Here is a 57,081-nt window from a genome sequence, read left to right as displayed (position 1 = left end):
ACCTTTTCCTGGGCAGCCGGCCGATGGACGCCATATCTCCAGAGTGATCCCTGTGGTGACCTGCGCATCTCGGGCGCCTGGCGCGGGTGCGGGGCGCGGCTGCGCCCCGTGGGCATGCCGAGGGAGCGGGTTCGCTCGCCGTTACGGGCAGCCCGTTCTACGGGTTACCGGCGGTGCGGAAGAAAAACCCGCGGACGCGTCAAAGTGTGAACGATGCGGTCAAAAAGCGGTCAATGAACGCAGAGTGTCCTTCCGGTCGCCGGGCGGCAGGTGTGCGGAAGGAAGACGACGGTCCTAGGCTCGGAATATGCCGGGAACACGCCGTGCACCGCCTCGTGCGGGGGCAGATCGTGTGGGAACAGCGGGCGCGCGGCGTGCTCGCCGGTGTCCGGCCGTGGCCCGGCTGCCGGCCGTGGCGGCGGTGGTGGCCCTGCTCTGCGTGCCGGCCGGAACCCCCGTGGCCCTGCTCGGCGTGCCGGCCGGCGCCCCCGGCGCCCTGGCCCGAACTCCCGCCCTGACGGGCGCCGCTGACCCCTCCGCCACCCCCGGGTTGGCCCGCTTCTACGAGCAACGGCTCTCCTGGGCCCGGTGCGGCCCGGACGTACGGCAGAGCGCCCGCAGCCAGGGCGACACCGCGCCCCCGGGCTTCTACGACCGGCTGGAGTGCGCCCGGCTGACCGTACCGCGGGACTACGGCCACCCCGAGCGGACCGCGCTGCAGGTGCAGCTGGTCCGGCTGCCGGCCACCGGGCCCGGCAAACGGCTCGGTTCGCTCGTGCTCAACCCCGGCGGGCCGGGCGCCTCCGGCGTCAACTACCTGATCGGCAGCGGCAGCGCCTTCGCGCGGCCGGGCCAGCGCTACGACCTCGTCAGCTTCGATCCGCGCGGTACCGGCCGCACCGAGCCGGTCTCCTGCGGCAGCCGGCTCGCCCCGCCGCCCGGCAACGCCGCCGACGACAGCCTCGCGGCGAAGGAGAAGCGCATCAACGAGGCGTGCGGGCGGTACTCCGGCGGGCTGCTGCCCTGGGTCGGCACCACGGAGGTCGCCCGGGACATGGACGTACTGCGCGCCGCGGTCCACGACGACAAGCTCAACTACCTGGGGTTCTCCTACGGCACCAAGCTGGGCGCGGTCTACGCCCATGAATTCCCGGACAAGGTCGGCCGGATGGTGCTGGACGGCGTCGAGGACCCCACCAAGAACACCTGGCAGACCGCGCTCGCGCAGGCCCGGGGCTTCCAGCGGGCGCTGGACGACTTCGCCGCCGACTGCATTCGTGCCGCGGACTGCCCGCTCGGCCCGGACGACGGCCGGGCACAGGACCAACTGCTGCGCTGGTACCAGGAGTTGACCGATACGCCGCTGACGGTGCGGGGACGGACGGTGGACGAGACCACCTATGTCTACGCGCTGCGCGAGGCCCTCTACAGCCGGAACGACTGGCCGGCCCTGCGGCAGGCCCTGGCCCAGCTGCGGCGCGGCGACGGCGCGGGCATCCTCCGGCTCAGCGACATCGGCGGCAGCCGGGCACCCAAGAGCAGCCGGGCCGCGGACGCCGGCCAGAACGCCGACGGCAACCCGGCCGCCGACAGCAGCAAGGCCACCCACCACGGTAAGGCCCGCGGCGGCACGGCCGTTGCCGTACCGCCGCGGGCCGGAATCCCGCCGCGGCGGACCGGGCAGGACGACGAACTGCCGCCGCAGGACCAGTTGGCGCTGCGGGCGATCTCCTGCCGGGACACCTCGGAGCGCTACGGCGCCGCCGACTACCCCCGGGCGGAGCGCGAACTCACCCGGGCCTCACCGCTGTTCGGCCCGGACATCGCCCCGACCCTGCTGGACTGCTACGCCTGGCCGGTCGCGGGTGATGACTCCTCCCGGGACGTCGCGGCGCCGGACGCGCCGCCGATGCTGCTCGTCGCCACCACCAACGACCCGGCGACCCCGTACCAGGGTGCCCTCAACATGGCCCGGGCGCTGGACAACTCCAGCGTGGTGCTGACCTTCCGCGGGGAAGGGCACGCCGCCTACGCCACCGGCGACGCCTGCGTCCAGGCCCATGTCGACCGGTTCCTGATGGACGGCGCGCTGCCCAGGCGGGGCACCAGCTGCGGCTGAGCGGGCCGGTGGACGGCGGCCCGGTCGACTACCCCCGGTAGTAACGGTTGTCCTCCACGTCGACCACGGGGGCCCCGGGGGAGGGCGGCTGGGTCCGCCGCCGCTTGAGGATGCTCACGTACGTTGCGAGTCCGATGATGCCGACGATCATCATGATGATGCCGACGAGGTCGAGATTGATCCCGGCCATGTGCCAGTCGACGGCGAACGTGAGGATCGCCCCCACCGCCAGCAGACCGATGCACCCGCCGATACCCATGGTGTAAGCCTCCATAACTGGTGTGACGGTCAGGTCTGTTGACAGTGCGGGTACCCGGTCATCGGGGCCCTATGTCCGTGCTGCGGCCGGCTGCCCGGTGCGCCGCGGGGGCGAGCGGCGCGGATCCGGGCCGTGGCCTGGCGGTTCAGCCGGCGCGCCGGCCGCCGCGGCCCGCGGTCTTCTTCGCCGGGGCGGTCTTCTTCGCGGCGGCCTTCTTCGTGCCTGCCGTCTTGGCGGCGGTCTTCTTCTCCGCGGTCTTCCGCCCCGCGGTCTTCTTCTCCGCGGTCTTCCGCCCCGCGGCCTTCTTCCCGGTCTCCGCCAGGCCGGACCCCTCGTCCTCGCCGCGCGACCGCTTCGCCGCCCGGACGCTGTCCTGCAGCGCCGCCATCAGGTCCATGACCTGGCCGGCCGGGGGCTCCTCGCCGGTGGCGAACTCCGGCTCGCGGTCGGCCAGCTTCGCCGCCACCAGCTCTTCGAGCGCCTCGCGGTAGTGATCGTGCACGTCCTCCTCGGACAGTCCCCCGAAGGAGTCCATCAGCGCCTCGGCGGCCGCCACCTCATTGGCGTGCACCGGCGCCTCGCGCTCGGGCAGCACCCCCTGCAACGGGCGGATCTGGTGCGGCCAGAGCAGTTGCTGCATCACGAGGACCTCGCCCATCGGCCGGATCATCGCCAGCGTCTCCCGGCCGTGCAGCGCGATCTTCCCGAGGCCGACCCGCTGGTGCCGTTCCATCGCCTCGCGCAGCAGGACGTACGGTTTGGCCGCGGCCGGGCCGTCGATGCCCAGGTAGTAGCCCTTGCCCAGCTGCAGCGGGTCGATGTCACCGCCGGCGACGAAGGCGAGGATGGTCAGGGTCCTGGCGGTCGGCAGCGGGAGGGCCTCCAGGTCCTCGTCGCTGAGCGGGACGACCGTGTCGCCGTCGTCGGGCCGGTAACCGCGGCCGATCTCGTCGGGGGACACCTCGGTGCCCTCCAGGGAGCACACCGGCTGGTTGCGCACCCGCCCGCCGTCCTTGGTGTGGATGCGGACGAAGCTGACCGACGCGGAGCTCTCCGTGGCGTTGTACGCCGCGACCGGGATCGTGACCAGGCCGAAGCTGATGGCGAACTTCGCCGTGGGACGCATGGGGGCCGCCTTCATCGGTGTGTCCGGCTCCATGCTAAGCGGGCCGGGCAAACCGTACATCCCAGGTCATATAAGGCATGGCCCGATCGGGTGGGGCGGCGCCCCGAGGGCCGCCCATCGCTGGGCGGCCCCGGGTCGGGTCAGGTCACGTCACCGCGGCCTGCCGGTGGTCTCCTGCGCAGAGCGCCCAGATGATGAAGATGTCGATGGCGACCAGCGTCAGGGCCCAGAACGGGTAGTACGGGATCCACAGGAAGTTCGCGAGCGCGCCGAGGCCGGCGAGGGCGACACCGAGGACGCGTGCCCACGTGGCCCCGCTGGCGATCAGGGCGACGCCCGCGGCCAGGATCACGATGCCCAGGATCAGGTGGATCCATCCCCAGCCCGCGAGGCTGAACGAGAACACGTAGTTCCGTGTCGTCAGGATGACGGTGTCCTTCGCGATGGCGGAGATGCCCTCCAGGAGGGTCATCGCCCCGCCGAAAATCATCAGGACGCCCGCGAAGGCCGTCCAACCCCCGACAATGGTCGGTTTCTGCGTGGCCATGGCTCACTCCTCACATGAGAAACCTGGCCGGCCGCCGGCGCGATCCCGACGGTGGTCATGTGGTCATGCGCGCTGTTTCCACGTTTCCACAGGGACCGGCCGGCCGCATGTCAGGGGTGCGGGCTCCGCATTGAGGGGGGATCAGCGCCGGCCGGCCCCACGGCGCGGCGGTGCGGCCCGGACCGCGGTGCCCGGGGCGGGCAACGGATCGGGCGCCGGACCCGGTTCGGGCCCCGGCGTGGGCGGCGCCGGGTGCGGCGGGACCGGGTCCGGCTCGGGGCCCGGTACCGGCGGCGGCACCGGGTCCGGTCCGGGCGCGGGGACCGGGCCGGGACGCGGGCCCGGCGTGGGTCCGGGCGGCCCGGGCCCCGGACCCGGCGTCGGTGGTACGGGATCGCGCTCCCCGCGCCCCTGCTGACGGCATGTGGCATCCGGTACGAGATCCGGCACGAGACCCTCCTTCGCTACGGCCCCACGGGCGGTGAGCGCCCCGTGCGGCCCCATCGGGACACCACCCTTGTTGCCGTTTTCGTGCCGGGCATGCGGCGTGGCGGACGGCCACCACCCGGACGCCGGAGCGTACGGCGGCCCGCAGCGGGTACCCCCGCCCGCATGGAGGACACGGACAGGGACACGGATACCGGCGGGAAGAGGACCGGCAAGGGTGGCACCGCCGGGAAGGCCGCCGGCAAGGCCCGCAAGGGCGGTACCAAGGCCGTGCGGGCGGGCCACCGGACGGTGGAGGTGCACCGCCCCGACAAGGTGCTGTTCCCGGACGACGGGCTGACCAAGGCCGATGTCGTCGACTACTACCGCCAGGTGGCCGCGGTCATGGTCCCCCAGCTGCGGGACCGCCCGCTGATGCTGGAGCGGCTCCCGGAAGGGCTCGCCGGTCCGCACTTCATGCAGAAGGAGACCCCGGACCACTACCCCGACTGGATCCGGCGCGAAGAGGTCGCCAAGGAGGGCGGCACCGTCACCCATCCCGTCTGCGACGACAAGGCCACCCTGCTCTACCTCGCCGACCAGGCATGTCTCACGCTGCACCGCTGGCTGTCCCGGGCCGGCCGGCCCGACCACCCGGACCGGCTGGTGTTCGACCTCGACCCGCCGGGCTCCGGCTTCGAACCGGTACGGGAGGCCGCGCGGCAGCTCACCGGCCTGCTGGACGAACTCGGGCTGCCCGCCGTGCTGATGACCACCGGGTCCCGGGGACTCCACGTCACCGTCCCGCTGGACGGCCGCGCCGACTTCGACACCGTGCGCGGCTTCGCCCAGGACGTGGCGGAGGTGCTGGCCGGGCGGCACCCGGACCGGCTCACCACGGCCGTGCGCAAGCAGGCCCGCGGCGACCGGCTCTACCTGGACGTCCAGCGCAACGCCTACGCACAGACGGCCGTCGCCCCCTGGTCGCTACGGGCAAAACCGGGCGCGCCGGTCGCCGCGCCGATCAGCCACGACCAGCTCGACGACCCCGAACTCACCGCGCGGAGCTGGTCGTTGACGGACCTGGCGGGAGTCATGGAGCAGGCCCGGGCCCGGCCGTGGTCGAAGGTGCCGGCCCGCGGGCGGTCGCTGCGCACGGCCCGCAAGCGGCTCGACGCACTGCGCTGACGGGCCGTCGGCGCGTCATTCCGCCGGCGGCCCGGTGTCCGGCGCGTCCGGCTCGGCGGACCGTGGTTCGGCGTGCCGTCCCGTCGCCTGCCGTTCGCGGTCGGCGAGCACCGCCTCGTCGAGCAGTTCGCGCTCCCGCCGGGCCCGTTCCCGGTCCCCGGCCGAGGCCTCCGTGACATCCAGGAAGATCTGGTCGGCGACCGGCCAGTTGCGCCGCAGCTCCGTCTTCACCCGGACCAGCACCTCCTCGACCTCCTCGCTGTCCAGCCCGCCGACGAGGTCGATCCGGGCCGCGATCAGCGTCGACCGGGTGCCCAGCCGCATGGTCAGCAGCGTCGTCACCGCATCGATCTCCGGCTGCCGGTCCAGGAACCGCGCGAGCGCCTGGCGCAGCGCCGGGTCGGCGGCCTCCCCGATGATCCGGCCGCGGGACTCCTTGGCCAGCTGGTAGGCGACGTACATCAGCAGCACCCCGATGACCAGCGACGCCCAGCCCTCCCACGCCACCTCGCCGGTGAGCAGGTGCAGCCCCACCCCGGCCATCGCGACCAGCACGCCGAAGCAGGCGGTGGCGTCCTCGGCCAGCACCGTACGCAACGCCGGGTCGTCGCCCGCGCGGATCGCGGCCCGCATGCTCCGGCCGGACTCCCGCGCCTGCCCGCGGACCTGCGCCAGCGCGCGCAGCAGCGACGAGCCCTCGGCGAGCAGCGCGACCACCAGGACGACCAGCCCGACCGTGTAGCCCGTAGGGCTCTCCGCACCGCCCGCGCGCAGCGCCTCGACGCCCTGGAAGAACGAGAAGCAGCCGCCCATGACGAAGATCCCGACCGCGGCGAGCAGGGACCAGAAGTACCGCTCCTTGCCGTAGCCGAACGGGTGCCGGGAGTCCGGGGCGCGGGTGCTGCGCTTGAGGGAGGCGAGCAGGAAGAGCTCGTTGAGGCTGTCGGCGACCGAGTGCGCGGCCTCGGAGAGCAGCGCGGGCGAGCCGGCGAGCAGCCCGCCGGCCACCTTGGCCAGGGCGATCACCAGGTTCGCGCCGAGCGCCACGAACACGGTCACCGCGGTCCTGGCGTCCGCCCCGTCCTGCGTCCCGTTCCGCGGCGGTCGCGGCGTCTCGTCCTGCGTCCCGTTCGACACCGGGTGCCTCCCGTGGTCGGTCGGCCGGCCGACGCGTAGCGTAGCCGCCCGCGGCCCGGCCCGCACCCGGGCCGACCGGTTGGTTCCGGCCGGGCGGAGGGGGCAGCCTGGAAGCGGAAGGAGACCCGCAACCCGACGACCAAGGAGCCCGCCATGGGTGGTACCTCCGACCGGGCCCTCGCCCGCACGCTGCTGGAACGGCACGGCACGAGCTACGCCCAGGAGAGCGGCATCCGGCTGCGCAACACCCCGCAGGCCCTCTACCAGGTGCTGGTGCTGGCCCACCTGCTCAGCGCCCGGATCCGCGCCTCCGTGGCGGTGGCGTCGGCGCGTGCGCTGTTCGAGGCGGGCCTGCGCACCCCGCGGCGGATGGCGGACGCGACCTGGCAGCAGCGGGTCGACGCACTGGGGGAGGGCGGCTACCGGCGCTACGACGAGCGGACCGCCACCCAGCTCGGGGACGCCGCCCGGCTGCTGCTGGACGAGTACGGCGGGGATCTGCGGCGGATGCGGGACGCGGCGGACGGCGACGCCGCCGAGCTGCGCGGCGCGCTGCGCAAGGTGCCCGGCCTCGGGCCCGCCGGCTGCGACATCTTCCTCCGTGAGGTGCAGGGCGTCTGGCCCGAATTCTCCCCCTGCCTCGACGGCAAGGCCGTTCAGGGCGCCGAGCGGCTGGGCCTGCCGGGGGACGGCCGCAAACTGGCGCGGCTGGTGGGGAAGGACGAACTGGCCGCGTTCGCCTCGGCGTTGGTGCGGGCCGCCCTCGACAAGTCCGTGGTGGACGACGTACGCGAGGCGGCGGACGACTGAGGCGGACGGCTGAGGCGGCGGGACCCGTCAGCGACCGGTGACCCCGGCAGCCGTCAGGCGATCAGGGCCCCCAGCAGGGTGACGCCCGCGAGGAACCAGGCGATGTAGTCGCCGACATGACCGGAGTGCACCCGGCGCAGCGCGACGGTCCAGCGGGCCGGTTCCTCCCGCACCGGCCGCCGTACGGTCCACAGCGCGAGCGCCGCGGCCAGTGCGGTCGCCAGCAGGCCCCACAGCACCCCGGCGGCGGTCCAGTGCGGCGGGGGAGTGGACACCGGCTCCGCCGGCCGGCCGTACAGCACCGCCGAGAGGTAGCCGGCGTGATCGGTGAAGGCGTCCGCGGCCTGCCCGATGCCGGTGCGCAGCCCCGGGACCAGTCCCACCGCCAGGGCCGCGGCGAGCAGCACCGCCGGCACGGTGAGCATGGTGTCCGGGATCCGGGAGAGCAGACCGCCCCGGGTCTCCGGCTCCTCCTCACCGGTCGTCTCCTCGGCCGGGTGCTCACCGGCGTCGGCCGGACGGCTGCCCAGTCCGAGGAACACCCGGGCCCCGGCCCGCAGCACCGCACCGCCGGTGACCGCCGACACCAGCACGAACAGCGCCGGCGCCCAGCCGCCCACGGCCTCCTCGGTGACCGCCTTGCCCAGCGCGGTGCCGAACGGCGGCAGCCCGGCCAGCGCCAGCCCGCCGGCCCCGAACAGCACACCCACCCACGGCAGTTCGCGCCCCCGGCCGTGCAGCCGGCGTTCGTCGACGCTGGCGAACCGGTCCAGCAGGATGCCCACGCACGCGAACAGCGCCGCCTTCACCCCGGCGTGCGCCAGGACGTACACCGCGACACCGCCGACCCCCGCCGGGCTGAGCACCGCGAGACCTACCAGGAACAGTCCCGCGTGCGCCACCGTGGAGTAGGCGAGCAGCCGCTTGAGGTGGCGCTGCTGCCAGCACATCAGCGCGCCCAGGACGCCGGTCAGCACGCCCAGGACCAGCAGTGCCCGGTGGGCGTCCGCCGCCGGCAGCCCGCCCGGGCCGGCGAACACCGTCCAGTAGACCCGGGCCGTGCCGTACAGCCCCAGCTCGACCATCACCCCCGACATCAGCATGCACACCGGTGTCGGGGCCACCGCATGGGCGTCGGCCAGCCAGAAGTGGAACGGCACCGCCGCCGCCTTCACCAGCAGTCCGGTCACGACCAGGGTGAAGGCGGCGATCAGCAGCGCGTCCGGGGTGCCGCCGGGCGACCCGGCCAGGGCGTTGCCGATCTGCGCGAAGCCCAGCTCGCCGGTGTGCGCGTAGAGCAGGCCGATACCCAGCAACGTGGCATAGCCGCCGAGGGAGTTGACCACCCCGAAGACCAGGGCGCCCTGGACGGCCCGCGCCTCCTCCACCCGGTAGCCGGTCAGCGCGTACGCGACCACGCCCATCAGCTCGAAGAACACGAAGGCGTTGAAGAGGTCGCCGGTGAGCGTGAATCCGCACATGCCGGCCTGGAAGAGCAGCACCAGCGCGGGGAACGAACCGGCGTGCCGGCGCGGCGGCTCGTCGAAGTACCGCCAGGCGTACGCGAGCGCCGCCAGCACCAGCAGGGAGACCAGGGCGGCCAGTCCGAGGCCGGTCCGGTCGCCGACCAGCACGATGCCCACGCTCACCCCGCCGTGCGGCCGCCAGCCGCCCAGCCACTCGGCGGGCCGCCCGGCCGACGACCCGGTGGCCGCCAGCGCCAGCAGGGCGAGCACCGCGGTGCCGGCCGCGAACAGGCAGCCCAGCGACTCGGCGGCGTACCGGGGCAGCCGCCGGCCCGCCGCCACCAGCAGCGCCGCACCGAACAGCGGGGTGACCACGATCAGCGGCAGGGTCTGTGCGACGCTCACCCCCGCAGCTCCGACAACTCGTCCGGGTCCACCGTGCGATGGCGCTTGGCGACCTGGATGACCAGGGACAGCAGCAGCGCGGTGACCGTCGCGCCGATGACGATGTCGGTCAGCGTGAGCGCCTGGACGACCGGATCGACGACCGGGCGCGAACCCGGCGCGATGTCGGAGAACACCGGCGAGGTGGCGCCGGAACGGTAGCCGACGGCCAGCAGCAGGACATAGGTCGACGACTGGCAGACCGCCAGACAGCCCACCGCGTGGATGAGGTTGCGGCTGGTCGCCAGGCCGTAGCACCCCATCAGGAACAGCCAGCCCGCGACCACGTACGGCAGCACGCTCATGCCCGGTCCTCCGCCTCCTCGTCCGTCGTCGCGATCTCCACCGCCTGGTCCAGGAACCGGGCCAGCAGCACCACCACCCCGGCCGCGACCTCCACACCGATGGCCGCGTTGAGCAGCGGCACGGTGCCGCCCGAGGAGAGGGTGTTGAGGGTGCCGTAGGGCAGGAAGTTGCCCAGGTACGCCCAGCCCGCCAACAGCGCCGCCGCGCCCACCAGGATGTACGCCGCCTCACCCGCGGCGTCCGCCACCTCGTACAGCCCGAGCGGCCGGATCCGCTCCAGCGCCCGGTAGTCCACCGCGATGTAGAGCAGATGCAGCGAGGTCGCCACCACCACCCCGCCCTGGAAACCGCCGCCGGGGCTGAGCTGGCCGTGCGCGACGATGTAGAGCCCGATCAGCAGGGTGACCGGCAGGGCGAACAGCGCGTAGCGGCGCACCGACGGCGCGACCCGGGCCGGCTCCGGCTGCTGCCGGTCCTCGTCCCGGGTCTGCCGCAGCAGCACGACCGTGCCGAGGACCGAGCCGAAGAGGATGGACTCCTCCCCGAGGGTGTCCAGGGCCCGCTGGTCGAAGTTGACCGAGGAGACGGTGTTGGCGGTGTGCCGGGCGAGCGCGGCCCGCACCGCCCGGTCGCCGTACGGATGCCAGTCGCCGCCGAACGACGGCAGGTCGAGACAGGCCAGGACGTACAGCACCGCGATGCCCAGCCCGCCCAGGGCCAGCACCCACAGCCGCAGCCGCATGGTCATTCCCGCTCCTCCCGGCGCTCGCTGCGGGCCTTGCGGCGCACCTTGCGCACGGACAACAGCACCATCAGCGGGGTCAGTGCGGAGCCGACCGCGAGCTGGGAGAGCGCGACGTCGGGCGCCTGCAGCAGGAAGAACAGGGTGGCCAGGGCCAGCCCGAGCAGGGACAGCAGGAAGGACTGGCGGACGGGATCGCGCACCAGGACGGCGCCGGTCCCGGCGGCGGCCACCAGCAGCAGGCCCAGCAGGACGGGCAGTTCAGCGGTCACCGGACATCCCCTCCGCGGGTGCGCCCCGGCCGTGCCCCATGGCCGCCGCGGCCTGCACGGCCCGGGTCGCCACCCGGCATCCGAGCGCCAGCAGCACCCCGATGATCAGCAGCTTCACCATCGCCCGGCCGGGTCCGGTGGCGACGCAGAGCGGCAGCACCACGGCCGCCACCGCGAGGTAGTTCACCGCCGCCAGTGCCCGCAGCCGGCGCTCTCCGGGCGGATGCTCCGCCAACTGGTCGGCCAGCAGCCGTACGAAGAGCAGCGTGCCGGCCGGGCCGAGCACCGACAGCATCAGCGCGGTGTCGACGTAGGCCGGCCGGGCGAAACCCTGGGCCAGCAGGAGGAAGACCAGGCTGAGGAACGTGGTCGCGGCGTTCTGCGCGGGCACCCGTCGCCGTGCCCGGCCGGTGGCCACGCCGCAGGCGGCCGGCGCGAAGCCGCACAGCAGCAGCGCGGTGCCCGCGGCGGTCCAGCCGTTCACCGGTCGCCGACCGCACGCCGGGCGCCGCGGGCCGCGGCGGCGGCGACCAGTCCGGCGCCCGCGCCCACCACCCACTCCAGGGTGTCGACCGGACCGATCAGCATGATCCACAGTAGGGTCAACGCCGCCCACCAGCCGAGGAGTTCACCCCCGGCCGCCAGCGCTCGCACCATCCGCCACACACCTCCCTGCCGACCGGGTACCCGGGCCTCAGGCTCACATGCGGCGGCCCGGCCGCCCCGTCACCGCGCCGCGCACTACTCCGTCGGTGCGTGGGCGTGTGCGTGTGCGCGGGCGCCGGGCGGCCGGTGCGGTCAGCCGGACCAGGTCCAGTCGGCGACCTCGGGCAGATCGGTGCCGTACTCCCGGATCCAGGCGTGGTGGCGGGTGCGGACGTCCGCCATCGCCTGGCGCAGTGCGACGGCCCGTACGCCGAGGCCGGGCACCCGGTCGATGACGTCCATCACCAGCCGGTAGCGGTCGAGGTCGTTGCGGACGACCATGTCGAAGGGCGTGGTGGTGGTGCCCTCCTCCTTGTAGCCGCGGACGTGCAGATGCGGATGGCCGGCCCGGCGGTAACCGAGCCGGTGGATCAGCCACGGGTAGCCGTGGTACGCGAAGATCACCGGCTTGTCGCGGGTGAACAGCGCGTCGTACTCGGCGTCCGGCATGCCGTGCGGGTGCTCCTCCGCCGGCAGCAGCCGGGCCATGTCGACGACATTGACCACCCGCACGGACAGTTCGGGCAGATGACGGCGCAGCAGGTCGGCGGCGGCCAGCGTCTCCTGGGTGGGGACGTCGCCCGCGCAGGCCAGCACCACGTCCGGCGGGTTGCTGCCGTCCTCGGTGCCGGCCCACTCCCAGGCGCCGGCGCCGCGGGCGCAGTGCGCACGGGCCTCGTCGAGGGTGAGCCAGTCGAAGCTGGGCTGTTTGCCGGCCACGATCACATTGACGTAGTCCCGGCTGCGCAGCGCGTGGTCGGCCACCGACAGCAGGGTGTTGGCGTCCGGCGGGAGATAGACCCGGACCACCTCGGGGCTCTTGTTGAGGATGTGGTCGACGAACCCGGGGTCCTGGTGCGAGAAGCCGTTGTGGTCCTGGCGCCAGACGTGCGAGGTGAGCAGGTAGTTCAGCGAGGCGATCGGGCGCCGCCAGGGCAGCCGGCGGGACGTCCGCAGCCACTTGATGTGCTGGTTGACCATCGAGTCCACGATGTGCGCGAACGCCTCGTAGCTGGAGAACAGGCCGTGCCGCCCGGTGAGCAGATAGCCCTCCAGCCAGCCCTGGCAGAGGTGCTCGGAGAGCACCTCCATGACCCGGCCGTCGTGCGCGAGGTGCTCGTCGGTGTCCAGCGTCTCGGCCTGCCAGGCCTTGCCGGTGACGTCGTAGAGCGCCTCCAGCCGGTTGGAGGCGGTCTCGTCCGGTCCCACCACCCGGAAGTCCCGGCGCTCGGCGGTGGCCGCCATGATGCCGGACAACAGACCGCCCAGCACCCGGGTCGGCTCGTGCAGCACGGTGCCGCGCTTGTCGAGCTCGACGGCGTACCGCTCCAGGGGCGGCACCGGCAGGTCCCGCAGCAGCGCCCCGCCGTTGGCGTGCGGTGAGGCGCCCAGCCGGCGCGGTCCCTCGGGGACGCAGGCCAGGACGTCCGGGGTGGGCCGGCCCTGGGCGTCGAAGAGCTCCTCGGGCCGGTACGAGCGCAGCCAGTTCTCCAGCTGCCGCAGGTGTTCGGGGTGGTCGCGGACGCCGGCCAGCGGGACCTGGTGGGAGCGCCAGGTGTTCTCGACGGGCTTCCCGTCGACCTCGTGCGGGCCGGTCCAGCCCTTGGGCGTGCGCAGCACGATCATCGGCCAGCGGGGGCGGTCGGTGATGCCGTCGTCGCGGGCCCGGCCCTGGATGTCGGAGATCCGGTCCAGGCAGCGGTCCATGGCGGCGGCCAGCGCCTGGTGCACCGCCGTCGGGTCGTCACCGGCGACGTGCACCGGCTCGTGTCCGTAGCCGCGCAGCAGCGCGTCCAGCTCGTCCTGGGGGAGCCGGGCGAGCACCGTGGGGTTGGCGATCTTGTAGCCGTTGAGGTGCAGGATCGGCAGGACGGCGCCGTCGTGCACCGGGTCCAGGAATTTGGTGGCGTGCCAGGACGCGGCGAGCGGGCCGGTCTCCGCCTCGCCGTCGCCGACGACGCAGGCGACCAGCAGCCCGGGGTTGTCGAAGGCGGCGCCGTAGGCATGGGTGAGGGAGTAGCCCAGCTCACCGCCCTCGTGGATCGACCCCGGGGTCTCCGGGGCGACATGGCTGGGGATGCCGCCGGGGAACGAGAACTGCCGGAACAGCCGGGCCATGCCCTCCCCGTCCCGGCCGACGTCGGGGTAGGTCTCCGTATAGGTGCCGTCCAGCCAGGAGTTGGCCACCACGGCGGGTCCGCCGTGGCCCGGCCCCCAGATGCACAGCGCGTCCAGACCGCGGGCCTTGATGACCCGGTTGAGATGGGTGTGCACCAGGTTCAGGCCGGGCGAGGTGCCCCAGTGGCCCAGCAGCCGGGGCTTGATGTGCTCGGGGCGCAGCGGCGCTTCCAGCAGCGGGTTCGCCATCAGGTAGATCTGCCCGACGGACAGGTAGTTGGCGGCCCGCCAGTGTGCGTGCAGGGTGCGCAGTTCGGCGGCGTCCAGCGGCCCCGGCGCCGCCGACCGTCCGGTTCCGGGTGCTGCCGGGGCGTGCGCGTCGGGCATGCTCAGCTCCTCACGACGGTGGCGTGCAACGGACGGTGCGGGTCACAGCTTCCGCAGCGCGGGCAGCAGCTTGGTCTCCGCCCAGTCCAGGAACGGCTCCTGGTGGTCGCCGCCGATCTGCACCAGCGCGACCTCGGTGAAGCCCGCGTCCACGTACGGGCGCACCGCCTCGACGAACCGGCCCACGTCGTCGCCGCACGGAATGGCCCGGGCGACGTCCTCCGGCCTGATGTACTGGGTGGCCTCGGCGAAGCCCTTCGGCCCGGGCAGTTCGGAGTTGACCTGCCAGCCGCCCAGCATCCAGCGGAACTGGTCGTGGGCCCGGGCGACGGCCGTGTCGCGGTCGGGGTCGTAGCAGACCGGCAGCTGGCCGACCCGCGGTTTGCCGGTACCGCCGTGCCGGTCGAAGGACGTCAGCAGTTCGGCCTTGGGCTCGGTGGCGATGACCAGGTCGCCCAGCTTGCCGGCGATCTCACAGGACCGTCCGGCCGATACGGCCACGCCGATCGGCGGCGGCTCGTCGGGCAGGTCCCACAGCCGGGCGTGCACCACGTCGAAGTGGGTGCCGTGGTGGGTGACCTCACCGCCGTCGAAGAGCTTGCGGATGATCTCGATCGCCTCGGCCAGCTGGTCCAGCCGTACGGGTGAGGCCGGCCAGCCGGCGCCCACCACGTGCTCGTTGAGGTTCTCGCCGGAGCCCAGTCCCAGCCGGAAGCGGCCGCCGGAGAGCAGCTGCATGGTCGCGGCCTTCTGGGCGACGACCGCGGGGTGGTAGCGGGTCGTCGGGCAGGTCACGTAGGTCATCAGCGGGATACGGGTGGTGGCCTGTGCCGCGGCGCCCAGCACGCTCCAGGCGTAGGGGGCGTGGCCCTGCGCGTCCAGCCACGGGAAGTAGTGGTCGGAGGTCACCGAGAAGTCGAAGCCGGCGCGTTCGGCGCCGACGACATGATCGACCAGGGCCCGCGGGCCCGCCTGTTCGGTCATCATCGTGTATCCGATTTGCACCATCTCACACACCTTGCTGTGGTGGGGTGCGGCCTGCAACCCGGGCTCGCGCCGGGCGGCCGCATCAGTCGGGCGGCTCGGGCGCGGGGTGCTCTCCCGGTTCGGCCCCGGGCGGCTCCACCGGGGGCGTACCCGGCTCCTCCGGTTCCGGTTCCGGCTCGGCCGGCACCGGGTCGCGCGGCAGCGGCTCCGGCTCGCTCGGTACGGGCCCGGGGCCCTTCGGCTCGGGTTCAGTGGTCGAAACGGTCATAGCGCTCTCCTTCCTCTCCATCCTGCGTCCCATGCGGGTACTCGGCCCGTTCGGGGCGGAAACCTCGTTCGCAGGGAAGTCCGCGACAGAGTCCGCAGGGGAGTCCGCGGGGGAGTCCGCAGGAGGAAGGGGAACGCCGAGCATTTTTTCCAGGGCCGGCGCCTCCCGGAGGGAGCGGTGCAGCCGTCAGTACACGTCCCGCACGTAGCGCTTCTCGGCCGCGAGCTGTTTGACGTACACGGTGGCGGCCTCCTCGGTCAGGCCGCCGTGGGCCACCGCGATCTCGCGGAGCGCACGGTCGACGTCCTTGGCCATCCGCGAGGCGTCGCCGCACACGTAGAAGTGCGCACCGTCCTGCAACCAGGACCACAGGTGGGCGCCGTGTTCGCGCATCCGGTCCTGGACGTAGACCTTGGCGCGCTGATCGCGGGAGAAGGCGGTGTCCAGCCGGGTGAGCAGCCCGTCGTGGTGCAGCCGGCCGAGCTCCTCCTCGTAGTAGAAGTCCGTGGCGCGGCGCTGCTCGCCGAAGAACAGCCAGTTGGGGGCGCGGTGACCGCGGGCCCGCCGCTCGTCGAGGAAGCCGAGGAAGGGCGCGACGCCGGTGCCGGGCCCGACCATCACCATCGGGGTGGCCGGGTCGGCCGGTGGCCGGAAGTGCGCGCTGCGCCGCACGAAGATCTCCACCGGGCTGCCGGGCTCGGCATCCGCCAGGAACGCGGAGGCCACGCCCTTGCGCGGGCGGCCCTGCCGGTTCTCGTAGCGGACCACGGAGACCGTCAGCCGCAGCAGTGCCGGGTCGGTCAGCGGGCTCGACGATATGGAGTACAGCCGCGGCCGCAGCCGGGGGAGGAGCTCGGCCCATTCCTGTGCGCCGGCCCGCACCGCGTGCTCGGCCACCACGTCGACGGCCTGCCGGCCCCACGCCCACCGGTCCAGCTCGCCCTTGTTGCCGGGCCGCAGCAGCTTCCTGAGCGTCCGGTCCCCGGTCTGCTCGGCGGCCAGCCGGAGCAGGGCGGGGGTGATCCGGGTGATGTCGAGATGGCGGTGCAGTGCCTCGCCGAACGGCACGGTGCCCGCCCCGTCGAGGCGTACCGGAGCCGCCGGGTCCAGGCCGGTCAGCGCCAGCCACTCGGCGACCAGCTCGGGGCAGTTCAGCGGCTGCACCCCGAGCGCGTCACCGGCCTCGTACGCCAGCGGCACCCCGTCGGCGTCCCGGGTGTCGAAGGTGAACCGACGCACCTCCTTGGTGGCGCCGGGCCGGCTGAGCAGGTCGTTGCCGACGAGCCGGGCGGTGACGGTGGGGTCCTTGGCGGGGGAGGCGGGGGCCGGTGCCGTCTCGGTGGGCCCGTCGGCCGCCTGTTCCGCCGCGCCGTCCTCCAGCGCCCGCAGCACCCGTTCCAGCCACTGCCCGGCCGGCTGTGCGTAGTCCGGTTCGCAGTCCGTGCGCGGCGCCAGCCGGACCGCGCCCAGCTCCGCCAGCCGGTCGTCCAGCCGCCGCCCGTGACCGCAGAAGTCGTCGTACGAGGAGTCGCCCAGCGCCAGGACGGAGTAGCGCACGCCCTCCAGCCGGGGGGTGTCCGGCGCGTTGAGCGTCTCCCAGAAGCCCGAGCCGTTGTCGGGGGCCTCGCCGTCGCCGAAGGTGCTGGTCACGATGAGCAGGTCCGCGGTGCGCGGGAGGGTGGCCGGGGTGCTGTCGGCCATGCTCACCAGCGCCGCCTGTCGTCCGCTGCCCTTCAGCCGGCGGGCGGCGTCCGCGGCGACCTCCTCGGCGTTGCCGGTCTGCGAGGCCCACAGCACGATCACCGTACGAGAGGCGGAGTTTGACGTTCCGTCAGCCGATTCCGCCGGGTCGCCCTGCGCCCCCGTACCGGTCCGCTCGTCCGCCGTCCGCGAGAACATCCCGGCCAGCACGCCGTTCACCCACAGCGCGGTCTCCGCGCCGAACGGCGCGTGGGCGGGCAGCACGGGCGTACCGCCGGACGGGCGGGACGCCAGCCCGGTGAGGAATCCGGACAGATAGCGGCGCTCGTGCTCGGCCAGGGCCGGCGGGGCCGGGTCGGTCAGCCGGAACAGGTCGGTCAGGACCGCCACCGCACCGCCCGCGGCGCCTCCTCCCGCACCGCCCGCCGGGCCGCCGGGCTCCGCCCCCGGCCCCTCCGCCGCGCCCGGCAGTACCGCGCTCTCCGACTGGCCGGCGCCGCCCGGCACCCTGGTCAGCGCGACCGCGCACACCTTGAACTCGGGCTGGAAGGAGACCGGGTCGACGGCGTCGTGGGTCACGGCGTTGACGCATCGGTACTCACCGAACAGGTCGTTCCAGTGGAACGGCGCGAAGCAGTCCCCGGGCCGTACCCGGTCGGTCACCACGGCCGGCAGCACCGCCCGCCCGCGCCGCGAGGCGACCTCGACGGCGTCGCCCGCCACCACGCCCAGCCGTTCGGCGTCCTGCGGATGGAGCTCCACGAACGGGCCCGGGTTCAGCTTGCCCAGCTTGGCGACCTTGCCGGTCTTGGTGAGGGTGTGCCACTGGTGCGGCAGCCGGCCGGTGTTGAGCAGGTACGGGAAGTCGTCGTCGGGCAGCTCGGCGGCCGGCAGGTGCGGCCGGGCGAAGAACACGGCCCGCCCGCTGGCGGTGGGGAAGACCAGTCGCGGGCGGCTGCCGTCCGGCCGTTCCACCGGCTCCCGGCCGGCCCCGTCGTTCAGATAGCGCACCGGATTGCGGTCCGGCCCGTCGGCGGCCGCGCTCGGCCACTGCACGGGCGTCTCGCGCAGCCGCGGATAGCTCACCCCGCGGAGGTCGTACCCGGTCCGCGGGTTGGCCGCCCGCTTGAGCTCCTCGAATATCTCCTCGGCGCTGTCGTAGGAGAAGGCGTCCGCATAGCCCATCTCGCAGGCGATCCGGGCGATGATCCGCCAGTCCGGCCAGGCCTCGCCGGGCGGATCGGCGGCCTGCCCCACCAGCGTCAGATTGCGCTCCGAATTGACCATCACGCCCTCGGACTCGGACCACATGGCGGCCGGCAGCACCACATCGGCGTACGCGGTGGTCTCGGTCTCCGCGAAGGCGTCCTGCGCCACGACGAACTCCGCGGCCTCCAGCCCCTCGATGACGGTGCGGCGGTTGGCGACCGAGGCGACCGGGTTGGTGCAGATGATCCAGCAGGCCTTGATGTCCCCGTCCGCCATCCGCCGGAACATCTCGACGGTGCCCTGCCCCCCGTCGTGCGCCCGCAGCGTCCCCGGGGGCAGCCCCCACAGCTCCTCGGTGAACGCGCGGTCCTCGGCGACCAGCGCGGACCGCTGGCCGGGCAGCCCCGGCCCCATGTAGCCCATCTCCCGGCCGCCCATCGCGTTGGGCTGGCCGGTCAGCGAGAACGGGCCGCTCCCCGGGCGGCAGATCGCCCCCGTCGCCAGGTGCAGGTTGATCAGCGCGTTGGTGTTCCAGGTGCCGTGGGTGCTCTGGTTCAGCCCCATCGTCCAGCAGCTGGTCCAGGCGCCCGCCGCGCCGATCCACTCGGCCGCCCGGCGCAGTTCCGCCTCCGGGATCCCGGTGATCCCGGCGACCTTCGCGGGCGGGTAGTCCTGGAGGAACGCGGGCATCGCCTCCCAGCCCTCGGTGTGCCCGGCGATGAACTCCTCGTCGATGTCGCCGTTCTCCACCAGCAGGTGCAGCAGCCCGTTCAGCAGGGCCAGGTCCGTACCGGGCGCGATCTGCAGGAACAGGTCCGCCTTGGCCGCGGTGGCGGTGCGCCGGGGGTCGACCACGATCAGCTTGGCGCCGGCCTTGACCCGCTCCAGCAGCCGCAGGAAGAGGACCGGATGGCAGTCGGCCATGTTGGAACCGATGACCAGGAACACATCGGCCTGGTCGAGGTCCTCGTAGGAGCCGGGCGGGCCGTCCGCGCCCAGCGACAGCTTGTAGCCGCTGCCCGCACTCGCCATGCACAGCCGGGAGTTGGACTCGATGTGGGTGGTGCGGAGGAATCCCTTGGCGAGCTTGTTCGCCAGGTACTGGGCCTCCAGCGTCATCTGGCCGGAGACGTAGAGCGCGAGGGCGTCCGGGCCGTGCGCGTCGACGATCTCGCGCAGCCGGGCGGCGGTCTGCTTGATCGCGGTGTCCATGGCGGTGGGCACCGGTTCGTCGCCCCGGTCGCCGCGGACCAGGGCGCCGGTCAGCCGGCCGGGCGCGGTGAGCAGTTCGGCGCTGGTCGCACCCTTGGTGCAGAGCCGTCCGTGGTTCGCCGGATGGGCCTTGTCCCCGCTGGCCCGGCGCACGGTCCGCCGGCCGTCGCCGTCCGTCGCGACATCCAGCACCATCCCGCAGCCGACACCGCAGTACTGGCACGCCGTGCGCACCTGCGTGAGGTGCTCTGCCGGTGTTTCCGCTGCGGTCACGGACGGTCCCCTTCGTGGTCGGAAGCTGGGGATCGACCCTACGGAGAGCCCGTTAACCACGTGTCACACGAGGCGATCATCCGTCGTTACGGCGACCACACATCCGCCCCCGGCGCCGCGTGAGGCCCACGCCGGGAGAGCCGCATCGAAGATGCAGCGACACAAAAAGCGAATCAATTGCACTTTAATATCTGCTGTGCTTTTCTGGTTCCATGAACCCCATGACTTCTCCGGCTCCGTCCCGCATCGCGATCATCGGAGCCGGTCCCGGCGGCTTGACCTGCGCCCGCGTGCTCCAGCGGCACGGCCTGCCGGTCACCGTCTTCGACCGGGACGCCTCCGCCGATGCCCGTCCGCAGGGCGGCACCCTCGACCTGCACGCCGCCACCGGCCAGGCGGCGCTGCGCGCGGCCGGCCTGTACGAGGAGTTCGCCGCCCTCGCCCGCCCCGAGGGGCAGGAGATGCGGCTCTACGACCGCGACGCCACCCTGCTCTTCCGGCACGCCCCGGCCGCCGAGGTGACCGAGCGCCCCGAGATCGACCGGGGCCGGCTGCGGCGTCTGCTGCTGGACTCCCTCGCGCCCGGCACCGTCCGCTGGGGCCACTACCTGCGCGCCCTGCACCCGCTGGGCGACGGCCGGCACAAGGCGGAATTCGACGACGGCCACACCGAGGAGTTCGACCTGGTCATCGGCGCCGACGGCGCCTGGTCCCGGGTCCGCCCGCTGCTCTCCGACGCCACCCCGCACTACTCCGGCGTCACCTTCGTCGAGTTCTCCTTCGACGACGCCGACGCCCGCCATCCCGCGATCGCCCGGCTGGTCGGCGACGGCAGCATGATGGCCTCGGCCGCCGACCGCGCGCTGATCGTCCAGCGCAACAGCCACGCCCACCTCCGCGGCTACGCCGCCTTCCGGGACTCGGAGGACTGGGCCCTCGCGGCCGGGGTGGCGCTGACGGACACCGAGGCGGTACGGGCCGCGCTGCTCGGCCGGTTCGCCGGGTGGGACGACCGGCTGCTGGCCCTGCTGACGGACAACGACGGCGGATTCGTCAACCGGCCGCTGTTCGCCCTGCCGGTACCGCACACCTGGGCGCACACCCCGGGCGTCACACTGCTCGGCGACGCGGCGCACCTGATGACACCGTTCTCCGGGATGGGCGCCAACCTCGCCATGCTCGACGGCAGCGACCTCGCCCTGGCCCTCGTCGAACACGCCGACCGGGACACGGCGCTGCGCGCCTACGAGGCCGTACTGCTGCCCCGTTCCGCCGACGCCGCCGACGCGGCCGCCCGCGGCCTGGCCAACGCCCTCGCCCCGGACGCCCCGGAGGGCTCGCTGCGCCATCTGCGGAAGACGGCCGGGAACGCCTAGCGGCCCGACGCCCACCTTCAGGGGCTCCGGTTGCGGCCCCCGCGCGCCCGTCGGACGATCGGCACCGTACGGACAGCGACGGCACCGCACGGAGACGGACCCCAGCGTGAAGATCACCGAGCCCACCCCCGGCGCGCCCTGCTGGGCGGAGCTGGGCACCTCGGACGTCGACGCGGCCAAGGTGTACTACCGCGAGGTCTTCGGCTGGCGCGCCGAGACCGACCTGCGCCCGGAGGCCGGCGGTTACACCGTCTTCCACCTGGGCGCCGCCCCGGTCGCCGGGGTCACGTCGCTCTACGCCCCCGGCCAGCCCACCGCCTGGACCGTCTCGTTCGCGACCCGGGACGCCGATGCGCTGGCCGCGGCGGTCACCGAGGCCGGCGGGCGGCAGTTGATGGCGCCGACGGACGTCTTCCAGCAGGGCCGTTTCGCGTTGTTGGCGGACCCGGAGGGCGCGGTGTTCTCGGTGTGGCAGGCCCGGGACTTCCCCGGTGCGGCGCTGCTCAACGCACCCGGTTCGCTGGGCTGGGTCGAGCTCGCCACCCGTGACGAGGAGGCCGCCAAGCACTTCTACACCCGGGTCTTCGGCTGGACCGTGGGCACCCACGAGGACTATCCGCAGTGGGGCCTCGACGGCGCAGACTTCGGCGGGCTGAGCGCGCTGGACGAGTTCTACCCGGACGACGTCCGGGCGCACTGGCTGCCGTACTTCGCGGTCGCCGACGTCGACGACACCGCCGCCCGGGCCGCGGAGTGCGGCGGCATGCTGTTGGTGCCGCCCACGGACGTGCCCGAAGGCCCGCGGATCGCGGTGGTCCGGGACCCGCAGGGGGCCTCCTTCGGGATCCACCGCGCCGGCACCGAAGGCTGACTGTCACACGATCGGCGGCCTGTTCGTCGTTTCACCACATTCCGGGGGTGATTTGCGCGTAATGTCCACTTCGCATCAATGGGTGGCATCGCGCGTCAAGAACAGGAGACCCCCATGTCCACGACCGAATTCCTCGCGGTCCGCGGCAGAAAGCTCGCAGCCGGCGCGGGCGCACTGACCACGGCTGTCGCCCTCGGAGCGACGCTGTCCGCCATGACCCCGGCCCAGGCGGCGCCCGGACCGACCGCCAAGCCGTACGGCGTCGTCACCACCAAGATGGGCCTGAGCGAGCGTCAGTACCCCAGCACCGACGCCTCCGTGAAGGGCTTCCTCCGGCACCGTGCCCAGGTCAACCTGGTGTGCAAGGTGCGCACCCAGCCCGTCGGCGGCAACACCGTCTGGTACCTGACCGGCGAGGGGCGCGGGACCTGGATCGCGGCGAAGTACGTGACCAACACCGGCTCCGTCAAGTACTGCAAGGACGTGCAGCGCGGCCGGATGATGCCCCACAACAACAACGCGGCCAAGCACGCCGTGGGCTGATGGCGTCCGGCACCCAGGCCCGGTCCGGCACCCGCAGGTGCCGCACCGGGCCTTCGTGTGCCCGCCCGGCCGGGCGCTCTTCGCCCCCGGCCCGCGCCCTTCCCTATTTCTGGAACAAGTTCTACTGTGCCCCCGATCCGTCATCCGACGCGCCGTCAGAAACGGGCGGCCCGCCGGCCGGACGACCCGGACCGACCGGACGATCTGGAGGGGCCGTGCACCTCGAATACACCCCCGAGCAGCAGCAGTTGCGCACCGAGCTGCGCACCTACTTCGCCGAACTGGTGCCGGACCACGCCTACGCCCGGTACGCCGATCCGGCCGCGCAGAAGCGGTTCTACCGCCGGACCGTCCGCCGCCTCGGCGCCGACGGCTGGCTCGGCGTCGGCTGGCCGAAGGAGTACGGCGGGCGCGGGATGACCCCGATGGAACAGTTCATCTTCTTCGACGAGGCAGCCCAGGCCGGCGTTCCGCTGCCGCTGATGGCACTCAACACCGTCGGCCCGACGCTCATGCAGTTCGGCACCGAGGAACAGAAGGCCTACTTCCTGCCGCGCATCCTCTCCGGCGAACTCGACTTCGCCATCGGCTACAGCGAACCCGAGGCGGGCACGGACCTGGCCGCCCTCAAGACGCGCGCCGTCCGGGTCGACGGGGGAGCCGACGGGGGAGAGTACGTCGTCAACGGCCAGAAGATCTGGACCACCAACGGCGACACCGCCGACTGGGTGTGGCTGGCCGTCCGTACCGACCCCGACGCGCCGCCGCACAAGGGCATCACCATGCTCCTCGTGCCGACCTCCGACCCCGGCTACTCCTGCACCCTGATCAACACCCTCGCCTCGCACGACACCACGGCGAGCTACTACGAGAACATCCGCGTCCCCGTCTCGCGCCGCGTCGGCGAGGAGAACAAGGGCTGGCGACTGATCACCAACCAGCTCAACCACGAGCGCGTCACCCTCGCCGCGCACGGCACCATGGCGATCCGCGCCCTGCACGACGTGCAGCGCTGGGCCCGGGAGACCAAGCTCACCGACGGCCGCCGCGTCGTGGACCTGCCCTGGGTCCGCCGCCGCCTCGCGCAGACGCACACCAGGCTGGACGCGATGAAGCTCCTCAACTGGCGCATGGTGGGCGCCCTCCAGGACGGCACGCTCACCCCGCAGGACGCCTCGGCGGTCAAGGTGTACGGCTCCGAGGCACGGCGGGACGCCTACGCCTGGCTGATGGAGGTCGTCGCCGCCGCGGGCGCCCTCAAGGAGGGCTCGGCGGGCGCCGTCCTGCACGGCGAACTGGAACGCGGTTACCGCTCCGCGGTGATCTTCACCTTCGGCGGCGGCAACAACGAGATCCAGCGCGAGATCATCGCCTGGATCGGCCTGGGGATGCCGCGGGTACGGCGTTAGGTTGACCTCGTGGACGCCCCTCCCGCAGGTGACCCCGGACTCTTCGGCCCCTCCTCGGTGACCTGGCAGATGCACGGTGATCCGCTGATGTGGATCGCCGGGATCCGCGCGCTGTACCTCCAGGCGCTGCACCCGCGCGCGGTGCGCGGCGTCCTGCAGAACTCGGACTTCCGGCGCGACGCCTGGGGCCGGCTCATGCGCACCGCCGACTTCGTCGGCACGACGACGTACGGCACCACCGACGCCGCCGAACGCGCCGGTGCCGCGGTCCGCGGGCTGCACCGGCGGCTGACCGCCACCGACCCCGCCACCGGCGAGCGCTACCGCATCGACGAGCCGGAGCTGCTGCTGTGGGTGCACTGCGCCGAGGTCGACTCCTACCTCCAGGTGCTGCGCCGCTCCGGCTGTCCGCTCACCGACGCCCAGGCCGACGCCTACCTGCGCGAACAGCGCACGAGCGGCCGGCTCGTCGGCCTGGACCCGGAGCGGATCCCCGGCGACCGCGCCGGGTTCGAGGCGTACTTCGCACGGGTGCGGCCGCACCTCGCGCTGACCCCGGAGGCGCGGGAGGTCGAGGCGTTCCTCCGCCGTCCGCCGACACCCGCCGTGTTCCTCCCGGCCCGCGCGGCGCTCTGGCCGTGGGTCGCCCGGCTCGCCTACGGTGCCCTCCCGGCGTACGCCCACCGGCTCTACGGGCGCCCGGCGCCGCCGCCCGCCGTCGTCACCCGACGTCTGCGCGCCACCGGCCGCCTGCTTCGCGCCATTCCGCCCACCGTCCGCTGGCAGCTGCCGCCCCGGCACATCCTGCGTGCCGTCGAACGACTCGGGCCCCACACCCGCCCGTCGGCCTACAAGCTCCGCCGCGCCGCCGCCATACTGGACGGGCAGGGGGAGCGGCGCGGCTGATCGTGAGGGCGGGGACGGGGGCGGCGACAGACGATGGCGGAAAACCGACTGATCCAGGGGCGGTACCGGCTGCTCGACACCATCGGGCGCGGCGGCATGGGCGAGGTCTGGCGGGCCCGCGACGAATCACTGGGCCGGCAGATCGCCGTCAAATGCCTCAAGCCGCTGGGGCCCCGGCACGAGCCGGAGTTCCTGGACGTCCTGCGCGAGCGCTTCCGCCGTGAGGCCCGGGTCGCGGCCGCCCTCCAGCACCGCGGCATCACCGTCGTCCACGACTTCGGCGAGGACCGGGGCACCCTCTTCCTCGTCATGGAGCTGCTGACCGGCCGCAACCTCAGCCAGCTGCTCGACGACAACCGGCGCCAGCCGCTGCCCGTCCCGGACCTCATCGACATCGCCGAACAGGTCACCGCCGCCCTCGCCTACACCCACGGGCAGGCCGTCGTGCACCGCGACCTGAAACCGGCGAACATCGTCCGCATCGCCGACGGCACGGTCAAGATCTGCGACTTCGGCATCGCCCGGCTGAACCACGACATCGGCTTCACCGCCCGGCTCACCGGCACCGGCGTCGCGATGGGCAGCCCGCACTACATGTCGCCCGAGCAGATCGGCGCGCACCCCGTCGACCACCGCAGCGATCTGTACTCCCTCGGCTGTGTGCTGTACGAACTCGCCACCGGTGTCCCGCCGTTCGACCTCGGCGACGCCTGGGCGGTGCTCGTCGGACACCGTGACACCGCCCCCGCCGCGCCGCGCACCCTCCGCCCCGACCTGCCGGTGGCCTACGAGCGGATCATGCTGCAGCTGCTCGCCAAGGACCCCGACGACCGGCCCCGGGACGCCGACGACCTGGCCAAACGCCTCGCCGTCGCCCGCCAGGACCCCACCGGCGGCACGGCCGGCCCCGGCGCGACCCTCCCCGCCCTGCCGGCCTGGACCACCGGCATCACCCCCGGCTCACCGGCCTGCCCCCGTCCGGTCCGCCCCGCGACGGACCGCGCCGTCACGGTCCTCACCGACGCCTGGACCGGCGGCGGCGACCCGCGGTCCGGGGACGCCGCCGTGGCCGCCGGGATCGCCAGCCCCGCACCACCGGACGACCGCCGCACCGCCCTCGCCGCCCGGCTGGCCACCGGCCGGGACCTGGGCGACGAGGGCCGGTACTTCGAGGCCCACCAGATCTACGCCGAGGTGCTGGCCGCCCAGGAACACGCCCTGGGGCCCGACCACCCCGACTCCCTCGACTGCCGCCACCACCTCGCGCGCAACCTCGGCCGGCTGGGCCGGCTGGAGGACTGCCGGGCCATGACGCGGGACGTGGCCGCCGCCCGCGCCCGGGTGCTCGGCGCCCGGCACCCCGACACCCTCACCACCCGCTACGAACTCGGCCACGTCCTCGGCCGGCTGGGCAGGTGGGCCGAGGCGCTGCACACCTACCAGGAGGTCGCGGCGGCCCGTAGCGTCGCGCTCGGCCCCGACCACCCCGACACCCTCGACGCCCGCTCCGAGGTCGGCCTCGGCCTCGGCCGGCTCGGCCGCGGCGCCGAGGCGCTGACGCTCTACCGCGAGCTGGTCGCCGCCCGCACCCGCACCCAGGGCGCCGACGACCCGGACACCCTGCGCGCCCGGCACGGCCTCGGCGTCAACCTCGGCCGGCTGGGCCGCTGGCCGGAGGCGCTCGCCGAGGCGAAGGAGGTGGCCGCGGCCCGCGAGCGGGTGCTCGGCCCGGACCACCCCGACACGCTGGTCAGCCTCCGGGAGACCGCCGTGGCCCTCGGCTGGCTGGGCCGCTGGGACGAGGCACTGGACCGCTACCGCCGGGTCGCCGACGCCCGCACCCGGGTCCTGGGCGCCGCCCACCCCGACACCCTGGCGGGCCAGAGCGACCTGGCCCGGTGCCTGGAACAACTCGGCCGCGAGGACGAGGCGGTGGCCCTGCACCGCCGGGTCGCCGCGCTCCGCCGCGAACGCGCGACGCACCGCGGCTAGAAGCTTTTTCGGTCGGCGGGCGTCACCCGGTACAGCACCGTGCCGTGCGCCGGTACGTCGCTCGCCACGATGTCCCCGTCGCTGTGCTTCCGCCGACCGGTGACCAGATCGTGCAGCCGGTACGAGGACGCCTCCGGCAGCCCGGCCGCGCCCGCGGTGACCGACAGCGTGCGCGGGGCGTCGCCGGAGTTGAACAGGGCCACCGCTCGGTCGCCGTTCTTCAGCGGTTTGGCCAGCACCGCCGAGTGGGCGTCCTCCTGCACGATGCGCCCCTGGACCCCCAGCGGATCCTGGTCGACCGCGATGACGTGCGCGTTCCCCAGCACCGCGCGGGCCTCGGGGGAGAGTGTGCCGAGGTCCGTACTGGAGATCAGCGGCGCCGCCATCATCGCCCACAGCGACATCTGGCTCTGCATCTCGTCCCGGCTCAGCCCGGAGTCCCCGGCCAGCAGGAAGTCCGGGTCGTTCCACCGTCCGGGGCGCTGCAGATCGGCGAGGTTCGCGTTGTAGCGGAAGTTGTAGACGATGGAGGACCACTTGGCGGCCGGGGTGCTCTGCTGCAGCGCCACGTCCCTGCCGCCCCGCCACAGGTTCCCCAGCTCGGACGACCAGCCGATGACCCGGTGCCAGACGGCGTCGCCGTCGAACTGGAAGTAGGCCGGCGCGGAGACGGAGAAGGTGATCGGCCGGCCGGCGGCCCGCAGGGCACGGCTCATTTGTCCGTACAGGTCCCGGTAGGTCTCCTCCTTGCTGTGCCCCGGTGCCACGGGCACGTTGCAGCCGTCCGCCTTGACGTAGTCCACCTGCCAGCCGGCGAACAGCTTCGCGTCCTCGGCGAAGTGGCCGAGACTGCCCGGGTATTTCTCACAGGTCAGCGTGCCGACGTCCTCGTAGATGCCGAACTTCAGCCCCATGGCGTGCAGTTGCTGCCCGACGTAGGCCATGCCGTGCGGGAACTTCACCGGGTCCGGCAGCAGCTCGCCCTTGGGGCCGCGCTTCTTGGCCATCCAGCAGTCGTCGACCGTGACGGTCCGGTAGCCCTGGTGCGCCAGCCCCGAACGGACCAGTGCCCGCGCGTTGTCGAGCACCACCTTCTCGTCGACGTGGCAGGTGTAGTACGACCAGTTGTTCCAGCCCATCGGGGGTGTGGGGGCCAGGTTCGGGTACGGGCCGGTGGCGGGCCGCGCCTTCGCCGTGCGGCCCGGGTCGGGGGTGGCGGAGGCGGGCGCCGGGGAGGCCAGCAGCCCGGCCGAGCAGGCGGCGACGGCGGTGAGTCCGGTGACGGTGCGGCCGAGGCGGGGTACCGAAGGACGGGACACGGGTCACCTCACGGGTGTGCGGGACGGCCTGACGGGGGGACAGCCGGGGCGGTGCCGAGGTGGAGCACGGCCGGACGCTAGGAGCAGGCCCGGACCCGGTCAAGAAGCCGCACCGACCGCGGCCGAGGTTTCAGCCGCGTGTACCTGGCCTCCGCGATCATCGCGTGCTACCAAGGGGCATGCCGGAACGGACTTCGTATGACGCGGTCATCGTCGGCGGCGGGCACAACGGACTGGTGGCCGCCGCCTATCTCGCACGCGCCGGACGCAGCGTGCTGGTGCTGGAGCGGCTGGACCACACCGGTGGTGCCGCCGTGTCGACCCGGGCCTTCACCGGTGTCGACGCCCGGCTGTCCCGCTACTCCTACCTCGTCAGCCTGCTGCCGCCGAAGATCGTGCGGGACCTCGGACTGCGCTTCGCGGTCCGCAAACGCACCGTTTCCTCCTACACGCCCGCGGTGCGCCACGGCCGCCCCACCGGTCTCCTGGTCGGCGGCGGCGCGGCCCGCACCCGCCGCTCGTTCGCCGAACTCACCGGATCCGACCGCGAGTTCGCCGCCTGGGAGCGCTTCTACGGCACCACCCGGCGGCTCGCCGAGCGGGTCTTCCCCACCCTCACCGAACCGCTGCCCACCCGCGCCGCGCTGCGCGCCCGGATCGACGACGACGCCACCTGGCACGCCGTCTTCGAGCGGCCCCTGGGCGAGCTGGTCGAGCAGACCTTCACCGACGACCTGGTCCGCGGGGTGGTCCTCACCGACGCGCTCATCGGCACCTTCGCCACCGCTCACGACCCCTCGCTGCGCCAGAACCGCTGCTTCCTCTACCACGTCATCGGCGGCGGCACCGGTGACTGGGACGTCCCCCTGGGCGGCATGGGCGCCCTCACCGACACCCTGGCCGACGCCGCCCGCCGGGCCGGTGCGGAGATCGTCACCAGCTGCCCGGTGACCTCCCTCGCCACCGACGGCCGCACCGCCGAGGTCTCTTGCGAACGGGGCACGATCGGCGCCCGCCGGGTGCTGGTGGGCGCCTCGCCGCGGGAACTCGCCCGGCTCCTCGGCGAGGCCCCGCCGCCGCCCGCCGAGGGCGCGCAGCTCAAGGTGAACATGCTGCTCACCCGCCTCCCCCGGCTCCGCGACGCCGGCGTGGACCCGCGCGAGGCGTTCTCCGGCACCTTCCACATCGCCGAGGGCTATGACCAGCTGGAGCAGGCCTACCGGCAGGCCGCGGCCGGGAACCTGCCCGCCGCCCCGCCCTCGGAGATCTACTGCCACTCGCTGACCGACCCGTCCATCCTCGGCGCCGACCTGGTCCGCCAGGGCTACCAGACGCTCACCCTCTTCGGCCTGCACACCCCCGCGCGGCTGTTCGCCGACGACACCGCCGACCACGCCGCCACCCGCGACCGCCTCCTGGCGGCCACCCTCGCCGAACTGGAGACCCACCTCGCCGAGCCGCTCGCCGACTGCCTCGCCCTGGACGCCGACGGCCGCCCCTGCGTCGAGGCCAAGTCGCCGCTCGACCTGGACCGCGAACTCGGCCTGCCGGGCGGCAACATCTTCCACCGCGAGCTGGCGTTCCCGTACGCGGACCCGGAGGCGGACGTCCCCGCCGGGAGTGCGGCGGCGCGCTGGGGGGTGGCCACCGCCCACCCCGCCGTCCTCCTGTGCGGCGCGGGCGCGGTGCGTGGCGGCGGGGTGAGCGGCATCCCCGGCCACAACGCGGCGATGGCGGTGCTGGAGGAGGGCGTGGTGTGACGGCCGCCGGAGGCGCGGCGATCCGGAGCCGGCACCGGACCCCGGCAGTTTTCTGACGCAGCATCAGAAAATCTCTTCCCTCGTACGGCACCCTGCGGCATCCTGCGCGCATGCAGACGGAGCTGAGCAACAGGCTGGGCGCGGAGCACGCCGTCTTCGGGTTCACCCCCTTCCCCGCGGTCGCCGCGGCGATCACCCGGGCCGGCGGGTTCGGGGTGCTCGGCGCGGTCCGCTACACCGCGCCGGACGCCCTCGCCCGCGACCTCGACTGGATGCAGGAGCACACCGACGGGCTGCCGTACGGGCTCGACGTGGTGATGCCCGCCAAGAAGGTGGAGGGCGTCAGCGAGGCCGACATCGAGGCGATGATCCCGGACGGACACCGCCGGTTCGTCGACGCACTCCTCGACAAGTACGGCGTACCGCCGCTCGCCGAGGGCGAGGCGTCCGGATGGCGGATCACCGGCTGGATGGAACAGGTCGCCCGCACCCAGCTCGACGTGGCCTTCGAATACCCGATCAAGCTGCTCGCCAACGCCCTCGGCCCCCCGCCCCCCGACGTCGTCCGACGCGCCCACGACCAGGGCATCCTGGTCGCCGCACTGGCCGGCAGCCCCCGGCACGCCCGGCACCACAAGGCCGCCGGCATCGACATCGTCGTCGCCCAGGGCTACGAGGCCGGCGGGCACACCGGCGAGATCGCCACCATGGTCCTCACCCCCGAGGTCGTGGCCGCCGTCGACCCGCTGCCGGTGCTCGCGGCCGGCGGCATCGGCACCGGCGAGCAGATCGCCGCCGGACTCGCCCTGGGCGCCCAGGGCGTCTGGCTCGGCTCGATCTGGCTGACCACCCGGGAGGCCGAACTCCACTCCCGCCGGCTGACCGCCAAACTGCTCGCCGCCGGCCCGGGCGACACCGTCCGCTCCCGCGCCCTGACCGGCAAACCCGCCCGCCAGCTGCGCACCGGATGGACCGACGCCTGGGACGACCCGGCCGGCCCCGGCCCGCTGCCGATGCCGCTGCAGGGACTGCTGGTCGCCGAGGCGAACTCCCGCATCCAGCGGCACGAGGTCGAGCCGCTGCTGGGCACCCCGGTCGGCCAGATCGTCGGCCGGATGAACAGCGAACGCAGCGTCCAGGCCGTCTTCGACGACCTCACCCGCGGCTTCGAGCGGGCCATCGACCGCATCAACCGCATCGCCGGACGCGCCTGACCCCGAGGAGGACAGCGGAATGACCAACTCCCCACCGCCCAACGGCTTCTGGGCACAGGCCGCCGCCGACCCGGACCGTACGGTGCTGATCGCCCCGGACGGCGAGGAGTGGACCGCGGGCCGGCTGCACGCCGCGAGCAACCGGCTGGTCCACGGGCTGCGCGCGGCCGGCCTGGAGCGTGGCGACGCCTTCGCCGTGGTCCTCCCCAACGGCGTGGAGTTCTTCACCGCCTACCTCGCCGCGTCCCAGGCCGGCTTCTACCTCGTCCCGGTCAACCACCACCTGGTCGGCCCGGAGATCGCCTGGATCGTCGCCGACTCCGGGGCGAAGGTGCTGATCGCCCACGAGCGGTTCGCCGAGGCGGCCCGGCAGGCGGCGGACGAGGCGGAACTGCCGGCCGCCCGGCGCTATCTGGTCGGCGCGGCGGACGGCTTCCGGCCGTACCGCGAACTCCTCGACGAACAGCCGGAGTCCGCGCCCGACGGCCGGACGCTGGGCTGGGTGATGAACTACACCTCCGGCACCACCGGACGCCCGCGCGGCATCCGCCGCCCGCTGCCCGGCACCCCGCCCGAGCAGACCCACCTCGGCGGATTCCTCGGCATCTTCGGCATCCGGCCGTTCGACGACAACGTCCACCTGGTCTGCTCGCCGCTCTACCACACGGCCGTCCTGCAGTTCGCCGGCGCCTCGCTGCACATCGGCCACCGCGTCGTCCTGATGGACAGGTGGACGCCGGAGGGCATGCTGGCCCTGATCGACCGGCACCGCTGCACCCACACCCATATGGTGCCCACCCAGTTCCACCGCCTGCTCGCGCTCCCCGAGGCCACCCGGGCCGCCTACGACGTGAGCTCGCTGCGGCATGCCATCCACGGCGCCGCGCCCTGCCCCGACCACGTCAAACGCGCCATGATCGACTGGTGGGGCGGCTGCGTCGAGGAGTACTACGCGGCGAGCGAGGGCGGCGGCGCCTTCGCGACCGCCGAGGACTGGCTGAAGAAACCCGGAACGGTCGGCAGGGCCTGGCCGATCAGCGAACTGGCGGTCTTCGACGACGACGGCAACCGCCTGCCGCCCGGCCAACTCGGCACCGTCTACCTGAAGATGAGCACCGGCGGCTTCCGCTACCACAAGGACGAGGGCAAGACCCGGAAGAACCGGATCGGGGACTTCTTCACCGTCGGCGACCTCGGCTACCTCGACGAGGACGGCTACCTCTTCCTCCGCGACCGCAAGATCGACATGATCATCTCGGGCGGCGTGAACATCTACCCCGCCGAGATCGAATCCGCCCTGCTCGGCCACCCCGCCGTCGCCGACGCCGCGGCCTTCGGCATCCCCCACGACGACTGGGGCGAAGAGGTCAAGGCCGTGGTCGAACCCGCCGAGGGCCATGAGCCCGGGCCCGAACTGGCCGCCGACATCCTGGCGCACTGCGCCCGCCGGCTCGCCGGCTACAAACGGCCCAAGTCGGTCGACTTCATCGCCGTCATGCCGCGCGACCCCAACGGCAAGCTCTACAAGCGCCGGCTCCGCGACCCCTACTGGGAGGGCCGGGACCGCGCCGTGTAGCGGTACTTGACCTCACCCCGGGCCGCCCCCAGGATCCCGCCATGACTGATGCGCGCAGCAGCACGGTGGACGGGATCCTGCGGCGGAGCGCCCGGCGGGTGCCGCACCGCACGGCGCTCCGGTACGGCGACCGGACCTGGACCTACCGGGAGCTCGACGAGGCCGTGACGGCCGCGGCCGCGGTCCTGCGCGGCTCCGGACTGCGCCCCGGCGACCGGGTCGGCTCCTACGGCCACAACTCCGACGCCTACCTCATCGGCTTCCTCGGCTGCGCCCGCGCCGGGCTCGTCCACGTACCCATGAACCACCACCTCACCGGCGACGAACTGCGCTACCTCGTCGAGCAGTCCGGCAGCTCCCTCGTCCTGGCCGATCCCCGACTCGCCGGGCGGCTGCCGGACTCCGCGCGCGTCCTGCCGCTGCGCGACACCGACGACTCACTGCTGGCCCGGCTGCGCACCGCGCCCACGGACCCGCACCCGGCGGCACCGGACTCCGAGGACCTGGTCCAGCTCCTCTACACCTCCGGCACCACCGCACTGCCCAAGGGCGCGATGATGACCCACCGCGCCCTGGTGCACGAGTACGTCAGCGCGATCACCGCCCTGGACCTGAAGGAGTGGGACCGCCCGGTCCACTCCCTGCCGCTCTACCACTCCGCGCAGATGCACGTCTTCCTGCTGCCCTATCTGGCGGTCGGCGCGGAGAACACGATCCTCGACGCGCCCGACCCGGAGCGGATCCTCGACCTGGTCGAGGCGGGGCGGGCGGACAGCCTGTTCGCACCGCCCACGGTGTGGATCGGTCTGTCGCAGCACCCCGGCTTCGCCGACCGCGACCTGACCGCGCTGCGCAAGGCGTACTACGGTGCCTCGATCATGCCGGTGCCGGTCCTCGAACGGCTCCGCGCCCGGCTGCCCGGCCTGGCCTTCTACAACTGCTTCGGGCAGAGCGAGATCGGCCCGCTGGCCACCGTCCTGGGACCGGACGAGCACGAGGGCCGGATGGCCTCCTGCGGGCGCCCGGTGCTGTTCGTCGAGGCGCGGGTGGTCGACGGGACGGGCCGGGAGGTGCCCGACGGCATCCCGGGCGAGGTCGTCTACCGCTCCCCGCAGCTGTGCACCGGCTACTGGGACAAGCCCGAGGAGACCGCCGAGGCGTTCCGCGACGGCTGGTTCCACTCCGGGGACCTGGCCGTCCGGGACGCGGAGGGCTATTTCACCGTGGTGGACCGGGTCAAGGACGTCATCAACTCCGGGGGCGTGCTGGTCGCCTCGCGCCAGGTGGAGGACGCCCTCTACGCCCATCCCCAGGTGGCCGAGGTCGCGGTCATCGGGCTGCCCGACGAGCGGTGGATCGAGGCGGTGACCGCGGTGGTCGTACGGCGTCCGGACGGGGGCCCGGTCGGGGAACAGGAGCTGATCGAGACGGCCCGGGCCCGGCTCGCGCCGTTCAAGGCCCCCAAACGGGTGGTGTTCGTGGACGCGTTGCCGCGCAACGCCAGCGGCAAGGTCCTCAAGCGGGAGCTCCGGGAACGGTTCACGGCGTCCTGAGCCGGGCCGCGCGGTGCACCGTGTGCGGCGCGCGCGACGCGTGCGGAGGGCGACTGTCAGTGCCCCCTGCCATGCTGACAACGTGGCCGGGGAACAGCCGGCCGACGGCCCTGTACGTCTCGTTCCGTACGACGGAGGACACCATGCTGACCACCCGTTACGTCCCCGGCACCCCCAACTGGCTCGACCTCGGCACGCCCGATGTCGACGCCGCCGTCGCCTTCTACTCCGCGGTGTTCGGCTGGCGCGTCGAGTCCGCCGGCCCGGAGTCCGGCGGCTACGGCTTCTTCCAGCTCGACGGGAAGACCGTCGGCGCCGTCGGCCCGCTCACCGAGGAGGGCGCGCGGCCCGCGTGGACGGCGTACTTCCACACCAGCGACGCGGACGCCACGACCAAGGCGGTGGAGCAGGCCGGCGGCGCGGTGCGGGTCCCGCCGATGGACGTCTTCACGGCCGGCCGGCTCGCCGCCTACACCGACCCGACCGGCGCCGACTTCGCGGTCTGGCAGCCCGGTGACGTCCAGGGCCTGGACGTGGTCATGGAGCCGAACACCCTGTGCTGGACGGAGCTCTACACCACCGACGTGGCCATGGCCAAGGGCTTCTACCGCTCGGTGTTCTCCTGGAGCTTCCAGGACATGCCCATGGGCGGCGACCTCTTCTACTCCATCGTCTCCTCGCCGGGCGGCGGCGAGGGCGAGGACACCGGCCAGGGCGGGATCATGCAGCTGGCGGAGGAGCATCTGGCGGCCGGCTCGACCTCGGAGTGGCACCCCTACTTCGGCGTGACCGACTGCGACGCGACCTACGCCGCCGCCCTCGACCACGGCGCCACGGTCCTCATCCCGCCCACCAGCGCCCCCGGCATCGGCCGGCTGGCGATGGTGGCGGACCCGGCCGGCGCCCCGTTCGCCCTGATCAAGGGGGACCCGGAGATGACCTGAGCGTCAGGCGGTGTCCTTCGGCCGGGCGTCCACGATCCGCTTGATCTTGCCGACCGAGCGCTCCAGCGTCTCCGGATCGACGATCTCCACGGCGACCGACACCCCGATCCCCTCCTTGACCCCGCGGGCGATCAGCTCCACGGCCGCGGTGCGCGCCTCGCGGGTGGCGTCGGGGCGGGCCTCGGCGCGTACGGTCAGCCGGTCCATCCGGCCCTCGCGGGTGAGCCGCAGCTGGAAGTGCGGGGCGACGCCGGGCGTGCGCAGCACGATCTCCTCGATCTGCGCCGGGAAGAGATTGACCCCGCGCAGAATGATCATGTCGTCGCAGCGCCCGGTGATCTTCTCCATCCGGCGGAAGGCCGGCCGGGCGGTGCCCGGCAGCAGCCGGGTCAGATCGCGGGTGCGGTAGCGGACGACCGGCATCGCCTCCTTGGTGAGCGAGGTGAAGACCAGCTCGCCGTGCGCACCGTCCGGCAGCACCTCACCGGTGACCGGGTCGACCACCTCGGGATAGAAGTGGTCCTCCCAGATGTGCAGCCCGTCCTTGGTCTCCACGCACTCCTGGGCGACCCCCGGACCCATCACCTCCGACAGCCCGTAGATGTCCACCGCGTCGATCGCGAACCGCTGCTCGATCTCGCGGCGCATCTGCTCGGTCCAGGGCTCGGCACCGAAGATGCCGACCTTCAGCGAGGTCGTCCGCGGATCGATGCCCTGCCGCTCGAACTCGTCCAGCAGGGTGAGCATGTACGACGGCGTGACCATGATGATCTCGGGCCGGAAGTCCTGGATGATCTGTACCTGCCGGCCGGTCATCCCGCCGGACGCCGGGACGACCGTGCAGCCCAGCCGTTCCGCGCCGTAGTGCGCGCCCAGCCCGCCGGTGAACAGCCCGTAGCCGTAGGCGATATGGACGGTGTGGCCGGGCCGGCCGCCGGCCGCGCGGATCGAGCGGGCGACCACGTCCGCCCAGTGGTCGAGATCGCGTTCGGTGTAGCCGACCACGGTCGGGCGGCCGGTGGTTCCGCTGGAGGCGTGGATGCGCCGCACCTCCTCCTTGGGGACCGCGAACATTCCGAAGGGGTACTGCGCGCGCAGATCGTCCTTGACCGTGAAAGGGAAACGGGCCAGGTCGCCGAGCGTCCGGCAGTCCTCGGGGCGCACCCCGGCCCGGTCGAACGCCGCGCGGTAGAACGGCACATGGTCATAGGCGTGGCGCAAGGAGGCGCGCAGCCGGGCCAGCTGGAGCTCCCGCAGGGCGTCCGGCGAGAGCCGTTCCGCGTCGTCGTACGCCGCGCTGTCCGTCGCCCTGCCCGTGGCCGCATCCGGCATGAGTGTCACCGCCTCGTTTCCCTACCGATCATTCGGTAGCTGAATGCTGATCCAAGTAATCAGCGCGCGGCGAACACGTCAAGGGGCGTGACGCAGACGGCCCCCGGGTAGCGTCCAGCGCATGAGTGACGTCCGGAAAGTGCAGGTAGGTGACGTTCGGCTGGCATACCGGGTGTGGGGAGAGGAGGACGCGCCGCCGGTGGTGCTGCTGCACTGCCTCGGCGAGGACGGCGAGGACTGGCGCGGCGTGGTCGGCCGCCTCGCCGGCACCCACCGGGTCTTCGCCCTCGACCAGCGCGGCCACGGCCACAGCGACTGGCCGGGGGAGTACGGCTTCACCCGCTGGCGGGACGATGCGATCGGCTTCCTCCAGGCGCTCGGCCTGAAGCGGGTGACCCTCATCGGCCACTCGGTCGGCGCGGTGGCCGCCCTGCTGCTGGCCGCCGACCGTCCCGAGCTGGTGGACCGGCTGGTCCTGGAGGAGGCCGCCCCACCGCTCCCGGCCGACCCGCCGCAGGAGGCACCCGAGGAGCCGGCCGGCCCCCAGGCCTTCGATTGGCGCGCCAAGACGGCGGTGGTGGCCGAACGCAACGCCCCCGACCCGCAGTGGTGGGAGTGCCTGCCGCGGATCACCGCCCCCACCCTCGTCATCGGCGGTGGCCCCACCAGTCACATCCCGCAGGAACACCTCGCCGAGATGGCCGCCCGGATCCCCGACGCCCGCCTGGTGACCGTCGAGGGCGCCGGCCATCTCGTCCACGAGGAACGCCCGGGCGAGTTCCTCGCCGCCGTCACCTCGTTCCTGCCGGCCCCGCTGTAGCCCGCCGCGCGCAACCGCGGCCGGGCGGGCACGCTGCTCCGCCAGGCGTGCTGTCCGATGGGTCAGGGTCGGAAAGGCCCTAGGCTCGCGGCCGTACGCCCTCCCGCGTACGGCCCACCGGGGCAACTCCCCCCGGCGGGCCCGAGGTTCGAGAAAGGCCGACCGTGCAGCTGACCCTCTCGATGCGCCGCGCCCTGATCGCCGGCGCCGCCGCGACCCTGCTCCTCACCGGTGCCGGCGGCGCCGCCGCGGCCCCCGCCGCGCCCTCGCCCACGGCCCCGGCCGCCGCCCGGGCGCACTCCCCGTACCACCGGCTCCGCCCGCTCGCCGAACTGTCCGCGGAGCGGCTGGCCACCGGCGATCTGGTGGCCGCGGCGAAGTGGGGCACCGGCAGCCCGATCGACGATCCGGCGCGTGAGCAGCAGGTGCTGGACGCGGTGGCGGAGCAGGCCCGGCAGCTCGGCGCCGACCCGGCCGGGACGGTGCGGATCTTCCGGGACCAGATCGAGGCCAACAAGATCGTGCAGCGCGGACTGCACCGCCGCTGGGACGCCGATCCCTCCCAGGCCCCGGCCGAGCGCCCCGACCTCAACGAGGTCCGCAAGGAGATCAACCGCATCAACACCGCACTGGTACGCGCCCTCGCCGCCTCCGCGCCGGCCCGCTCGGCACCCTCCTGCCACCCGCTGCTGACCGTGGCCGGCGCCCGGGTGCGCCACGAACGCGGACTGGACCCGCTGCACACCGTGGCCCTGGCCCGCTCGCTTAAGTCGGTGTGCGGAGCGGCCGGCTGACCGGCGTCCCGTCCCCCGGTGACCGGGGCCGGGCGGCCGGGTGCCGCGCGGCCCTCATGCCCCCCGTTCGCCCGCCGCCACCGCCTTCGCCCAGCGGTAGTCGGCCTTGCCGCTCGGGGAGCGCTGGATGCGGTCGGTGAAGACCACCGCGCGCGGGACCTTGTAGCCGGCCAGCCGGGTGCGGCAGTGCGCCTGCAGGGCGGCCAGGTCCAACGGCGCGCTGCCGTCGCGCAGTTGCACCACCGCCGCGACCCGGTTGCCCCACCGCTCGTCCGGGACGCCCGCCACCAGCGCGTCGTAGACGTCCGGATGGGCCTTCAGCGCCTGCTCGACCTCCTCCGGATAGACCTTCTCGCCACCGGAGTTGATGCACTGCGAGCCCCGGCCGAGGACGGTGACGATGCCCTCCTCGTCGACCGTGGCCATATCGCCCAGCAGCACCCACCGGTCACCCCGCGCCTCGAAGAACGTCTCGGCGGTCTTCGCCGGGTCGTTGTAGTAGCCCAGCGGTACGTGTCCGCGCAGCGCCAGCCGCCCCACCTCACCGGCCGGCGCCGGTTCGTGGGTCGCCGGATCCACCACGGCCATCCGGGAGTTGACGCGTAGCCGGAACCCCTTGGCGGGGCCCGAGTCGTCGGTGGCGGTGCCGTTGAAGCCGGACTCCGAGGAGCCGAAGTTGTTGAGCAGCGCCGCGTGCGGCACCAGCGCGGTGAACTCGGCGCGTACGGTCTCCGAGAGGATCGCGCCGGAGCTGCTGACGCTGAACAGCGAGGAGCAGTCGGTGCCCTTGAGCGGTCCGGCGAGCGCATCGACGAGCGGGCGCAGCATCGCGTCGCCCACCAGCGAGACACTGGTGACCCGCTCCCGCTCGATGCTCCGCAGCACCTCCTCGGGCACGTACTTGCGGTGCAGGACGACCTTCTGCCCGAAGTGGAAGGCGATGAACGCGGTCAGGGTCGAGGTGCCGTGCATCAGCGGGGGAGTGGGGAAGAAGACGATCCCCTCGCCGCCCGCCGCGACCCGTTCGGCCAGCTCCTGCGGCCGGGTGACCGGATCACCGGTCGGGGCCCCGCCGCCCATACCGGAGAAGAACAGGTCCTCGTGCCGCCACATCACGCCCTTGGGCATACCGGTGGTGCCGCCGGTGTAGATGACGATCCGGTCGTCGGCGGAGCGCGGCCCGAAGCCCCGGGCCGGTGAGCCGGACGCCTCGGCGTCCGCGAGCGCGACCGGCGCGACCGCGGGCTCGGGTGCGCCGTCCGGCGGGGTGCCGACCCGGACCAGATGCCGCAGCCGCGGCGCCCGCGGCAGGGCGGCGGCCACCCGGGCGGTGAACTCCGCGTCGAAGACCAGCCCCACCAGGTCCGCGTCCCGGTAGAGGTACGCCAACTCCTCCTCGACATAACGGTAGTTGACGTTCACCGGCACCGCGCGGATCTTCAGGCAGGCGTACACCGCCTGGAGGTAGGGGACGCCGTTGTAGAGGTGCAGCCCGACGTGGTCCCCGGGGCCGATGCCCCGGTCGGCGAGGTGGTGAGCCAGCCGGTTGGCGGCGCGGTCCAGCTCGGCGTACGTCAGCCGCCGCTCCGTGCCGGTCCCCGGGTGGTCGAGGTACACCAGGGCCTCGCGGTCGGGGACGGTGTCCACGATCGATTCGAAGAGGTCGGCAAGGTTGTACTCCACGTCTCCTCCAGACCGGGCGGCGTCGGCGCACGGGAGGCCCGCGGGACCGGACCCCGGCGGTCATTAGAGCGCCGTGGACAGGAGCAGGGAAGGGGCCCGGCGCAAGTAATCTGACTACCTGTCAGAAAAGCCTTGAACTCGCCGTGCCACTACTGCAACCTGTTCTCGTCCCTGCAGACGGGAGACCGCAATGGGTGGGACGGAACACCTCACCGTGCAGCGCGAAGGCGCCACACTGGTGCTCACGCTCAACAGGCCCGACGCCAAGAACGCACTCTCGCTCCCCATGCTCGTCGGCCTGTACGACGGCTGGGTGGCGGCCGACGAGGACGAGGCGATCCGCTCGATCGTGCTCACCGGTGCCGGCGGCGCCTTCTGCGCCGGGATGGACCTCAAGGCCCTGGCCGGCAAGGGCATGGCCGGCCAGCGGTACCGCGACCGGCTCACCGCCGACCCCGACCTGCACTGGAAGGCGATGCTGCGGCACCACCGGCCGCGCAAGCCGGTGATCGCCGCCGTCGAGGGCCCCTGTGTCGCGGGCGGCACGGAGATCCTCCAGGGCACCGACATCCGGGTCGCGGGCGAGTCGGCGACCTTCGGCCTCTTCGAGGTCAAGCGCGGACTGTTCCCCATCGGGGGCTCCACGGTCCGCCTGCAGCGCCAGATTCCGCGTACCCACGCGCTGGAGATGCTGCTGACCGGGCGGCCGTACAGCGCGCGGGAGGCCGCCGGCATCGGACTGATCGGCCACGTCGTCCCCGACGGCACCGCGCTCGCCAAGGCCCTGGAGATCGCCGAGCAGATCAACGCCTGCGGGCCGTTGGCGGTCGAGGCCGTCAAGGCGTCCGTCTACGAGACCGCCGAGATGACGGAGACGGACGGCCTCGCCGCCGAACTCACCCGCGGCTGGCCGGTCTTCGACACCGCCGACGCCAAGGAGGGCGCCCGCGCCTTCGCGGAGAAGCGACCGCCCGTGTTCAAGCGCGCCTGAGCCCCCAGGCCCCCAAAGGAGATCGGCATGCCCGAAGTCCTCAAAGCCCCGCTCGTCGTCGAATTCCCCTTCACCCGCTCCCTCGGCCCCGTCCAGAGCGCGTTCCTCACCGGCCTGCGCGAGCGCGTCGTCCTCGGTGTGCGGACCGGCGACGGCCGCACCCTGGTGCCGCCCGTCGAGTACGACCCGGTCACCGCGGAGGAGATCCGCGACCTGGTCGAGGTGGCGCCCACCGGCACCGTCACCACCTGGGCCTGGAACCCCGAACCCCGCCGCGGCCAGCCCCTCGGCACCCCCTTCGCCTGGGTGCTGGTCCGCCTCGACGGCGCCGACACCGCCCTGCTGCACGTCCTCGACGCCCCCGGCCCCGAGGCGGTGCACACCGGCATGCGGGTCCGCGTCCGCTGGGCCGAGCAGCGTACGGGCGCCATCACCGACATCGCCTGCTTCGAGCCCCACGACGGCGACCCCGCTCAACTCTCAGGTCACAGCGGCGAGTTCGCGGACGCCGTCACCGGCATCGTCGCCCCCGCCCGCCTTGACTACAGCTACTCACCGGGCCGCGCCCAGACCGCCTACATCCACGCCCTCTCTCAGCGCCGGACGGTCGGCGAACGCTGCCCGTCCTGCCGCAAGGTGTACGTCCCGCCGCGCGGCGCGTGCCCCACCTGCGGCGTCGCCACCTCGGAACAGGTCGAGGTGGGCCCGCGCGGCACGGTCACCACCTACTGCATCGTCAACATCAAGGCCAAGAACCTCGACATCAAAGTGCCTTACGTCTACGCCCACATCGCCCTCGACGGCGCCGACCTCGCCCTGCACGGCCGGATCGGCGGCATCCCCTACGACCAGGTGCGGATGGGCCTGCGCGTCGAGCCGGTGTGGACCGAGGGGGGCCGCTACCCCGACCACTACCGGCCGACCGGCGAACCCGACGCGGAGTACGACACCTACAAGGAGCTGCTGTGACGCGTGAGATCCGGGAGATCGCGGTGGTCGCCTTCGCCCAGACCGACCACCGGCGCACCAGCGCGGAGCTCTCCGAGGTGGAGATGCTCCTCCCGGTGCTGCACGAGGTCCTCGACCAGACCGGTCTGAAGACCGCCGACATCGGCTTCACCTGCTCCGGCTCCAGCGACTACCTCGCCGGCCGCGCCTTCTCCTTCACCATGGCCCTCGACGGCGTCGGCGCCTGGCCGCCGATCTCCGAGTCGCACGTCGAGATGGACGGCGCCTGGGCGCTGTACGAGGCGTGGACGAAGCTGCTCACCGGGGACGCCGACACCGCCCTCGTCTATGCGTACGGCAAGTCCTCACCGGGCTCCGTGCGCGACGTCCTGACCCGGCAGCTCGACCCGTACTACGTGGCGCCCCTGTGGCCGGACTCCGTCGCGCTCGCCGCCCTCCAGGCCCAGGCCCTCATCGACGCGGGCGAGACCGACGAGCCCGCACTCGCGGCCGTGGCGGCCCGCAGCCGCGCCGACGCCACCGCCAACTCCCACGCCCAGCTGCGAGGTTCGGTACCGCAGGGCGACTACCTCGTACGGCCCCTGCGCACCGGCGACTGCCCGCCCATCGGCGACGGCGCCGCCGCCGTGATCCTCGCCGCGGGGGACCGGGCCAGGGAACTGTGCGCCCGGCCCGCCTGGATCCGCGGCATCGACCACCGCATCGAGGCACACGCCCTCGGCGTCCGCGATCTGACCGACTCGCCGTCCACCCGCCTGGCCGCCGAAAAGGCCGGCGCCTTCCAACAACCCGTCGACACCGCGGAGTTGCATGCCCCGTTCACCTCGCAGGAGGTCGTGCTGCGCAAGGCGCTGCGGCTCGGCGACGAGGTGCGGGTCAACCCGTCGGGTGGGGCCCTCGCCGCCAACCCGGTGATGGCCGCGGGCCTCATCCGCCTCGGCGAGGCCGCCGCCGCGGTCCACCGCGGCGCCGCCGACCGTGCCCTCGCCCACGCCACCTCCGGGCCCTGTCTGCAACAGAACCTGGTCGCCGTCCTCGAAGGGGATCCCCGATGAGCAAGGAGCCCGTGGCCGTCGTAGGCATCGGCCAGACCAAGCATGTGGCGGCGCGCCGGGACGTGTCGATCGCCGGACTCGTCCGCGAGGCGGCCCAACGGGCGCTTGACGACGCCGAGTTGAGCTGGGCCGACATCGACGCCGTCGTCATCGGCAAGGCGCCCGACTTCTTCGAGGGCGTCATGATGCCCGAGCTGTACCTCGCCGACGCGCTCGGCGCCGTCGGCAAGCCGATGCTGCGGGTGCACACCGCCGGCTCGGTCGGCGGCTCCACCGCCCTCGTCGCCGCCCACCTCATCGCGGCCCGGGTCCACGGCACGGTCCTCACGCTCGCCTTCGAGAAGCAGTCGGAGTCCAACGCGATGTGGGGCCTGTCGCTCCCCATCCCCTTCCAGCAGCCGCTCCTCGCCGGCGCCGGCGGCTTCTTCGCCCCGCACGTCCGCGCGTACCTGCGCCGCACCGGCGCCCCCGACACCGTCGGCTCCCTCGTCGCCTACAAGGACCGCCGCAACGCCCTCAAGAACCCCTACGCGCACCTCCACGAGCACGACATCACCCTGGAGAAGGTCCAGTCCTCGCCCATGCTCTGGGACCCGATCCGCTACTCCGAGACCTGCCCGTCCTCCGACGGCGCCTGCGCGATGATCCTCACCGACCGGGCCGGCGCCGCGCGCGCCCCGCACCCGCCGGCCTGGATGCACGGCGGGGCGATGCGCAGCGAGCCCACCCTCTTCGCCGGCAAGGACTTCGTCTCCCCGCAGGCCGGCAAGGACTGCGCCGCCGACGTCTACCACCAGGCCGGCATCACCGACCCGCGCCGGCAGATCGACGCGGTCGAGATGTACGTACCGTTCTCCTGGTACGAACCGATGTGGCTGGAGAACCTCGGCTTCGCCGACGAGGGCGAGGGATGGAAGCTCACCGAGTCCGGCGTCACCGAGCTCGACGGGGACCTCCCGGTCAACCCCTCCGGCGGCGTCCTGTCCACCAACCCCATCGGCGCCTCCGGCATGATCCGCTTCGCCGAGGCGGCCCTGCAGGTGCGCGGCCGGGCGGGTGAGCACCAGGTCGACGGCGCCCGCAGGGCACTCGGGCACGCCTACGGCGGCGGCTCGCAGTTCTTCTCCATGTGGCTGGTCGGCGCCGCACCACCCGCCACCTGACGGCTCCACCGCGCGCCCCCGCCATGTCCTCTGTCCGACCCGCGGCACAGTGGCTAGGCTGACCGCGGACGACCGAACCGGGAGGAGCGGCGACGTGGCCGACAGCATCACCGAGCAGCGGCTCGCGGGCGGGCCCAGGCCCGATCTCGACCTGTCCCAGGCCGAGTGGCAGTCCAGCAGCCAGGGCGTGGGCGACGTCCAGATCGCCTTCGTCGAGGGCTACATCGCGATGCGCAACCGCCGCAGCCCGGAGATCCCGGCGCTGATCTTCAGCCCCGCCGAGTGGCGCGCCTTCGTCCTCGATGCCCGCGAGGGAGAGTTCGACCTGACGTAGGCGCGGCGCCGGCCGCCGTCAGGTGAGCACCACGCACCCGTTCGCGCGCAGCGCCCGGACCGGCTCCGCACCGTCGTCCACGGCGTTCCAGCGCAGATCCAGCTTCTCCAGCGACGGGAGCCGGGCGACCCAGGGCGGCAGCTCCGTGATCCGGTTGCCGCGCAGATCGAGCCGGGCCAGCCGGGGCAGCGCACGCAGCGCCTCCGGCACGCCGGGCAGGGCGTTGTCGCGCAGCTCCAGCACCCGCAGCTCGCGCAGTGCGGCGACGCCCGCCGGCAGCCCGGTCAGCGCATTGCCGCCCAGCCACAGCTCCCGCAGCCGCCCGAGCCGCCCCACCGACGGCGGGAGTGCGGTCAACTCCGCGCGCTGCGCCCGGAGTTCGACCAGTGCGGTCATCCCGCCCAGGGTGTCCGGCAGCCGGCCGAGCGGGTTCTCGCCGACGTTGAGGTAGCCCAGCCGGTCCAGCCGGCCGAGGGTGTCCGGCAGTGCGGTGAGGCGGTTGTCGTGCAGATAGAGGTAGCGGGTCAGCCCGGTCAGCTCGCCGATCTCCTCGGGGACCGCGGTCAGCGCGTTGTGGCCGAGGTCGAGGGTGTGCAGCGCACGCAGCCCGCCGAGCGCCGCCGGGACCGAGGTCAGCGCGTTGTCGGCGAGGATCAGCACCTCCTGGTCCGTACGCTGCCACACCTCGGGCGGCACCGAACTCAGCCCGGCCTTCCAGTAGTTGAGCGTGCGGGGCGGGGCGGACATACGGAGTCCCTTCGGGCGGGGGAGGGCGAGGACGAGGGTGAGGACGAGGTGGTCGGGAGCCGACCGGGCGGGGGCGGCGGCGACCGGCACACCGCAGGGGGTGCCTCCCTAGACGCCGTAGGGGGTCTCCCTGCGGCGTCTCCCTACGGCCAATCGAGCAGTTCCGGCAGCGGCGCGGTACCGCCCGGCCGGCGGCAGTCCAGCGGCCGGTGCGGGGCACGGCCGGCCAGCCAGGCCGCCAGGTCGGTGAGGGGGCCGCGTACGGTCACTTCCGGCGCGCCGGCGGCACCGTACTCCCGCCGGAACGCCTCGTCCGTGGCCTCCAGTACCAGGTGCAGGTCCTTCGGGGCGCGCGGCGCCAGATGGCTCAGAAGGTGGTGGCACAGTCCGTGCGGCCAGTCCTGCGGCCCCTGGCCGAGCAGGGCGTCCGCCGTGTGGATCTCCAGCTCCCGCCACCAGGCCCACAGCACCGTGCGCAGCTCGCCGTTCCGGTAGCGCACCGGGCGCGACCAGTCGGCCGGACCGACCGCCGCCCAGGCCGCGGAGGACTCGTCCAGTGCGGCCCGCACCGCCTCCCGGAGTGCCGCGGCGTCCCGCACCGCACCGGCCTCGATCCCGGCCGCCCGCTCCGGGCGCCCGCCGTCGTACAGCTCGACCAGCTCACCGCGCAGCGCGTACCGGGCCTGCCGGGCGGTGGCCCCGGCGATGCCCTCGATGTGCGCGAGGACATGGGCGCGGGACCAGCCGGGCAGCGCGCTCGGTGCGCGTACCGCGGCGTCCGACAGTCCGGGCAGCAGCGCCCGCAGCCGCTCCTGGCCCGCCTCGATCGCCGCGCGCACCTCCTCGGCCGACAGGGCGGGTTCCGACGTGGCCTCTTCCGGTGCGGTGGGTTCCGACGTCACGGGCACGACAGCTCCTTCGTCCAGTTCTCGCCGGTCCGGCGGTGGGCCGGCCGGGTGCCGAACACCGGGAGCCCGCAGACCGGTTGACGGAGAGCGGCCATGTTTCTCCCTGGGCCTCCCCGCCGGACCTAATGGTTGCTGATGACGTTACCATTAGCCTCATGACCGCAACACGGCTCGCACTGGATCTCGCCGTCACCATCCGCCACGACGGCCACGGCGGTGTCGCCGACGACCTGGCCGACCCGGAAGGACTCACCGCCTGGATCGCCGAGCGGGCCGCCCTGCTCGACTGCGCCGCCGACCCGGTCACCGCCGACCCCGCACTGCACACCGCCGTACGCGAACTGCGCGCCGCACTCCGCGCGCTCTTCGCCCGCGCCGTCCGCCCCGGCCCGCCCAGCTCCGCCGACGCCCACCGGCTGCTCCCCGAGGGCACCGCACTGCACCGGCTGAACACCGCCGCCGCCCTCGTCCCGACCTCCCCCCGGCTCAGCTGGGAGCCCGGCGCCCCGCCCGCACTGCGACTGCACCCGCACGGCACCCCGCCCGCCGCCGACCGGATCCTGGCCGCACTGGCCCGCGCCGCCCTCACCTTCCTCGCCGGCCCCGACCGGGCCCGGCTGCGCGCCTGCCCCGCCCCGCGCTGCGTCCGCTACTTCGTCAAGGAGCACGGCCGCCAGGAATGGTGCAGCCCCTCCTGCGGCAACCGCGCCCGGGTCGCCCGCCACCACGAGCGGCACAAGGAAGGACGGCCCGACCCCTCGTAAGGTGGGCGGCATGACCGGTGAACGCGATCTTCCGACCCTGCTGAGCGGGATGCGCCCCGAGCTGAACGAGGGCCGGTACGTCTTCACGAGCGTGCGCGGCGCGATCCCCGCCGGACTCGCCCCCGTCGTCACCGTCGCCGAACCCGAGGGACTGACCCTCGTCCTGCGCCAGGAGGAGGCCGACCGCACCGGCCTGCCGTACGACTACGTCGCCGGCTGGATCACCCTGCGGGTGCACTCCGCGCTGGATGCCGTCGGGCTCACCGCCGCCGTCGCCACCGCCCTCGCCGACGCCGGCCTCAGTTGCAACGTCGTCGCCGGCTTCCACCACGATCACCTCTTCGTGCCCCACGAAGCGGCCGACGAGGCACTGCGCCGCCTCGGTGAACTGGCCGGACGGGCCTGAACCCCGGCACCCCGTACGCCGCCCGCCCCACCCGCCCCGGGAGCCGCCCACCACCCCGACGTCCGGCGCGGCGAGCCCGGCCGGGCCACGTACGATGGCGGCATGTCCTTCCTCCGCCGCCGCAGCGCAGCCACGCCCGCCGGTCCCGACTTCGACGTTCTCGCCATGGACCCGGGGGACTGGCCGGGCAATCTCGGCGCCGGGCTGCTGCCCGCACCCGACGGAAGCTGCCAGGGCGTCTTCCTCCGCTACGACCTCTTCGGCGGCCGCGGTCCCGCGATGATCATCGGCAACCTCCCGGAGGGCTCCCCGGCCCGCGAGCTGGAGGACGACCAGGTGCCCTTCGAGGTCGCCCAGCTGCTCGCGGCGCTCGGCAACGACGAACCGGTCACGGTCGTCGAGAGCGAGGACACCCCCGTGATGCACGACGACAACCTGCTGATCGTCAAGCGCATCAAGTGCTCCGAGAGCCGCATCTCCTGCGCCCAGTTCGACCGCAGCGACGGCGTCCTGGTCACCATCGCCAGCTGGGACCGGCCGATCACCGACGACCTCTACGCGCTGCTCAAGCCCCTGCCGGCGGAACTCTTCCAGCAGGGCTGACACACCCCGCACACGAAACGCCGCACCCGGTGGACGGCACCCCCGTCCACCGGGCGCGGCGGGTCACCCGGCCAACCGGGCTACGAGTTCGACCGCCGCACGTCCACGTCGGCCGCCCGCACATAGCCCACCCGGTGCCCCAGCTGGATCTCGTAGTAGACGTCCTCACCGCGCACGATCGCGTGCTTCGACACGTCGAACGTCGGCGCGTAGAAATACTCGCCGGTCACCCGGCCGCCGACCGCGTACCGCTGCCCCGCCGTGATCGTGTACGGCAGCGGGGAAACCGACTGGTACGGCACCCCGGCCGGATAGGCGGCCTTCTCCGGGTACGCCCGGCCGTAGACCGGGATCTCCTCCCGGCCGGCCTTCGGCGTGGCGACCAGCCCCTTGGCGTTCACCGCCGTCGGCGCACGGTGCGGATTGCGGAACCACGCGACCTGCCCGAGGTACCAGATCGCGGTCCAGTCACCCTCCCGGCCCGCCAGCGCGAACCGCTGCCCCGTCGTGGCCCGGGCCCCGGTGTCGTTCACCCCGTCCGTCGAATCGCTGCCGTCCTGGTGCAGCCCGACGTCCTTGACCAGCGGAGCGCTCTTGCTCGGCGCGGTGTGCAGCCGGACCGCCGTGGAACCGTGCGGTGCGCAGACGTCCCCCGGCTTCTCGCAGCTGGTGTAGCGCGGCCGGTTGCGGTCGTAGTCGGGGAGGATGGTGACCAGCCCGCCGTGCTTGCCCGCCGTGGCGTGGAACGGCTTCCCCAGCAGCTCGAAGTAGTGCGCCCAGTCCCAGTACGGCCCGGGGTCGGTGTGCATCCCCGGGATCGTGGACGCCGTCGTGCCGGGCACGTTGTCGTGGCCCAGGATGTGCTGCCGGTTCAGCGGCACGTCGTACTTGCGGCTCAGGTACTTCACCAGCCGGGCCGAGGACCGGTACATCGCCTCCGTGTACCAGGCGTCGGGGGAGGCCAGGAAACCCTCGTGCTCGATGCCGATGGAGTGCGAGTTCAGGTACCAGTTGCCGGCGTGCCAGGCGACGTCCTTGCCCGGCACGTGCTGGGCGATCAGCCCGTCCGAGGAACGCACGGTGTAGTTCCAGGACACGTACTTGGGGTCCTTGATCAGCTTCAGCGTGACGTCCCACGACCCCTCGGTGTCATGGATGACGATGCTGTCGACCTTCTGGTCGCGCGGCCGGTCCGCCTTGTCGTGGTTGCCGTAGTCGTGGTCACCGAACTCCTCGTACGGCGCCGGCACCGACTCGCACGCCACGCTCGAAGGGCACTCCGTCCCGTGCTCGCCACCCGGCTCCGAGGCCCGGTCGGCGGCCCCGCCGAGACGTTTCTGCTGCCCGGCGTCCGGGACCAGACCGGGGGCCGCGGGCAGCCTGACCCGCTGCCCGGCGTCGGTCGTCCGGGCCTCGCCGTGCCGGATCACCGAGAACACCTCGTCCGCGAACGCCTTGCCGCCGCGCGGATCGTCCTGACCGCCGTAGCGCGCCACCGCCGCGTACCACCGGGCCGGATCCTTCTCGGCGGCCGGCCCGAGCCGGCGCTGCTCCGCGGCGAGCAGCGCCGCACCGCCCAGCACGTTCGCCGCCGGGTCGGTACGCAACCGGTCGGCCGGCAGCCCGGTCAGCCGGGCCGCGGCCGGCAACGTCCGCAGCCGCGCCGGGAGTTCGGCGGGCAGCGCGGCCTGCTGCGACGCGCCCTCGGGAACCCGCTTGTGGGGACGTGAGGCGTCACCCCGGGCGTCCTCGTCGCCCGCGCTGAACTCCGGCGCCCGGGCCAGCGCCGTCCGGGCGTCGGTCAGATGCATCGGGCCGTAGCCCCCGGAGACACTCGGCGCGCCGCCGTGGCCGTCCCACCGCGACTCCAGGTACGAGACGCCGAGCAGTACGCTGCGCGGCACGTGGAAGCGGGCGGCGGCCGCCGTGAAGGCCCGCTGCAGGGCGTCCGTCCGGGGCTGCCCGGCGTCCGCGGACGGCGCTCCGGTGAGCGGCAGCAGCAGCACGGCGGCCGCCACCGTGGTGGTGGACCTGCGCAGGGCGGGGCGATGGGTTCTTTTGTCTTGCGGGGCGGATCCTCGCAAAGCAGCCTCCTCGAGCCGGCCCGAGCCGGGCGGTGTGACGGATGGTGCACCAACGGCCGTACGGGGTGGACCCGAGGGTAGAGCCCCGTGGGGCCCAGAGCCATAGGTGGGCCGACGGCCCGTCAAACACCGCCCTGGATCGGGATTTCGCATGTCAGGGCATCTCCAGAGGAGCCTTCCCGGACCGCCGCCCGGCCTGCGGGGCGTCAGTGGAATGGACCAATGACCGCGCGGCGCACATGGGTGAGCGGCGCCTCCCGCCACCGGGTGCGCCGCTCACGATTCCCCTCGGGGAAGTGCCCGCAGACGAGGCACTCCCCCTGGGCGGTCAGCGGGTGCCGACCGCCGCCCGTACCGCACGACGGGCCATCTGGCAGTCGTCGTGCAGTCGGCGCAGGAGCAGCCGCTGCTCCTCGCCCGCCGTCGGGACGCCGGGTTGTCCCGGGCCCGGAGTCCCCGTCGGCGTGGGTTCGCGCATGGTCCGCTGGACCGCCGTTTCGTAGCGCCGGATCTCCCGGGTGAGGATCAGCATCAGATTCACCAGGAAGGAGTCCCGCGAGGCGGGGCCGGCGTTCTGCGCGAGCTGGCTGATCTGACGGCGCGCCACCGGGGCGTCGCCGAGCACCGACCACAGCGTCGCCAGGTCGTAGCCCGGGAGGTACCAGCCGGCGCTGTCCCAGTCCAGCAGCACCGGCCCGGCGGGCGACAGCAGGACGTTGTTCAGCAGCGCGTCGCCATGATTGAACTGGCCCTGGACATGCGACAGACCGTGCATCAGCTTCTGCAGGTCACCCAGGTCGCGGTCGGTGAGCATCCCCAGGTCGTGGTAGCGGCCGATCCGGCCGGCGTAGTCCAGCGGGGCGTCGAACAGCCCGGCCGGCGGACGCCAGCGGTTGAGCTGGCAGACCGCGCCGATCGCCGCGCGGATGTCCGCCCGGGGCGGCGCCTCGGCGGGGTGCCGCGACATGGCCGCGACCCGGCCGGGCATCCGCTCCACGATCAGCGTGCAGTTGTCGGGATCCGCCGCCACCAGCCGCGGCACCCGTACCGGCGGACGATGCCGGACGAATGCGCGGTATGCGCTTATTTCCTGCTGGAACCTTTCCGCCCACGCCGGGGACTGGTCCAGTAAACACTTGGCGACCGCGGTCATACGGCCCGTCGTGCCGACGAGGAGCACGGATTTGCCGCTCCGGCGCAGCACCTGGACCGGATTGAACTCGGGACAGATGCGGTGCACCGAAGCGACCGCGGCGCGCAGCTGTGCGCCCTGGGGCCCGGACAAGTCGAGTCTCCCGCTGAGCGGTTGGGTGCCCGTCCCCTGTGCCCGCCGGTTCCGGCCGCCGGAAAGACCGGGGACCGCCCCCGCGGAAGGAGCGGGGGCGAGATACGGCCCGCTGCCTGTCGGGTGCGGGCGGTGCGGCCGGGCGGGGGCGGTCACGGCGGACGATGCTGCATACATGGGTGAGACAGATCCCTTCGTGCGCCGACGAGTTGCGTGCGCTCCCCGGCCCGGTGGAGGGAACCCGTGAACGGGCCCCGTGCAGGAGGCCGATCCAGGGCCCCTGTGAAGGGCGCGCACCCTGGGGAATGCGGTCCCGCCACCGGGCCGGGGGCGGCACGTCTACAGAACACTCGGCTGCGGGTGGCAGACCATCTGGCGTGCCCTGGCGAACCCTGGCGAATGGTCGCAGCGCACGTCACCGGCCGTTACTGTCAACTCAGTCGAGGAACCTGGGGGCTTGACGTGGACAGGCAGCCGAACACCCGTCTCGCGGACCTTTTCGGCCTGGCCGGCTGGTCCAAGGGAGAGCTGGCGAGGCTCGTCAACCGGCAGGCGGCGGCCATGGGCCATCCGCAGCTGGCGACCGACACCTCGCGAGTGCGGCGCTGGATCGACATGGGGGAGACGCCCCGGGATCCCGTGCCCAAGGTCCTGGCTTCCCTGTTCACCGAGCGCCTCGGCCGTGTCGTAACCATCGAGGACCTCGGGTTCGCCAGAACCGGTCGCTCGGGGAAGCGGCAGGCCATGGACGGTCTGCCGTGGGCTCCCGAACGGACCGCTGCGGTCCTCACGGAATTCACGGGAATGGACCTCATGCTCAACCGACGCGGCTTGGTGGGTGCGGGCGCGGCGCTCGCCGCGGGCTCCGCACTCACCGGCGCCATGCACGACTGGCTGCACACCGATCCGGCCCCCTCCGGCGCCCTCCGCCACGACGACCCGTTCGCTTCCGACTCCCTCGACGACCTCGAACAGATCGGCCTCGACCGCTATGAGGCGGCCCCCGTGGGGTCGCAGGAGATCGACGCGCTGGAGCGCTCGGTGGAGGTCTTCCGCGCCTGGGACGCGGCCCGCGGCGGCGGGCTGCAGCGCAAGGCGGTGGTGGGCCAGCTCAACGAGGTGGGCGGCATGCTCGCCTACCGCCATCCCGACCACCTCCAGCGCCGGCTGTGGGGCGTGGCCGCCAACCTCGCCGTACTGGCCGGCTGGATGTCACACGACGTCGGCCTGGAGCCCACCGCCCAGAAGTACTTCATCATCGCCGCCCACGCGGCCCGCGAGGGCGGCGACCGCCCGCGCGCCGGCGAGGCCCTCTCCCGCGCCGCCCGGCAGATGGTCCACCTGGGCCGCCCGGACGACGCACTGGACCTGATGAAACTCGCCAAGTCCGGCTCCGGCGAGGAGACCCTGCCGCGCACCCGCGCCATGCTGCACACCATCGAAGCCTGGGCCCAGGCGTCCAAGGGCCAGGCCCAGGCGATGCGCCGTACCCTCGGCGAGGCCGAGGAACTGTTCGTCTCGGACAAGGGCGACGTCCCGCCCCCGTGCTGGATGCAGATGTTCGACGAGGCGGATCTGCACGGCATGCAGGCCCTGGCGTTCCGCACCCTCGCCGAACACGACCCCACGGCCGCCAAGATCGCCCAGCACCACGCCAAACAGGCCCTGGCCCTGCGCGAGGGCGGCCGCCAGCGCTCACAGATCTTCGACTACATCTCCATGGCCTCGGCCTGCTTCATCGGCGACGATCCCGAACAGGCCGACCGCTACGCCAGGTTGGCCCTGGTGTCCATCGGCGAGAACTCCTCCCACCGCACGTGGGACCGGCTCCGCGAGATGTTCCGGCTCACGGGTCAGTACGCGAACTACGCCAAGATCCAGGACCTGCGCGAGGAGATCCAGCATGTCCTGCCCAAGCCCAGGCCCAAGACCAAGGAATCATGCCTGGGCCCCGGCCTCGGCACGGGCCTGGGGCCGAACTTCACGGTCTGACACACCCCGACCGCCAGTGACCCAGGTCCGTCGGCCCAGGGCCCCTTGCCGCACAGGTCCGACGACCCGTCGGCGCACGGGCCCGACGGACCCCTACCGCACGGCTCCGTCCACCGACGGCTACTCGCCCCATGCGTGCGGGGCGGCCGGCTCATACGATGCCGGTCCGCCCTCGGCTGCCGCGGTGTGTGTCAGTCGCCGACCCTGGCGATCAGCACACACGCGTCGTCCTCGCGCTCGGCACTGCCGAACTCCTCGACGACGATGCGAACGCTGTCCTGCGCACTCCGGGCCGCGGCGAACCGCGGCGCCAGTGCCAGGAGCCGCTCGGCACCCTCCTGGTCCGTACCGGGCCCGTACATCCGGCGGGGCGCCAGCCCGTCGGTGTGCAGCACGAGCAGGTCACCGGGCTCCAGTTGCTCGGTGCGCTGGGTGTACGCCGCACCGGACGTCGCCCCCAGCAGCACGCCCTCGGGCGGGTCCAGCGCGCGCCCCGTGCCGCCGCGGAAGAGCAGCGGCGCGGGGTGCCCTGCCTGGGCCCACTCCAGCGTCCGGGTCTCCGGATCGAAACAGCCGCACACCGCACTGCCGAGCGCCGGCTGGGCGGCGGTGTCCAGCAGTTGGTTGAGCAGCCCCATCAACTGCCCCGGGCGCTGGCCGGCGACCGCCATACCGCGCAGCGCGCCGAGCACCATCGCCATCCCCGACGTGGCCGCGACGCCGTGCCCGGTGAGGTCGCCGACGCTCAACAGCGTCCGACCGTCCGGGAGTTGCATCGCGTCGTACCAGTCCCCGCCGATCAGCGTGTGGGTACCGGACGGCAGATAGCGCCCGGCGAGGTCGAGGGTGACCCGGCCGCCGTCCGGGAACCGCAGGGAGCCCCGCCACGGCGGCAGCACGGCCTCCTGCAGCTCGACCGCGAGCCGGTGCTCGGTCTGCGCCATGTGCCGCTCGCGGTGCAGCGAGTCACGGGTCTCACGCACCGCCTGCTGGCTGCGGCGCAGCTCGCTGACGTCCCGCAGCACGGCCCACATACAGGCCGTACTGCCGTCCTCGTCCAGCACCGGCTCGCCCACCATGTGCACCGTGCGCAGGCTCGCGTCCGGGCGCACGATGCGGAACTCGCCGTCGATCGGCCGACCGTCCACCAGGCAGTCGGTGACCATCGTGGCCAGCCCCTCCTGGTCCTCGGCGTGCACCAGGGACGGCAGTTCGTCGAGGGTCAGCGGGCCCTCGACGGGGGACCGGCCGAAGATCGCGAACAGCTCGTCGGACCAGCTGACCTCGTCCGTGAGCAGATTCCACTCGGCGCTGCCCACCCGGCGCAGCAGCGCACCGCGCTCGGGGGGCTCGGGCCCGGCCGGGAGCGCCGGTACCTCGGCTGCCGGCCCCGGGGAGTCGTCACTCTCCGTGGGCAGGCCCTCTCTCAGCTGGTCGAGATGACCCCCGAGATCGTCGAGGTGGTGCACGGCGAGATCGCACAGCGCCCGCTGCCAGCGCAGCTGCGGGTCGGGGGCGAGGCCGGTGTCCACCGTGGACTCCCGGCGCACCGCGTCGAGGCCGCCGCGCAGGCGGCGCGCCTGCGTGATCAGGGCCTCGACCGTGTCGCGCTCGGGGGGCCGGTCGGCTGGGTGGTCCGCGAAGAGAGGGGACGGCATGACGTACTCCGTGATCAGGCGGCGCCGGGCTGAAGGGCCGGTAACGACTGTTGCACAGGCGGCGACCGTGCGTAAGGGATTTGGCACTACCCGATACGGTGGTGCAGCCGGCATATGCCTCCGGCCTCCCTTGGCAAGCCGGGGGAATCGGCGGAATAACAGGTTCCAGGCTAGGCTTCGGCCGCCGTACTGCAGGCGTTGCTGCCGATCCATGGTGGGAACGAGGCATACGGCCCGTGGTCACCGGCAAGAATGCCGGTCAGCGGAAATCCCGTTGCCAGCCCGTCCCCCGCACCGGATGCTGACCTCATGTTCGATCCAGACATAGCGCCCAGTGGCACCCTGCTCGGCCTCCTGCAGCGAGGCCGCGGCGACGGGACCCTGCACGCCCTCGCGGCGCCGAGGGCCGAGGCGCTCGGCGCGCTCAACGACAGCGTGCTGCGCGACCCCCGGCGCGACTGGCAGGTGGAGAACCGCTCGCTGTACTACGCGCGCCTCTACATGCAGCTCGACGGCGGACTCGACGAGATCGAACGCCACCTCTTCCACCCGGACGACCTCACCGACACCGGCGAGGAGCGCACCGGCCTGGCCCTCGCCGTCCTCGGCCACCTCGCCGCGTACGGCAGGGACGCGGCGCGGCTGCTGCTGCGCAGCTACGCCGCGGTCGGCAGCAACTGGCGCTGGGCGCTGGACGAGCTCGCGCTGCGTGACGACGACGCCGGGCTGATGTCCCTCGCCCCCGCCGTCCTCGCCCGCTTCCCGGAGAACGAAGAGGGGCAGACCGAGCTGGCCGCCGCGGTCCGGGACGCCTTCGAGCCCCGGCCCTGGCGGCTGTGGGCCGAGGACCCCCGGTACGGCCCGCGGCTGACCGCCGCCGGCGAACAGGGCTCCTTCGACCGCTGGCAGCGCCAGCTGCGGCCGCGCGGACCGCGCCCCGGCTGGGGCATCGCGGAGGTGCTGCGGTGGGCCGAGGAGGGGCTGGAGCTCGAGCCCGAGGAGCACCGCTACCTCGCCGCCGCCCGCTGCCTGGCCGCCGTCGTCGGTCCCGAGGACCGTCCCGAACTGCTCCGGGCGGCGCGCAGCGGACCGGACGCGGCGCGCGCCGCGGTGCTGCACCACCTCGCCGAGCGCGGCGATCCGGAGGTCCTCGACCTGATCGAGACCGCGGTCACCTGCCCCTTCTCCTCCGAGCAGCTGGTCTCCGCCGGCCTTGCCGCCTTCGCACGGATGCGGAGCGTGGCCGCCGTCGAACGGGCCCGCGAGTGGGCGCCGCGTACGGACCGGCTGGGCGCGTCGGCCGCCGCCGTGCTCGCCCGCCGTGGCGCGCAGCGCGATGCCGATCTGGTGCTGGCCGCGCTGCGCCGTACCGTTCGCGAGGAGGGCCCGGACGCCGACGGCCTGTGGGAGCTGGTCGACGGCACCGGCCGCCTCGGCGTCGCCTGCGCCGCCCCCGTACTGCGGCACATCTACCGCGAGACGTCCTCCTCCCAACTGCGCGGCCGGGCCGCCGCCGCGCTCGCCGTCACCGACCCCGGCTTCGCGGCGGGCTTCGCCGTCGAGTGCCTGTGGGACTGCGAGGAGACCACCCGCGAACTGGCCGCCCGGCATGCCGCCACCGGCGACGACCGGGTCGTCGAACAACTCCGCCGCCTCGCCGCCGACCCGGCCGAGGAAGCGGAGGTCCAAACGGCCGTCCGCAGCCGCTTCGGCCCCGACGCGTCGGCTGTTTGACGCCCCACGTACCTGGCTGTCCCGCCGCGGGGCTCGCTCGCCGTTCCGCTGCGCTTTGCGGCGCCTCCCACGTACCTGTCTGCTGCGCCGCGGGGCTGGCTCGCCGTTGCGCTTTGCGGCGCCGCGTACGTACCCGTCTGTGCCGCCGCGGGTCGTCTCGCCGTTGCGTGCTTTGCGGCGCCCCGCACGTACCTCGCTTTCCCGCCGTCGGGGTTGCTCGCCGTTGCGCCTGGCGGCGGGCGTTTGTTTGTCGGGTGCGGTGACAGCCCTACAGACTTCGTCCTCCGGTCTGTCCCCTCCCGGGGGTGGGGGGAGAGGGGCCGGTGGGGGTGGGCGTTGTCTGTTGAGTACCGCGTGTCGTTGGGGAGGCGGGAATACCCGTACCTGTCCGCGGAGTTGGGGCCCCGCAGGGGGCGCTCTCAACCCTTACGGGGTCCGTTCGACCTTCCCCTAGGGTCCCAGTAGACCCCCACGCCCACCCCCACCCACCGTCTTCCCTCCCCCAACGGGAGGGGACGGGCCGGAGGGGCCGGTTGTGTGGACGTAAAGCGAAGCAGTCCACACAACCGGCCCCGGAGGACCGTCACCGCACCC

At 73.3% G+C, this 57,081-nt stretch carries 48 protein-coding genes; 26 read left to right on the top strand and 22 right to left on the bottom strand.

Features of this window, described 5'->3' with window-relative positions:
- The first annotated feature begins 394 nt into the window (after positions 1–394).
- Positions 395–2,119: an alpha/beta hydrolase gene (locus ACFV1J_RS13615; protein WP_385857505.1), complete on the top strand. Its 1,725-nt coding sequence runs from the start codon at positions 395–397 to the stop codon at positions 2,117–2,119.
- Between the two features lie 28 nt (positions 2,120–2,147).
- Here ACFV1J_RS13615 and ACFV1J_RS13610 read toward each other — a convergent pair whose 3' ends face one another.
- The 3 genes from ACFV1J_RS13610 to ACFV1J_RS13600 form a co-directional block, all read right to left on the bottom strand.
- Positions 2,148–2,378: a DUF6458 family protein gene (locus ACFV1J_RS13610; RefSeq protein ID WP_385857504.1), complete on the bottom strand. Its 231-nt coding sequence runs from the start codon at positions 2,376–2,378 to the stop codon at positions 2,148–2,150.
- Positions 2,379–2,523: 145 nt separating this feature from the next.
- Positions 2,524–3,504 (bottom strand): Ku protein, encoded by a 981-nt coding sequence (locus ACFV1J_RS13605; RefSeq protein ID WP_385857503.1) that lies wholly within the window; start codon positions 3,502–3,504, stop codon positions 2,524–2,526.
- Positions 3,505–3,649: 145 nt separating this feature from the next.
- Positions 3,650–4,051 (bottom strand): hypothetical protein, encoded by a 402-nt coding sequence (locus tag ACFV1J_RS13600; RefSeq protein ID WP_385857502.1) that lies wholly within the window; start codon positions 4,049–4,051, stop codon positions 3,650–3,652.
- Between the two features lie 612 nt (positions 4,052–4,663).
- Here ACFV1J_RS13600 and ligD point away from each other — a divergent pair.
- Entirely contained in the window at positions 4,664–5,665 is a 1,002-nt protein-coding gene (gene ligD, locus ACFV1J_RS13595; RefSeq protein ID WP_385857501.1) for a non-homologous end-joining DNA ligase, read from the top strand.
- Between the two features lie 15 nt (positions 5,666–5,680).
- Here the strand turns inward: ligD and ACFV1J_RS13590 are convergent, their stop codons facing one another.
- Entirely contained in the window at positions 5,681–6,802 is a 1,122-nt protein-coding gene (locus tag ACFV1J_RS13590; RefSeq protein WP_385857500.1) for a cation diffusion facilitator family transporter, read from the bottom strand.
- A gap of 153 nt (positions 6,803–6,955) precedes the next feature.
- Here ACFV1J_RS13590 and ACFV1J_RS13585 point away from each other — a divergent pair, with 153 nt between their 5' ends.
- Positions 6,956–7,612 (top strand): endonuclease, encoded by a 657-nt coding sequence (locus ACFV1J_RS13585; RefSeq protein WP_385857499.1) that lies wholly within the window; start codon positions 6,956–6,958, stop codon positions 7,610–7,612.
- A gap of 53 nt (positions 7,613–7,665) precedes the next feature.
- Here the strand turns inward: ACFV1J_RS13585 and ACFV1J_RS13580 are convergent, their stop codons facing one another.
- The 10 genes from ACFV1J_RS13580 to ACFV1J_RS13535 all read right to left on the bottom strand — a co-directional run bounded on the left by ACFV1J_RS13580 (position 7,666) and on the right by ACFV1J_RS13535 (position 19,624).
- Positions 7,666–9,483, bottom strand: coding sequence for a complex I subunit 5 family protein (locus tag ACFV1J_RS13580; RefSeq protein WP_385857498.1), 1,818 nt, complete (start codon positions 9,481–9,483; stop codon positions 7,666–7,668).
- On the bottom strand, positions 9,480–9,827 hold the full coding sequence (locus tag ACFV1J_RS13575) for a sodium:proton antiporter (protein WP_385857497.1): 348 nt from the start codon (positions 9,825–9,827) through the stop codon (positions 9,480–9,482). The genes ACFV1J_RS13580 and ACFV1J_RS13575 overlap by 4 nt, the downstream gene beginning before the upstream one ends.
- Entirely contained in the window at positions 9,824–10,576 is a 753-nt protein-coding gene (locus ACFV1J_RS13570; protein WP_385857495.1) for an MnhB domain-containing protein, read from the bottom strand. Before ACFV1J_RS13570 ends, ACFV1J_RS13575 begins: the two co-directional genes overlap by 4 nt.
- Positions 10,573–10,842 carry a hydrogenase subunit MbhD domain-containing protein gene (locus ACFV1J_RS13565; protein WP_385857494.1) on the bottom strand — a complete coding sequence of 90 codons (270 nt, stop codon included), beginning with the start codon at positions 10,840–10,842 and terminating at the stop codon, positions 10,573–10,575. The genes ACFV1J_RS13570 and ACFV1J_RS13565 overlap by 4 nt, the downstream gene beginning before the upstream one ends.
- Positions 10,832–11,326 carry a monovalent cation/H+ antiporter complex subunit F gene (locus tag ACFV1J_RS13560; protein ID WP_385857493.1) on the bottom strand — a complete coding sequence of 165 codons (495 nt, stop codon included), beginning with the start codon at positions 11,324–11,326 and terminating at the stop codon, positions 10,832–10,834. The genes ACFV1J_RS13565 and ACFV1J_RS13560 overlap by 11 nt, the downstream gene beginning before the upstream one ends.
- Positions 11,323–11,499 carry a hypothetical protein gene (locus tag ACFV1J_RS13555; protein WP_385857492.1) on the bottom strand — a complete coding sequence of 59 codons (177 nt, stop codon included), beginning with the start codon at positions 11,497–11,499 and terminating at the stop codon, positions 11,323–11,325. Before ACFV1J_RS13555 ends, ACFV1J_RS13560 begins: the two co-directional genes overlap by 4 nt.
- Before the next feature lie 141 nt (positions 11,500–11,640).
- Positions 11,641–14,052 carry a phosphoketolase gene (locus ACFV1J_RS13550; RefSeq protein WP_385857490.1) on the bottom strand — a complete coding sequence of 804 codons (2,412 nt, stop codon included), beginning with the start codon at positions 14,050–14,052 and terminating at the stop codon, positions 11,641–11,643.
- A gap of 42 nt (positions 14,053–14,094) precedes the next feature.
- Positions 14,095–15,060: an LLM class F420-dependent oxidoreductase gene (locus ACFV1J_RS13545; RefSeq protein WP_385857488.1), complete on the bottom strand. Its 966-nt coding sequence runs from the start codon at positions 15,058–15,060 to the stop codon at positions 14,095–14,097.
- A gap of 61 nt (positions 15,061–15,121) precedes the next feature.
- Positions 15,122–15,307: a hypothetical protein gene (locus ACFV1J_RS13540; protein WP_385857487.1), complete on the bottom strand. Its 186-nt coding sequence runs from the start codon at positions 15,305–15,307 to the stop codon at positions 15,122–15,124.
- A gap of 186 nt (positions 15,308–15,493) precedes the next feature.
- Positions 15,494–19,624 carry a molybdopterin-dependent oxidoreductase gene (locus tag ACFV1J_RS13535; RefSeq protein WP_385857617.1) on the bottom strand — a complete coding sequence of 1,377 codons (4,131 nt, stop codon included), beginning with the start codon at positions 19,622–19,624 and terminating at the stop codon, positions 15,494–15,496.
- A 299-nt stretch (positions 19,625–19,923) separates the two neighbouring features.
- On the opposite strand from ACFV1J_RS13535, the gene ACFV1J_RS13530 reads away from it, so the two are divergent.
- The 6 genes from ACFV1J_RS13530 (at position 19,924) to ACFV1J_RS13505 (ending at position 26,799) form a co-directional block, all read left to right on the top strand.
- On the top strand, positions 19,924–21,078 hold the full coding sequence (locus ACFV1J_RS13530) for an FAD-dependent oxidoreductase (protein WP_385857485.1): 1,155 nt from the start codon (positions 19,924–19,926) through the stop codon (positions 21,076–21,078).
- A 106-nt stretch (positions 21,079–21,184) separates the two neighbouring features.
- The gene (locus ACFV1J_RS13525; protein ID WP_385857484.1) at positions 21,185–21,949 is read left to right on the top strand and encodes a VOC family protein; all 765 of its coding nucleotides are present in this window, start codon (positions 21,185–21,187) and stop codon (positions 21,947–21,949) included.
- A gap of 114 nt (positions 21,950–22,063) precedes the next feature.
- Entirely contained in the window at positions 22,064–22,492 is a 429-nt protein-coding gene (locus tag ACFV1J_RS13520) for an SH3 domain-containing protein (protein WP_385857483.1), read from the top strand.
- A gap of 215 nt (positions 22,493–22,707) precedes the next feature.
- Positions 22,708–23,901: an acyl-CoA dehydrogenase family protein gene (locus ACFV1J_RS13515; protein ID WP_385857482.1), complete on the top strand. Its 1,194-nt coding sequence runs from the start codon at positions 22,708–22,710 to the stop codon at positions 23,899–23,901.
- A 69-nt stretch (positions 23,902–23,970) separates the two neighbouring features.
- Complete coding sequence (locus ACFV1J_RS13510) at positions 23,971–24,807, top strand: oxygenase MpaB family protein (protein ID WP_385857616.1); 837 nt, start codon at positions 23,971–23,973, stop codon at positions 24,805–24,807.
- Between the two features lie 33 nt (positions 24,808–24,840).
- Positions 24,841–26,799: a tetratricopeptide repeat protein gene (locus ACFV1J_RS13505; protein WP_385857481.1), complete on the top strand. Its 1,959-nt coding sequence runs from the start codon at positions 24,841–24,843 to the stop codon at positions 26,797–26,799.
- Here ACFV1J_RS13505 and ACFV1J_RS13500 read toward each other — a convergent pair.
- A complete protein-coding gene (locus ACFV1J_RS13500; protein WP_385857480.1) occupies positions 26,796–28,118 on the bottom strand; it encodes a glycoside hydrolase family 27 protein in 1,323 nt (440 codons plus the stop codon). The two genes, ACFV1J_RS13505 and ACFV1J_RS13500, sit on opposite strands and share 4 nt — an antisense overlap.
- A 179-nt stretch (positions 28,119–28,297) precedes the next feature.
- On the opposite strand from ACFV1J_RS13500, the gene ACFV1J_RS13495 reads away from it, so the two are divergent.
- From ACFV1J_RS13495 to ACFV1J_RS13475, 5 genes are all read left to right on the top strand, one after another.
- Entirely contained in the window at positions 28,298–29,878 is a 1,581-nt protein-coding gene (locus tag ACFV1J_RS13495) for a phytoene desaturase family protein (protein ID WP_385857479.1), read from the top strand.
- A gap of 110 nt (positions 29,879–29,988) precedes the next feature.
- On the top strand, positions 29,989–31,092 hold the full coding sequence (locus tag ACFV1J_RS13490; protein ID WP_385857478.1) for an NAD(P)H-dependent flavin oxidoreductase: 1,104 nt from the start codon (positions 29,989–29,991) through the stop codon (positions 31,090–31,092).
- A gap of 19 nt (positions 31,093–31,111) precedes the next feature.
- Positions 31,112–32,668, top strand: a complete 1,557-nt coding sequence (locus ACFV1J_RS13485; protein ID WP_385857476.1) for an acyl-CoA synthetase — start codon at positions 31,112–31,114, stop codon at positions 32,666–32,668.
- 41 nt (positions 32,669–32,709) lie between these two features.
- Entirely contained in the window at positions 32,710–34,221 is a 1,512-nt protein-coding gene (locus tag ACFV1J_RS13480; RefSeq protein ID WP_385857475.1) for an acyl-CoA synthetase, read from the top strand.
- A gap of 143 nt (positions 34,222–34,364) precedes the next feature.
- Positions 34,365–35,165, top strand: coding sequence for a VOC family protein (locus ACFV1J_RS13475; RefSeq protein ID WP_385857474.1), 801 nt, complete (start codon positions 34,365–34,367; stop codon positions 35,163–35,165).
- A gap of 3 nt (positions 35,166–35,168) precedes the next feature.
- Here the strand turns inward: ACFV1J_RS13475 and paaK are convergent, their stop codons facing one another.
- Positions 35,169–36,497: a phenylacetate--CoA ligase PaaK gene (gene paaK, locus ACFV1J_RS13470; protein WP_385857615.1), complete on the bottom strand. Its 1,329-nt coding sequence runs from the start codon at positions 36,495–36,497 to the stop codon at positions 35,169–35,171.
- 121 nt (positions 36,498–36,618) lie between these two features.
- On the opposite strand from paaK, the gene ACFV1J_RS13465 reads away from it, so the two are divergent.
- Both ACFV1J_RS13465 and ACFV1J_RS13460 read left to right on the top strand, forming a co-directional pair.
- Positions 36,619–37,317, top strand: a complete 699-nt coding sequence (locus tag ACFV1J_RS13465) for an alpha/beta fold hydrolase (RefSeq protein WP_385857473.1) — start codon at positions 36,619–36,621, stop codon at positions 37,315–37,317.
- A gap of 164 nt (positions 37,318–37,481) precedes the next feature.
- Positions 37,482–38,111 (top strand): chorismate mutase, encoded by a 630-nt coding sequence (locus ACFV1J_RS13460; RefSeq protein WP_385857472.1) that lies wholly within the window; start codon positions 37,482–37,484, stop codon positions 38,109–38,111.
- Positions 38,112–38,165: 54 nt separating this feature from the next.
- On the opposite strand, the gene ACFV1J_RS13455 is transcribed toward ACFV1J_RS13460, so the two are convergent.
- Entirely contained in the window at positions 38,166–39,794 is a 1,629-nt protein-coding gene (locus ACFV1J_RS13455; protein WP_385857471.1) for an acyl-CoA synthetase, read from the bottom strand.
- Positions 39,795–39,984: 190 nt separating this feature from the next.
- On the opposite strand from ACFV1J_RS13455, the gene ACFV1J_RS13450 reads away from it, so the two are divergent.
- The 5 genes from ACFV1J_RS13450 (at position 39,985) to ACFV1J_RS13430 (ending at position 44,306) form a co-directional block, all read left to right on the top strand.
- Complete coding sequence (locus ACFV1J_RS13450; RefSeq protein WP_385857470.1) at positions 39,985–40,785, top strand: crotonase/enoyl-CoA hydratase family protein; 801 nt, start codon at positions 39,985–39,987, stop codon at positions 40,783–40,785.
- Between the two features lie 27 nt (positions 40,786–40,812).
- On the top strand, positions 40,813–41,754 hold the full coding sequence (locus ACFV1J_RS13445; RefSeq protein ID WP_385857469.1) for a Zn-ribbon domain-containing OB-fold protein: 942 nt from the start codon (positions 40,813–40,815) through the stop codon (positions 41,752–41,754).
- A complete protein-coding gene (locus tag ACFV1J_RS13440; RefSeq protein ID WP_385857468.1) occupies positions 41,751–42,809 on the top strand; it encodes a thiolase domain-containing protein in 1,059 nt (352 codons plus the stop codon). Before ACFV1J_RS13445 ends, ACFV1J_RS13440 begins: the two co-directional genes overlap by 4 nt.
- Positions 42,806–43,972 (top strand): thiolase domain-containing protein, encoded by a 1,167-nt coding sequence (locus ACFV1J_RS13435; RefSeq protein ID WP_385857467.1) that lies wholly within the window; start codon positions 42,806–42,808, stop codon positions 43,970–43,972. Before ACFV1J_RS13440 ends, ACFV1J_RS13435 begins: the two co-directional genes overlap by 4 nt.
- A gap of 94 nt (positions 43,973–44,066) precedes the next feature.
- Positions 44,067–44,306, top strand: a complete 240-nt coding sequence (locus ACFV1J_RS13430; RefSeq protein ID WP_385857465.1) for a DUF397 domain-containing protein — start codon at positions 44,067–44,069, stop codon at positions 44,304–44,306.
- Between the two features lie 18 nt (positions 44,307–44,324).
- On the opposite strand, the gene ACFV1J_RS13425 is transcribed toward ACFV1J_RS13430, so the two are convergent.
- Positions 44,325–45,053, bottom strand: a complete 729-nt coding sequence (locus ACFV1J_RS13425) for a leucine-rich repeat domain-containing protein (RefSeq protein ID WP_385857614.1) — start codon at positions 45,051–45,053, stop codon at positions 44,325–44,327.
- A 143-nt stretch (positions 45,054–45,196) separates the two neighbouring features.
- Positions 45,197–45,955 carry a maleylpyruvate isomerase family mycothiol-dependent enzyme gene (locus ACFV1J_RS13420; protein ID WP_385857464.1) on the bottom strand — a complete coding sequence of 253 codons (759 nt, stop codon included), beginning with the start codon at positions 45,953–45,955 and terminating at the stop codon, positions 45,197–45,199.
- 161 nt (positions 45,956–46,116) lie between these two features.
- Between ACFV1J_RS13420 and ACFV1J_RS13415 the strand changes: the two genes are divergently transcribed.
- From ACFV1J_RS13415 to ACFV1J_RS13405, 3 genes are all read left to right on the top strand, one after another.
- Positions 46,117–46,725, top strand: a complete 609-nt coding sequence (locus ACFV1J_RS13415) for a CGNR zinc finger domain-containing protein (protein WP_385857463.1) — start codon at positions 46,117–46,119, stop codon at positions 46,723–46,725.
- A 10-nt stretch (positions 46,726–46,735) separates the two neighbouring features.
- The gene (locus ACFV1J_RS13410) at positions 46,736–47,131 is read left to right on the top strand and encodes an ACT domain-containing protein (protein WP_385857462.1); all 396 of its coding nucleotides are present in this window, start codon (positions 46,736–46,738) and stop codon (positions 47,129–47,131) included.
- Positions 47,132–47,233: 102 nt separating this feature from the next.
- Positions 47,234–47,734 (top strand): hypothetical protein, encoded by a 501-nt coding sequence (locus ACFV1J_RS13405; protein ID WP_042160224.1) that lies wholly within the window; start codon positions 47,234–47,236, stop codon positions 47,732–47,734.
- A gap of 80 nt (positions 47,735–47,814) precedes the next feature.
- Here the strand turns inward: ACFV1J_RS13405 and ACFV1J_RS13400 are convergent, their stop codons facing one another.
- Both ACFV1J_RS13400 and ACFV1J_RS13395 read right to left on the bottom strand, forming a co-directional pair.
- Positions 47,815–49,818 (bottom strand): N-acetylmuramoyl-L-alanine amidase, encoded by a 2,004-nt coding sequence (locus tag ACFV1J_RS13400; protein ID WP_385857461.1) that lies wholly within the window; start codon positions 49,816–49,818, stop codon positions 47,815–47,817.
- A gap of 328 nt (positions 49,819–50,146) precedes the next feature.
- On the bottom strand, positions 50,147–51,280 hold the full coding sequence (locus ACFV1J_RS13395; RefSeq protein WP_385857460.1) for an aminoglycoside phosphotransferase family protein: 1,134 nt from the start codon (positions 51,278–51,280) through the stop codon (positions 50,147–50,149).
- A gap of 285 nt (positions 51,281–51,565) precedes the next feature.
- On the opposite strand from ACFV1J_RS13395, the gene ACFV1J_RS13390 reads away from it, so the two are divergent.
- Positions 51,566–53,095: a hypothetical protein gene (locus tag ACFV1J_RS13390; RefSeq protein ID WP_385857459.1), complete on the top strand. Its 1,530-nt coding sequence runs from the start codon at positions 51,566–51,568 to the stop codon at positions 53,093–53,095.
- Positions 53,096–53,286: 191 nt separating this feature from the next.
- Here the strand turns inward: ACFV1J_RS13390 and ACFV1J_RS13385 are convergent, their stop codons facing one another.
- On the bottom strand, positions 53,287–54,753 hold the full coding sequence (locus tag ACFV1J_RS13385) for a PP2C family protein-serine/threonine phosphatase (RefSeq protein WP_385857457.1): 1,467 nt from the start codon (positions 54,751–54,753) through the stop codon (positions 53,287–53,289).
- 309 nt (positions 54,754–55,062) lie between these two features.
- Between ACFV1J_RS13385 and ACFV1J_RS13380 the strand changes: the two genes are divergently transcribed.
- Positions 55,063–56,487 carry a HEAT repeat domain-containing protein gene (locus ACFV1J_RS13380; RefSeq protein ID WP_385857456.1) on the top strand — a complete coding sequence of 475 codons (1,425 nt, stop codon included), beginning with the start codon at positions 55,063–55,065 and terminating at the stop codon, positions 56,485–56,487.
- Positions 56,488–57,081 lie beyond the last annotated feature (594 nt).

The sequence above is a fragment of the Streptomyces sp. NPDC059649 genome, assembly GCF_042734445.1.
Taxonomy (GTDB): domain Bacteria; phylum Actinomycetota; class Actinomycetes; order Streptomycetales; family Streptomycetaceae; genus Streptomyces.
The sequence above is the reverse complement of the archived record's forward strand: the minus strand, read 5'-3'. Positions and strand labels throughout refer to the sequence as shown.

What these genes read in the sequence shown, in the direction of transcription:
- ACFV1J_RS13610 (WP_385857504.1), bottom strand. Translation starts at nt 2,378, where the DNA reads ATGGGTATCGGCGGGTGCATCGGTCTGCTGGCGGTGGGGGCGATCCTC.
- ACFV1J_RS13605 (WP_385857503.1), bottom strand. Translation starts at nt 3,504, where the DNA reads ATGCGTCCCACGGCGAAGTTCGCCATCAGCTTCGGCCTGGTCACGATC.
- ACFV1J_RS13600 (WP_385857502.1), bottom strand. Translation starts at nt 4,051, where the DNA reads ATGGCCACGCAGAAACCGACCATTGTCGGGGGTTGGACGGCCTTCGCG.
- ligD (WP_385857501.1), top strand. Translation starts at nt 4,664, where the DNA reads ATGGAGGACACGGACAGGGACACGGATACCGGCGGGAAGAGGACCGGC.
- ACFV1J_RS13585 (WP_385857499.1), top strand. Translation starts at nt 6,956, where the DNA reads ATGGGTGGTACCTCCGACCGGGCCCTCGCCCGCACGCTGCTGGAACGG.
- ACFV1J_RS13575 (WP_385857497.1), bottom strand. Translation starts at nt 9,827, where the DNA reads ATGAGCGTGCTGCCGTACGTGGTCGCGGGCTGGCTGTTCCTGATGGGG.
- ACFV1J_RS13570 (WP_385857495.1), bottom strand. Translation starts at nt 10,576, where the DNA reads ATGACCATGCGGCTGCGGCTGTGGGTGCTGGCCCTGGGCGGGCTGGGC.
- ACFV1J_RS13555 (WP_385857492.1), bottom strand. Translation starts at nt 11,499, where the DNA reads ATGGTGCGAGCGCTGGCGGCCGGGGGTGAACTCCTCGGCTGGTGGGCG.
- ACFV1J_RS13550 (WP_385857490.1), bottom strand. Translation starts at nt 14,052, where the DNA reads ATGCCCGACGCGCACGCCCCGGCAGCACCCGGAACCGGACGGTCGGCG.
- ACFV1J_RS13545 (WP_385857488.1), bottom strand. Translation starts at nt 15,060, where the DNA reads ATGGTGCAAATCGGATACACGATGATGACCGAACAGGCGGGCCCGCGG.
- ACFV1J_RS13540 (WP_385857487.1), bottom strand. Translation starts at nt 15,307, where the DNA reads ATGACCGTTTCGACCACTGAACCCGAGCCGAAGGGCCCCGGGCCCGTA.
- ACFV1J_RS13535 (WP_385857617.1), bottom strand. Translation starts at nt 19,624, where the DNA reads ATGGTGCTGGATGTCGCGACGGACGGCGACGGCCGGCGGACCGTGCGC.
- ACFV1J_RS13530 (WP_385857485.1), top strand. Translation starts at nt 19,924, where the DNA reads ATGACTTCTCCGGCTCCGTCCCGCATCGCGATCATCGGAGCCGGTCCC.
- ACFV1J_RS13520 (WP_385857483.1), top strand. Translation starts at nt 22,064, where the DNA reads ATGTCCACGACCGAATTCCTCGCGGTCCGCGGCAGAAAGCTCGCAGCC.
- ACFV1J_RS13510 (WP_385857616.1), top strand. Translation starts at nt 23,971, where the DNA reads ATGCACGGTGATCCGCTGATGTGGATCGCCGGGATCCGCGCGCTGTAC.
- ACFV1J_RS13505 (WP_385857481.1), top strand. Translation starts at nt 24,841, where the DNA reads ATGGCGGAAAACCGACTGATCCAGGGGCGGTACCGGCTGCTCGACACC.
- ACFV1J_RS13495 (WP_385857479.1), top strand. Translation starts at nt 28,298, where the DNA reads ATGCCGGAACGGACTTCGTATGACGCGGTCATCGTCGGCGGCGGGCAC.
- ACFV1J_RS13490 (WP_385857478.1), top strand. Translation starts at nt 29,989, where the DNA reads ATGCAGACGGAGCTGAGCAACAGGCTGGGCGCGGAGCACGCCGTCTTC.
- ACFV1J_RS13485 (WP_385857476.1), top strand. Translation starts at nt 31,112, where the DNA reads ATGACCAACTCCCCACCGCCCAACGGCTTCTGGGCACAGGCCGCCGCC.
- ACFV1J_RS13480 (WP_385857475.1), top strand. Translation starts at nt 32,710, where the DNA reads ATGACTGATGCGCGCAGCAGCACGGTGGACGGGATCCTGCGGCGGAGC.
- ACFV1J_RS13475 (WP_385857474.1), top strand. Translation starts at nt 34,365, where the DNA reads ATGCTGACCACCCGTTACGTCCCCGGCACCCCCAACTGGCTCGACCTC.
- paaK (WP_385857615.1), bottom strand. Translation starts at nt 36,497, where the DNA reads ATGCCGGATGCGGCCACGGGCAGGGCGACGGACAGCGCGGCGTACGAC.
- ACFV1J_RS13465 (WP_385857473.1), top strand. Translation starts at nt 36,619, where the DNA reads ATGAGTGACGTCCGGAAAGTGCAGGTAGGTGACGTTCGGCTGGCATAC.
- ACFV1J_RS13450 (WP_385857470.1), top strand. Translation starts at nt 39,985, where the DNA reads ATGGGTGGGACGGAACACCTCACCGTGCAGCGCGAAGGCGCCACACTG.
- ACFV1J_RS13445 (WP_385857469.1), top strand. Translation starts at nt 40,813, where the DNA reads ATGCCCGAAGTCCTCAAAGCCCCGCTCGTCGTCGAATTCCCCTTCACC.
- ACFV1J_RS13435 (WP_385857467.1), top strand. Translation starts at nt 42,806, where the DNA reads ATGAGCAAGGAGCCCGTGGCCGTCGTAGGCATCGGCCAGACCAAGCAT.
- ACFV1J_RS13425 (WP_385857614.1), bottom strand. Translation starts at nt 45,053, where the DNA reads ATGTCCGCCCCGCCCCGCACGCTCAACTACTGGAAGGCCGGGCTGAGT.
- ACFV1J_RS13415 (WP_385857463.1), top strand. Translation starts at nt 46,117, where the DNA reads ATGACCGCAACACGGCTCGCACTGGATCTCGCCGTCACCATCCGCCAC.
- ACFV1J_RS13410 (WP_385857462.1), top strand. Translation starts at nt 46,736, where the DNA reads ATGACCGGTGAACGCGATCTTCCGACCCTGCTGAGCGGGATGCGCCCC.
- ACFV1J_RS13405 (WP_042160224.1), top strand. Translation starts at nt 47,234, where the DNA reads ATGTCCTTCCTCCGCCGCCGCAGCGCAGCCACGCCCGCCGGTCCCGAC.
- ACFV1J_RS13395 (WP_385857460.1), bottom strand. Translation starts at nt 51,280, where the DNA reads ATGTATGCAGCATCGTCCGCCGTGACCGCCCCCGCCCGGCCGCACCGC.
- ACFV1J_RS13385 (WP_385857457.1), bottom strand. Translation starts at nt 54,753, where the DNA reads ATGCCGTCCCCTCTCTTCGCGGACCACCCAGCCGACCGGCCCCCCGAG.
- ACFV1J_RS13380 (WP_385857456.1), top strand. Translation starts at nt 55,063, where the DNA reads ATGTTCGATCCAGACATAGCGCCCAGTGGCACCCTGCTCGGCCTCCTG.